This window comes from Nonomuraea thailandensis (assembly GCF_024172165.1).
In the GTDB taxonomy this organism is placed as follows: Bacteria; Actinomycetota; Actinomycetes; order Streptosporangiales; family Streptosporangiaceae; genus Nonomuraea; species Nonomuraea thailandensis.
The window spans coordinates 10805001-10862671 of the sequence record NZ_JAMZEB010000002.1 but is presented as its reverse complement, the minus strand read 5'-3'; the positions used below and the strand labels follow the sequence as shown (position 1 = coordinate 10862671).

General features: G+C 70.1%; 49 protein-coding genes, 2 rRNA genes and 1 riboswitch (2 of these 52 cut by a window edge). Of the genes, 25 read left to right on the top strand and 26 right to left on the bottom strand.

The genetic code is table 11. The features are described from left to right. Positions 1-653, bottom strand: partial view of a sacsin N-terminal ATP-binding-like domain-containing protein gene (locus HD597_RS54460; RefSeq protein ID WP_253755929.1) — the 5' end (the start) only. The gene continues 2383 nt to the left of window position 1, outside the view; the window shows 653 of its 3036 coding nt (coding positions 1-653); its start codon is at positions 651-653; the stop codon falls past the left edge of the window. A 68-nt stretch (positions 654-721) separates the two neighbouring features. Then, the gene (locus HD597_RS54455) at positions 722-1522 is read right to left on the bottom strand and encodes a DUF3027 domain-containing protein (RefSeq protein ID WP_253755927.1); all 801 of its coding nucleotides are present in this window, start codon (positions 1520-1522) and stop codon (positions 722-724) included. Positions 1523-1636: 114 nt separating this feature from the next. On the opposite strand from HD597_RS54455, the gene HD597_RS54450 reads away from it, so the two are divergent. Next, entirely contained in the window at positions 1637-3388 is a 1752-nt protein-coding gene (locus tag HD597_RS54450) for an MFS transporter (RefSeq protein WP_253755925.1), read from the top strand. Between the two features lie 48 nt (positions 3389-3436). Here the strand turns inward: HD597_RS54450 and HD597_RS54445 are convergent, their stop codons facing one another. Both HD597_RS54445 and HD597_RS54440 read right to left on the bottom strand, forming a co-directional pair. Beyond that, positions 3437-3832 carry a cold-shock protein gene (locus tag HD597_RS54445; RefSeq protein WP_101789277.1) on the bottom strand — a complete coding sequence of 132 codons (396 nt, stop codon included), beginning with the start codon at positions 3830-3832 and terminating at the stop codon, positions 3437-3439. A gap of 93 nt (positions 3833-3925) precedes the next feature. Then, complete coding sequence (locus HD597_RS54440; RefSeq protein WP_253759871.1) at positions 3926-4543, bottom strand: HAD family hydrolase; 618 nt, start codon at positions 4541-4543, stop codon at positions 3926-3928. Between the two features lie 104 nt (positions 4544-4647). Between HD597_RS54440 and HD597_RS54435 the strand changes: the two genes are divergently transcribed. Both HD597_RS54435 and HD597_RS54430 read left to right on the top strand, forming a co-directional pair. Next, a complete protein-coding gene (locus HD597_RS54435) occupies positions 4648-5034 on the top strand; it encodes a hypothetical protein (RefSeq protein ID WP_253755923.1) in 387 nt (128 codons plus the stop codon). 85 nt (positions 5035-5119) lie between these two features. Further along, complete coding sequence (locus HD597_RS54430) at positions 5120-5737, top strand: TetR/AcrR family transcriptional regulator (protein WP_253755921.1); 618 nt, start codon at positions 5120-5122, stop codon at positions 5735-5737. Here HD597_RS54430 and HD597_RS54425 read toward each other — a convergent pair. Then, positions 5730-6662 (bottom strand): hypothetical protein, encoded by a 933-nt coding sequence (locus HD597_RS54425; RefSeq protein ID WP_253755919.1) that lies wholly within the window; start codon positions 6660-6662, stop codon positions 5730-5732. The two genes, HD597_RS54430 and HD597_RS54425, sit on opposite strands and share 8 nt — an antisense overlap. Positions 6663-6707: 45 nt before the next feature. Between HD597_RS54425 and HD597_RS54420 the strand changes: the two genes are divergently transcribed. Beyond that, positions 6708-9080: a helicase-associated domain-containing protein gene (locus HD597_RS54420; protein WP_253755917.1), complete on the top strand. Its 2373-nt coding sequence runs from the start codon at positions 6708-6710 to the stop codon at positions 9078-9080. Between the two features lie 93 nt (positions 9081-9173). Here the strand turns inward: HD597_RS54420 and HD597_RS54415 are convergent, their stop codons facing one another. Continuing rightward, positions 9174-10526 (bottom strand): hypothetical protein, encoded by a 1353-nt coding sequence (locus HD597_RS54415; RefSeq protein WP_253755915.1) that lies wholly within the window; start codon positions 10524-10526, stop codon positions 9174-9176. A gap of 305 nt (positions 10527-10831) precedes the next feature. Here HD597_RS54415 and HD597_RS54410 point away from each other — a divergent pair, with 305 nt between their 5' ends. From HD597_RS54410 to HD597_RS54400, 3 genes are all read left to right on the top strand, one after another. Further along, a complete protein-coding gene (locus tag HD597_RS54410; RefSeq protein ID WP_253755913.1) occupies positions 10832-12310 on the top strand; it encodes an AMP-binding protein in 1479 nt (492 codons plus the stop codon). Between the two features lie 86 nt (positions 12311-12396). Further along, positions 12397-12747 carry a hypothetical protein gene (locus tag HD597_RS54405; protein ID WP_253755911.1) on the top strand — a complete coding sequence of 117 codons (351 nt, stop codon included), beginning with the start codon at positions 12397-12399 and terminating at the stop codon, positions 12745-12747. A 125-nt stretch (positions 12748-12872) separates the two neighbouring features. After that, the gene (locus HD597_RS54400; RefSeq protein WP_253755909.1) at positions 12873-14519 is read left to right on the top strand and encodes a DNA repair helicase XPB; all 1647 of its coding nucleotides are present in this window, start codon (positions 12873-12875) and stop codon (positions 14517-14519) included. A 204-nt stretch (positions 14520-14723) separates the two neighbouring features. Here the strand turns inward: HD597_RS54400 and HD597_RS54395 are convergent, their stop codons facing one another. Beyond that, complete coding sequence (locus tag HD597_RS54395; RefSeq protein WP_253755907.1) at positions 14724-15050, bottom strand: hypothetical protein; 327 nt, start codon at positions 15048-15050, stop codon at positions 14724-14726. Between the two features lie 129 nt (positions 15051-15179). On the opposite strand from HD597_RS54395, the gene HD597_RS54390 reads away from it, so the two are divergent. Both HD597_RS54390 and HD597_RS54385 read left to right on the top strand, forming a co-directional pair. Then, on the top strand, positions 15180-17180 hold the full coding sequence (locus HD597_RS54390; protein ID WP_253755905.1) for a HelD family protein: 2001 nt from the start codon (positions 15180-15182) through the stop codon (positions 17178-17180). Between the two features lie 65 nt (positions 17181-17245). Continuing rightward, the gene (locus HD597_RS54385) at positions 17246-17776 is read left to right on the top strand and encodes a YbhB/YbcL family Raf kinase inhibitor-like protein (RefSeq protein ID WP_253755903.1); all 531 of its coding nucleotides are present in this window, start codon (positions 17246-17248) and stop codon (positions 17774-17776) included. Between the two features lie 36 nt (positions 17777-17812). Here HD597_RS54385 and HD597_RS54380 read toward each other — a convergent pair whose 3' ends face one another. The 6 genes from HD597_RS54380 to HD597_RS54355 all read right to left on the bottom strand — a co-directional run bounded on the left by HD597_RS54380 (position 17813) and on the right by HD597_RS54355 (position 23013). Continuing rightward, positions 17813-18094 carry a hypothetical protein gene (locus HD597_RS54380; protein WP_253755902.1) on the bottom strand — a complete coding sequence of 94 codons (282 nt, stop codon included), beginning with the start codon at positions 18092-18094 and terminating at the stop codon, positions 17813-17815. Positions 18095-18287: 193 nt separating this feature from the next. Beyond that, positions 18288-19913 (bottom strand): chaperonin GroEL, encoded by a 1626-nt coding sequence (groL, locus tag HD597_RS54375; RefSeq protein WP_253755900.1) that lies wholly within the window; start codon positions 19911-19913, stop codon positions 18288-18290. A 328-nt stretch (positions 19914-20241) separates the two neighbouring features. After that, a complete protein-coding gene (locus HD597_RS54370; RefSeq protein WP_068927743.1) occupies positions 20242-20442 on the bottom strand; it encodes a cold-shock protein in 201 nt (66 codons plus the stop codon). Between the two features lie 246 nt (positions 20443-20688). Further along, on the bottom strand, positions 20689-20964 hold the full coding sequence (locus tag HD597_RS54365) for a MoaD/ThiS family protein (RefSeq protein ID WP_043633550.1): 276 nt from the start codon (positions 20962-20964) through the stop codon (positions 20689-20691). A 24-nt stretch (positions 20965-20988) separates the two neighbouring features. Next, positions 20989-22224 (bottom strand): threonine synthase, encoded by a 1236-nt coding sequence (gene thrC, locus HD597_RS54360; protein ID WP_253755898.1) that lies wholly within the window; start codon positions 22222-22224, stop codon positions 20989-20991. A 13-nt stretch (positions 22225-22237) separates the two neighbouring features. Next, a riboswitch (SAM riboswitch) is annotated at positions 22238-22379 on the bottom strand. A 79-nt stretch (positions 22380-22458) separates the two neighbouring features. After that, entirely contained in the window at positions 22459-23013 is a 555-nt protein-coding gene (locus tag HD597_RS54355) for an RNA polymerase sigma factor (RefSeq protein ID WP_080044716.1), read from the bottom strand. Positions 23014-23044: 31 nt separating this feature from the next. Between HD597_RS54355 and HD597_RS54350 the strand changes: the two genes are divergently transcribed. Further along, positions 23045-24469, top strand: coding sequence for an alpha,alpha-trehalose-phosphate synthase (UDP-forming) (locus tag HD597_RS54350; RefSeq protein ID WP_253755896.1), 1425 nt, complete (start codon positions 23045-23047; stop codon positions 24467-24469). Positions 24470-24511: 42 nt separating this feature from the next. Beyond that, positions 24512-25771, top strand: coding sequence for an MFS transporter (locus HD597_RS54345; RefSeq protein ID WP_253755894.1), 1260 nt, complete (start codon positions 24512-24514; stop codon positions 25769-25771). Positions 25772-25862: 91 nt separating this feature from the next. On the opposite strand, the gene HD597_RS54340 is transcribed toward HD597_RS54345, so the two are convergent. The 3 genes from HD597_RS54340 to HD597_RS54330 are packed head-to-tail and all read right to left on the bottom strand — an operon-like array spanning position 25863 to position 27612. Then, positions 25863-26444 (bottom strand): hypothetical protein, encoded by a 582-nt coding sequence (locus tag HD597_RS54340; protein ID WP_253755893.1) that lies wholly within the window; start codon positions 26442-26444, stop codon positions 25863-25865. A gap of 58 nt (positions 26445-26502) precedes the next feature. Next, complete coding sequence (otsB, locus tag HD597_RS54335; protein WP_253755891.1) at positions 26503-27273, bottom strand: trehalose-phosphatase; 771 nt, start codon at positions 27271-27273, stop codon at positions 26503-26505. Positions 27274-27312: 39 nt separating this feature from the next. Continuing rightward, positions 27313-27612, bottom strand: coding sequence for a DUF3263 domain-containing protein (locus HD597_RS54330; protein WP_148443447.1), 300 nt, complete (start codon positions 27610-27612; stop codon positions 27313-27315). Positions 27613-27728: 116 nt separating this feature from the next. Here HD597_RS54330 and HD597_RS54325 point away from each other — a divergent pair, with 116 nt between their 5' ends. The 5 genes from HD597_RS54325 to HD597_RS54305 all read left to right on the top strand — a co-directional run bounded on the left by HD597_RS54325 (position 27729) and on the right by HD597_RS54305 (position 32363). Next, positions 27729-28535: an SAM hydrolase/SAM-dependent halogenase family protein gene (locus HD597_RS54325; RefSeq protein ID WP_253755889.1), complete on the top strand. Its 807-nt coding sequence runs from the start codon at positions 27729-27731 to the stop codon at positions 28533-28535. 87 nt (positions 28536-28622) lie between these two features. Then, positions 28623-29228 carry a hypothetical protein gene (locus HD597_RS54320; RefSeq protein WP_253755887.1) on the top strand — a complete coding sequence of 202 codons (606 nt, stop codon included), beginning with the start codon at positions 28623-28625 and terminating at the stop codon, positions 29226-29228. Beyond that, positions 29225-30652, top strand: coding sequence for a S8 family serine peptidase (locus HD597_RS54315; RefSeq protein ID WP_253755885.1), 1428 nt, complete (start codon positions 29225-29227; stop codon positions 30650-30652). Before HD597_RS54320 ends, HD597_RS54315 begins: the two co-directional genes overlap by 4 nt. A 122-nt stretch (positions 30653-30774) precedes the next feature. Continuing rightward, complete coding sequence (locus tag HD597_RS54310) at positions 30775-31182, top strand: Zn-ribbon domain-containing OB-fold protein (RefSeq protein WP_253755883.1); 408 nt, start codon at positions 30775-30777, stop codon at positions 31180-31182. Then, positions 31179-32363, top strand: coding sequence for a lipid-transfer protein (locus tag HD597_RS54305; RefSeq protein WP_253755881.1), 1185 nt, complete (start codon positions 31179-31181; stop codon positions 32361-32363). Before HD597_RS54310 ends, HD597_RS54305 begins: the two co-directional genes overlap by 4 nt. 313 nt (positions 32364-32676) lie before the next feature. Here HD597_RS54305 and HD597_RS54300 read toward each other — a convergent pair whose 3' ends face one another. The 5 genes from HD597_RS54300 to HD597_RS54280 form a co-directional block, all read right to left on the bottom strand. Then, complete coding sequence (locus HD597_RS54300) at positions 32677-33693, bottom strand: ABC transporter ATP-binding protein (protein WP_253755879.1); 1017 nt, start codon at positions 33691-33693, stop codon at positions 32677-32679. Beyond that, entirely contained in the window at positions 33677-34714 is a 1038-nt protein-coding gene (locus tag HD597_RS54295) for an ABC transporter ATP-binding protein (protein ID WP_253755877.1), read from the bottom strand. The genes HD597_RS54300 and HD597_RS54295 overlap by 17 nt, the downstream gene beginning before the upstream one ends. An 11-nt stretch (positions 34715-34725) precedes the next feature. Beyond that, positions 34726-35703: an ABC transporter permease gene (locus tag HD597_RS54290; protein WP_253755875.1), complete on the bottom strand. Its 978-nt coding sequence runs from the start codon at positions 35701-35703 to the stop codon at positions 34726-34728. Then, positions 35696-36640, bottom strand: a complete 945-nt coding sequence (locus tag HD597_RS54285) for an ABC transporter permease (protein ID WP_253755873.1) — start codon at positions 36638-36640, stop codon at positions 35696-35698. The genes HD597_RS54290 and HD597_RS54285 overlap by 8 nt, the downstream gene beginning before the upstream one ends. A gap of 128 nt (positions 36641-36768) precedes the next feature. After that, positions 36769-38277, bottom strand: coding sequence for a peptide ABC transporter substrate-binding protein (locus HD597_RS54280; RefSeq protein WP_253755871.1), 1509 nt, complete (start codon positions 38275-38277; stop codon positions 36769-36771). 612 nt (positions 38278-38889) lie between these two features. On the opposite strand from HD597_RS54280, the gene HD597_RS54275 reads away from it, so the two are divergent. The 3 genes from HD597_RS54275 (at position 38890) to HD597_RS54265 (ending at position 41174) form a co-directional block, all read left to right on the top strand. Further along, complete coding sequence (locus HD597_RS54275; RefSeq protein WP_253755869.1) at positions 38890-39825, top strand: ABC transporter permease; 936 nt, start codon at positions 38890-38892, stop codon at positions 39823-39825. Then, complete coding sequence (locus HD597_RS54270; RefSeq protein WP_253755867.1) at positions 39818-40684, top strand: ABC transporter ATP-binding protein; 867 nt, start codon at positions 39818-39820, stop codon at positions 40682-40684. Before HD597_RS54275 ends, HD597_RS54270 begins: the two co-directional genes overlap by 8 nt. A 316-nt stretch (positions 40685-41000) precedes the next feature. Then, positions 41001-41174: a hypothetical protein gene (locus tag HD597_RS54265; RefSeq protein WP_253755865.1), complete on the top strand. Its 174-nt coding sequence runs from the start codon at positions 41001-41003 to the stop codon at positions 41172-41174. A 1128-nt stretch (positions 41175-42302) separates the two neighbouring features. Here HD597_RS54265 and HD597_RS54260 read toward each other — a convergent pair. Together HD597_RS54260 and HD597_RS54255 are read right to left on the bottom strand one after the other, a co-directional pair. After that, complete coding sequence (locus HD597_RS54260) at positions 42303-43280, bottom strand: hypothetical protein (protein ID WP_253755863.1); 978 nt, start codon at positions 43278-43280, stop codon at positions 42303-42305. Between the two features lie 392 nt (positions 43281-43672). Next, positions 43673-44989, bottom strand: coding sequence for a KamA family radical SAM protein (locus HD597_RS54255; RefSeq protein WP_253755861.1), 1317 nt, complete (start codon positions 44987-44989; stop codon positions 43673-43675). 178 nt (positions 44990-45167) lie between these two features. Here HD597_RS54255 and HD597_RS54250 point away from each other — a divergent pair, with 178 nt between their 5' ends. The 5 genes from HD597_RS54250 to HD597_RS54230 all read left to right on the top strand — a co-directional run bounded on the left by HD597_RS54250 (position 45168) and on the right by HD597_RS54230 (position 52624). Beyond that, the gene (locus tag HD597_RS54250) at positions 45168-45725 is read left to right on the top strand and encodes a DUF1707 SHOCT-like domain-containing protein (RefSeq protein ID WP_253755859.1); all 558 of its coding nucleotides are present in this window, start codon (positions 45168-45170) and stop codon (positions 45723-45725) included. Positions 45726-45883: 158 nt separating this feature from the next. Beyond that, on the top strand, positions 45884-46933 hold the full coding sequence (gene plsX, locus HD597_RS54245) for a phosphate acyltransferase PlsX (RefSeq protein WP_253755857.1): 1050 nt from the start codon (positions 45884-45886) through the stop codon (positions 46931-46933). 73 nt (positions 46934-47006) lie between these two features. Continuing rightward, positions 47007-49421 carry an HAD-IC family P-type ATPase gene (locus tag HD597_RS54240; protein WP_253755855.1) on the top strand — a complete coding sequence of 805 codons (2415 nt, stop codon included), beginning with the start codon at positions 47007-47009 and terminating at the stop codon, positions 49419-49421. Beyond that, entirely contained in the window at positions 49418-51169 is a 1752-nt protein-coding gene (gene argS / locus HD597_RS54235; RefSeq protein WP_253755853.1) for an arginine--tRNA ligase, read from the top strand. Before HD597_RS54240 ends, argS begins: the two co-directional genes overlap by 4 nt. Positions 51170-51331: 162 nt before the next feature. After that, on the top strand, positions 51332-52624 hold the full coding sequence (locus HD597_RS54230; RefSeq protein ID WP_253755851.1) for a hypothetical protein: 1293 nt from the start codon (positions 51332-51334) through the stop codon (positions 52622-52624). 616 nt (positions 52625-53240) lie between these two features. Here HD597_RS54230 and HD597_RS54225 read toward each other — a convergent pair. Beyond that, entirely contained in the window at positions 53241-53624 is a 384-nt protein-coding gene (locus HD597_RS54225) for a cell division protein SepF (RefSeq protein ID WP_080044678.1), read from the bottom strand. A 168-nt stretch (positions 53625-53792) separates the two neighbouring features. Between HD597_RS54225 and HD597_RS54220 the strand changes: the two genes are divergently transcribed. Then, positions 53793-54557 carry a PhzF family phenazine biosynthesis protein gene (locus HD597_RS54220; protein ID WP_253755849.1) on the top strand — a complete coding sequence of 255 codons (765 nt, stop codon included), beginning with the start codon at positions 53793-53795 and terminating at the stop codon, positions 54555-54557. 805 nt (positions 54558-55362) lie between these two features. Here HD597_RS54220 and rrf read toward each other — a convergent pair. Both rrf and HD597_RS54210 read right to left on the bottom strand, forming a co-directional pair. Beyond that, positions 55363-55479, bottom strand: a 5S ribosomal RNA gene (rrf, locus tag HD597_RS54215). A 130-nt stretch (positions 55480-55609) separates the two neighbouring features. Then, positions 55610-57671 (bottom strand): 23S ribosomal RNA (locus HD597_RS54210); it runs 1044 nt beyond the window's last position.

Here is a 57671-nt window from a genome sequence, read left to right as displayed (position 1 = left end):
ATGCTCTCCAGCGCGGGCATGCCGAGCAGCAGCGCCGGGCTCGTCTCGGCCAGCATCCGCCGCACGGCCTCGACGCCGGCCTGGTCGCGCAGCGGCAGCCGGACGACCGTGTCGAAGCCGTCGGGGATGTCGATCATCGGCGGCTCGTCGAAGGGCAGCCGCAGCAGCGGCACATGCCCGCCGCGCTCGGCCAGCTCGCCCGCGAGCGCGGGGGTCTCGGCGACGAGGGCCGCGGTCTCCGTACGGGACCAGCGCACCGCGGGCGCGCCGCGCGAGCCGATGGAGGGCGCGTCGCAGACGGACACCACCGCCGCGAACCCGACCCCGAACCGGCCCGCCGCGCCCGCCTCGGCACGCTTGCCCGAGGCGCGCAGCGTGGACAGGCTCTCCACACCGGTGGCGTCGAGCGCGGCGCCCGTGTTGGCGGCCGTCAGCACCTCGCCGCGCAGCGTCAGCCGCAGCACCCCTGGCACGCCCGCCCGCAGCGCCGCGTCGGCGGCGTTCTGCGCCAGCTCGACGATCAGCCGATCGCGGTAGCCGCCGAGCGCGAAGTCCTCCTCCGCGTTGGCGTCTTCGCGGAACCGGGCGGGCGAGGCCGTCCACGCCGAGAGGACGGCGGCTCGCATCCGGTCAGTGCCGTAGGTGTCGCTCATCGATCACGATCCTGATTGGAGAGGGTAGGGGGCCACCGTAGGTTAGCGGCCTTCACCGACACTCTCGGTCAGGAATGGCCGAGCTCCTCGGAAGCCGACTCGTCCACCGAACCTGCTTCCTCCTCCATGAGGTCGTAACCCAGATCGTCGAGAATCGGGATGGCCTGCTCCACGGGCGGCGGCAGCACCGCGGCCTCCGAGTGGGCACCGCAGCCGTGGTCGGCGGCCACGACCTTGCCGTCGTCAGGGGCGTACTCGTTGGTGCAGACTCCGAACATCTGCCGCAAGCCACCCGCCAGCAGCCAGTAAAAGCCGCAGGTGGAGCATTGCGCGGGAGCGGCGTGTGCGATCGGTGTGTGCGGCCCGTGCTCGCCCGAGTGCCAGCGTCTGGCCGCCCGGTCCTTGCCGATGGCCGAGAGCACACGGGCCCGGCCCAGGCCGTACTCGAAAACCGCCTGATGGTCGGCGTCGTCGTCGGTCTCGGTGAAACCCGGCGCGAGCCTGTCGTCATCGTCCGCGGTCGGCAGCAGGTCGCCCACGCCCAGGTCGCCGGGGCGAAGGCGCTCGCTCCACGGCAGCCACTCCGGCGCCAGCAGCGCTCCGGAGCCGGGCAGCAGCACGGCCTCGCTGACCGTGACCTTCTTCGCGCGCGAGGCACGCGTCACGGTGACGGCCCAGCGCCAGCCGCGATAGGCCCGATCGAGGCAGGCGAAGTAGTGGGTGACGATCCGGTCGCCTTCGCTCTCGTAACCGAGGTGCTCGCCAGGCGCGCCCGGCCGCGCGAGCTCCTCGGCCGCGGCGCGCGCCAGATCGACCGCGGCGACACAGGCCTGGTCGGGAGCGGAGACGCGGGCCCTGGTGCGGCTCATCGGGCCGCCTCCGCCGAAAGGTGCTGTTCGCTCACACTTCATTCTCACCCATCACGGGACCTGCGGGGGCCCACACGGCTGAGATCGGGCCAGGATCGGGTAAGACTGGTAGTCGTGGAGGGAGGCTGGGAGCGGGCACGCCACATCTCCCGGCGCGTGGCGCGCGGCGCCGCTGACGCCGGTCGTGCCACCGTGCGCGCCACCAAGGCCACCGCGAGCGGCACCGTACGCGCGACCAGGGCCACGGCCAGCGGCACCGCGCGGGCGAGCAAGGCCACCGCCAGGGGCGCGCGGAGCGTCGGCAAGGCCACGCGCAGGCTCACGTACGCGGGCGGCGCGGGCCGCACCGGGCTCGGCCGCCTGATCGAGCTGTCGGCCGGCAACAGCGCCTGCGACGCCTTCGTCACGGTGGCGCTGGCCAGCACCGTGTTCTTCGGCGTGCCGGTGGGCGAGGCGCGCGGCTCCGTCGCCCTCTACCTCGTCATCACGATGTTGCCGTTCGCGCTGCTGGCGCCGTTCGTGGGGCCGATACTCGACCGGTTCAGGTCGGGCCGGCGCTACGTGATGGCGGGCACGCTGTTCGGGCGCGGCCTGCTGTGCTTCGCCATGGCGGCGGCCGTGGGCCCCGGCGACCTGCCGACGCTGTTCATCGGGGCGCTGGGCGTGCTGGTGCTGTCGAAGGCGTACAACGTGTCGCGGGCGGCGATCATGCCGAGCGTGCTGCCCGCCGACATCACCCTGGTCTCGGCGAACGCGCGGGTGGCGCTGTTCACGCTGGTCTCGGCCGGGGTGGCGGTGCCGGTCGGCGCGGGCCTGACCGCGTGGCTGGGCAGCGCGATGATGCTGCGCGTCGCCATGGTGGGCTTCCTGCTGCTCGGCGTCGTCGCCGTACGCCTGCCGCGGCACGTCGACTCCCCCGACATGGAGGAGGAGGGCGCGCCCCCGCGCGGGCGCACCCTGCTGAAGGTGGGGCCCGCGGTGGCCGAGGCGGTCTGGGCGAACGTGGCCATCCGCGTCTTCTCCGGGTTCCTGCTGTTCTTCCTGCTGTTCCTGGTGCAGGACGAGGCGGTGCCGTGGCTGGCGGCGGCGGAGCCGTGGGCGCGCGACCCGTTCTTCGACATCCCCAAGACGATCGCGCTGCTCGCGGGCGCGGCCGGGCTGGGCGGCCTGGCGGGCGCCGTGGTGGCGAACTGGACGCGCAACCACGCGCCGCAGCTCATCGTGCTCGCCACGCTGGCCATGACCGTGGTGACCGCCATCGTCACCGCCGTCTTCTTCGGGCTGTGGGCCGCGCTGGCGATCTCGCTGGTCGCGGCCTTCGCTCAGGAGCTGGGCAAGCTGGCGCTCGACGCGATCGTGCAGCGGGAGATCGGCGAGGAGGTGCGCTCGTCCACCTTCGGCGTGGTGGAGGCCGTGTTGCAGCTCGCCTGGGTGTTCGGCGGGCTGGTGGGGCTGGTGCTCTCGCTCACCGAGAGCAGCCTGGCGGGGCTGGTGACGCTGTCGGTCGCGCTGACCGCGGCGCTGGGGTGGCTGCTGGTCTCCCGGCGCAAGCGGGTCCGCGCCACCAAGGCCGACCTGCGCCGCCGGCGCGCCGAGGCCGCCGATCCGGCCGGGACGGCCGCCGCCCACGCCGAGCCCGGCGCCCGCGGCGGCGCCGCCACGAACGGCTCGGCCGCCACGAACGGCTCGGCCGCCACGAACGGTTCGACCGCTGGCTCGGCCCCCGCACACGAAGCGACCTCCGCCTACGACGAGCCCGCCCCGTACGACGAGACCGCCCCGTACGACGAGCCGCGGGGCGGCGAGGAGCCGGCGCGGAAGGAGAAGATCGACCCCACCAAGCCCCTCACGAACCCGAACGGCTGACCCGCCCGGGGACGGGGCGGGCCGGGGCGCGGGGAGACGGGGAAGAGGTCAGGCGTCGAGGTCGTCGGCGACCGCCCGGAGCACCTGGGCGATCTTCTTGGCGTGCGCCGCGTCGGGGTGCTTGCCCCGCTGGTACGAGGTCGAGACCCCGTCGAGCAGCTTGATCAGGTCCTCGACGATGACCACCATCTCGTCCGGCTTCTTCCGCTTGCCCTTGGGCTTGGTCTTGGCCAGCGTCGGCGGCTGCTCCAGGATCCTCACGGAGAGCGCCTGCTGGCCCCTGCGGCCCTCGGCCACGCCGAACTCGACCTTCTGGCCGGGCTTGAGCGGGCCTGCGCCTGCGGGCAGCGCGGATGAATGCACGAAGACCTCACCGCCGTCGTCGCGGGTGAGGAAGCCGAATCCCTTGTCGGCGTCGTACCACTTGACCTTGCCACTCGGCACAGGAGGACCTCGTTCAAACAGTCGAAAAGCAGGATGGATGGATGTAGGTTATGCCCCGCGAAGCGCCGGGGCGACCGGGTAAATGCGGGACAATTAGCGAAGCGCGTCATGCTCGCGCCAACCGGCGAACCAGGCGGCGAATTCGGTCAGGTCGCCCAGTGCCACATCTGCTCCGTGATCACGCAGCTCTCCCACCGTGTAAGGGCCGGTCGCGACTGTCACGCTCACGGCGCCGCCCGCGCGTGCCGCCTTGATGTCCGCGACATGGTCACCAACATAAGCCGCCGCGCCGAAGCGCGCGAGTGCCGATCCCTTGTCCGCACCGAAAACCGAGCCGACCACTTCGTCCACGTCGAGCCCGAGAACCTTGACCGTGCCGCGGGCGTCGCGGACGTTCTTGCCGGTCACCACGATGACCCCGCCACCGGCCCCGCGCACGGCCTCGATGGCCTCGTGCGCGCCGGCCATGGCCGTGTGCACCGGAACCCCCATTTCCGGATATATCTCTCGATAGAGGTCGGCGGCGGCCGGCACCTCCGCCGAGGGCAGCCAGTTGGCCAGCTCCACCTCCAGCGGCGGCCCCAACCGGCTCACGATCGCCGCACTGTCAAATGGCACGCCCAATCGCACGGCCAGCTCGTCGTAAACGGCCGCGATGCCCGCCCGCGTGTCGGCCAATGTCATGTCAAGGTCGAATCCCACCGAAGTCATCACACGTTGCAGGATGCCAAAGGACTCCCTACCCCGCGTAACTGCCCTTGTTCCGCGGCGAGAGAAATGGGAAGAAAGGAGTTACTTATCGGAGAGGAGCGGCCGTGACCGACCCCCCTGAGCCCGGCGACCGGCTCGTCGCCTCCTCCGCTCCGCCCCGCCCCCACCGCCCGGCCCGCCCCGGCGGGCGCCCCGTGACGGTCAGGCAGCGCGCCGCCTCGACGCTGGCCGGTCTGGTCCGGCTGGCCTCCCGGGTGGCCGCCCTGGCCCTGCTGCTCCACGCCCTCTTCACCGTCTTCCGGGCCAATCCGGGCAACGTCTGGTACCAGTTCGTCGAGCTGCTGGCGACGTGGCTGTCACTGGGCCTGGCCAACCTCTTCCAGCTCGCCGACCCGCGCTGGACGGCGCTGGTCAACCACGGGCTCGCCGCGATCGTCTGGCTGGTCGCGGGCTCCGCGCTGGCGGGCCTGATCCGGCGTGCGGGCTCCTGAGTGCAAAGTCCGATCTTCGCAGCGTGCCGCCTGAACCGCGGCCCGCGGAAGCGATTACTCTCCTTACGGAGGTATCAGCGTAGATATGAGCAGATCGACCCGTGAGCGGATCATCGATGAGTCCCTGCGGCTGTTCGCCGAGCGGGGTTACTCCGCCACTTCCGTGGCCGAGATCGAGGCCGCCTCAGGGCTGTCTCCCGGTGCCGGCGGGCTCTACCGGCACTTCAAGTCCAAGTACGAGGTGCTGGCCGCCGCCATCAACGAGCACGCCAGCCGTACGCGGTTCCAGGTGGCCGGCAGCCTGGCCGAGCTGAGCAGCATGGAAGCCTCGGTGGACCTGGAGGAGCGGCTGGCCCACGTGTGCCGCGCCGGCCTGGCCAAGGTGCGCGAGGAGTCGGAGCTGACCCGGGTCTTCTTCCGCGACCTCAGCCAGTTCCCCGAGCTGGTCGCGGTGGTGCGCGAAGGGCTGATGCAGCCCATGTTCGACGCCATCGTGACCTGGTTCCAGGCGCAGCCCGAGTACCGCGACGTCAAGCTCGACTGGCCGGGCATCGCGACCGTGCTCGGCGGCTCCGTGGTGCACTACCGGCTGTTCCAGGAGACCGTGGGCGAGCTGCCGGGGCACGCGGAGAAGGACCAGTTCGTGGCCGCCTGGGTACGCCTGGCGGTCGGCCTGCTGCCCAGCCCGGCGCCGGTCAGTTGACGTCGAGCAGCCGGTAGGCCAGCCAGAGCACGCCCGCCCCCGTACCGATCATGAACATCGTGCCGCTGACGTCGAAGAACTGCTGGACGAACGCCTGCATCCCGGCCTCGATGCCCACCCGCAGGCCGCCGATGAGCACCCCGCCCACCGAGTAACCGAGCAGCGGCGCGCCGACCCCGACGAACTTGTCGCGCACGTTCCAGCTGTCGCTGAGCAGCACCATCGCCGCGCCCACCGCCCACACCACCAGGGGCACCTCGAAGATCGCCAGCGGCGGCAGGTCGATCGGCACCAGCAGCGCCGCCACCACCAGGATCACGACGGCCGACACGTCGCGGGGGTGCTCCTTGACGATGGTCCTGGCGTCCCTGCCGCCGGTGGCCATCGGGTTGGCGCTGGACATCGCCGCCCTGCGCAGCCCCGCGAACGGCATCCCGAGGCCCTGCCGCTGCCGGTCGAGGCGCTCCTGCGCGAGCCTCCGGTAGGCGCGGACGCCGGGCGGCTGCGCGGCACGGTCGTCCACGATGGCGGGGAACTCCCGCGTACCCGCCGGGCCCTGCCCCTCCACAGCACTCGCGCGGGAAACGGCCGGCGCGCCCGGACCGGCCGGCGCGCCCGGACCGGCCGGCGCGCCCGGGGTGGCCGCCGCGCCCGGCGCGCCCGTGGGGGCCAGGTCGCGCTTGGTGGGGACGCCCTGCTCGGCCAGCCTCCTGGCCTCGCGCTCGACCAGGGCGGCCGGATCACCGAACCGCGCGAGCACCTTCGCCACCTCGCGCGCGCTCTGACTGCCGCGCCGCTCGGCCTCGATCCTGGCCCGCAGCCGCTTGGCGAAGTCGAGCCGCTGGTCGGCCCTGAGCACGCCGTGGGCGGCGTCGGCCGCCTTCGAGACGTAGTTCAGCACCAGCTGGTCCGCGCGCTCTATCACGACTAGCAATGCTGCCCCAATCAGGGGGGACATACCATGGCAACGATGGAGTTCACGGAGTGGATCAGGGGGCGCACCGACGAACAGCTACGGGCGCTCGTCTCCGCGCGTCCCGAGCTGATCACTCCGGTGCCCGCGCATCTGGAGGGTCTCGCCTCGCGGGCCGCCAGTCCTTCGGCGATCGGCAGGGTGCTGGACCGGCTCGACCGGTTCACGCTGGCCGTCGTGGAGACGCTGGCGGTGCGCGACGAGCCGATCGCGAAGGACGCGCTGCACGACCTCATGGGCAGGGCGCTGGGGTCCGGCGACCCCACGCACCCGCGGGCGGCCGAGGGCGGCGAGCCGGCCGATCCGGAGCCCGCGCTGTCCACGGCGCTCGACAGGCTGCGCGACCTCGCGCTGGTCTACGGGCCCGACGACGCGCTGGAGCTGGGCCCCGGCGTACGCAAGGTGCTCGACGACCCGGCCGGCCTCGGCCCGAGGGCGGCCGACGCGTTCCGGCACCACGCGCCGGAGCAGCTCGACGAGATGGCCGACGACGTCGCCCCCGGCACGGCGGGCTCCGGCAAGGAGCGCCTGGCGGCGGCGCTGACCGAGCCGGCCGCGCTCGTCGCGTCCGTCTCGCCCGAGGCGAGGGGCGCGCTCGACCAGCTCGTCTGGGGCCCGCCGACCGGCCGCGTGCCCAACGCCAGGCGTGAGGTGCGGATCGGGTCGGCCCGCTCCCCCATCGAGGAACTGCTCGCCCGCGGCCTGCTGGCCGCCACGGGCGAGGAGAGCGTGACACTGCCCCGCGAGGTCGGGCTGTTCCTGCGCGGCGGCCGGGTGCACCGCGACCTGCTGGCCGTGCCGCCGGCGCTGCACGGCGCCACGCGCGACCCGTCCCTGGCCGACCGTACGGCGGCGGGGCAGGCGTTCTCGTTCGTCAGGGCCGTCGAGGAGCTGTGCGAGCGGTGGAGCGTCGAGCCGCCGGGCGTGCTGCGCACCGGCGGGCTCGGCGTGCGCGACCTGAAGCGCGCGGCGGGCGAGCTGGACCTGCCGGAGTGGGTGACGGCGCTGGTGGTCGAGGTGGCGCACGCGGCCGGGCTGATCGCGGCAGGCGGCGGCGTGGACGGCGAGTGGCTGCCGACCTCCGGCTACGACCTGTGGCGGGTCAGGTCCACCGCCGACCGGTGGGCCGCGCTGGCGGCCACATGGCTGCACATGGACCGGGTGCCCGGCCTGGCCGGCGAGCGCGACGACCGCGACAGGCCGCTCAACGCCCTGCACACCGACCTGCGCCGCTCCTCCGCGCCGGGCGTCAGGGCGGCCACGCTGGGCGTGCTCGCCTCGGCGCCGGGCCTGGCGCCCGACCGCGACTCCGTGCTGGAACGGCTGGCGTGGGAGCAGCCCCGCCGCCGCGGCCCGCTGCGCGAGCAGCTCGTCGACTTCACGCTGCGGGAGGCCGAGCAGGTCGGCGTGACCGGGCTGGGCGCGCTGTCCGGGCACGGGCGCGCGCTGGTCGAGGGCGGCGACGCGGCCGGGCTGCTGGCGCCGCTGCTGCCCGACCCCGTCGATCACGTGCTGCTGCAGGCCGACCTCACCGCCGTCGCGCCCGGGCCGCTCACGAGCGAGCTCAACCGCTGGATGACGCTCACCGCCGACGTCGAGTCGAAGGGCGGGGCCACGGTCTACCGGTTCAGCGAGAGCTCGATCAGGCGGGCGCTCGACGCGGGCCACGGCGGCGAGGAGCTGGTGGCGATGCTGGCCCGGCACTCGGCCACGCCGGTGCCGCAGGCGCTGTCGTACCTGGTGACCGACGTGGCCAGGCGGCACGGGCGGATCCGGGTGGGCACCGCGAGCGCCTACATCCGCTGCGACGACCCCGCGCTGCTCGACCAGATCACCGCCGACCGCCGCTCGGCGGCGCTGCGGCTGCGCCGGCTCGCGCCGACCGTCATCGCCTCCCGCTCGTCCAGGGCGGCGCTGGTCGACTCGTTGCGGGCCATGGGGTACGCGCCGGTCGCGGAGTCGCTCGACGGCGATGTGATCATCTCGCAGCTCGAGAGCCGGCGTACCGAGGGGGTCGCCCTCGCCCGCGCCGTGACCTCGCCCAACGGCCTCGACCCCGAGGTCGCGGCGGCGGCCGTCCGCGCGCTGCGGGCCGGCGACGCGGCTCACCTGGCCAGGCGGGAGCCGGTGGACGCCCCGGGTGGCCAGGTGCCGCGCGGCCCCGCCACGGCCACCATCTCGGCGTTGCAGGAGGCGATCAAGCAGGGCGTGCGGGTGTGGATCGGCTACCTCGACTCGCAGGGCAACGCGACCTCGCGCATCCTGGAGCCGGCGCGGATGGAGGGCGGCTACCTGACCGCCTACGACGAGACGCGGGCGGCGGTGCACCGCTTCGCCCTGCACCGCATCACCGGCGTCGCAGGCCTCTGAGAAGCGGCCGGACCACCCGCGTCACGGGCGTCGCAGCGCCTTGAGCGCCGGCCCACGTCACCGGCGTCGCAGCGCTCTGGGCGCCGGTCCGTGTCACCGGCGTGGCAGGGACTTGAGTGACTGGGCCGCCACCGTCGCCGCGGGGCCGTCCAGCGACTCCAGGTGGCGCAGCAGCCGGGCGCAGTCGCCGGGGTAACGCACGGACAGCCCGGCGCCCAGCGCCACGGCCGCCGCCGTCGCCCTGACGTCCTGCGGGTCGGCGGCCCAGCCCAGCGCGATCCCGAGCGCCTCGGGGGCGAGAGTGTCGTCGGCGCACATGTACGACAGCACGTTGGCCGCCGCCACCCGCTCGGCCGCGCTTCCCCGGGCCCAGACCTCCAGGAACTCCTGCCGGACCTCCTTCATCGAGTGCCGGGCCAGCAGCGCCACGCCTTCCGCCGCCCGTACCTGGACGGCCGGCCCCTGCCCCGGCAGCGACCTGACCCACTCGCGCAGCGGCTGCCACAGCGAGAACCCGTACCGGCCGGCCAGCTCACCCAGCACCCGCGCCCGCTGGTGCGGCGCCAGGAAGGCGACGAGCCCGTCCTCGACGCCGATCAGCGGGCCGGTGAGCGGGCGGCGGCCGATCTCGTGGCAGAGCCGTTCGAGCCGGGAGAGCTGCTCGTCGAAGTCGGGCTCGGCCAGCCGGTGCGTGAACGCCAGCGCCGCCGCGGCCAGCACCTCGCGCATGGGCGGCTTGGTGTCGAGCCAGGCCGCGACGTCCGCGCCGGCAGGCTCGCCGCCGGGCGCCAGGCGCGCGGCGAGGCGGACGACCTCGGCGGGCGTCGGCAGCGTCAGCGCCGCCTCCCTGGCCCGGGTCAGCTTCTCGGGGGACAGCCCGGCACGCAGGTCGTACGTGCTCAGGCACAGGTCGAACAGCTCGCCGGGCTCGGGCGCGGCCCACGCGTGCTCCACCTCGACCGCCTGCGACGGCGCCCCGCTGCGGGTGATCACCAGGTACGAGCCCAGCTCCGCCAGCTTGCGCGCCAGGTTGACCAGCTCGGTCCGGTCGGTGCTGGCAACGATCCAGTCGTGCAGCAGGTACGCCCGGCCCGGCTCGTACTCGGTGCCGGTCAGCAGGTCGTGCGCGCCGGCGGCCGGAGACAGCACGGTGATCGTGCTCTCGGCCAGCGACATGCGCGACAGCAGCGCGAGCGCCCCCAGCCGCCGCCCCGTCTCGTGCTCGCCGACGAGGACCAGCAGGTGGCGGCTCGCCAGGCGGCGCACCGCCTCGGGGAAGGAGCCCGGCTCCAGGTACGAGCGCAGCAGCGCGTCGGCCTCCCGTCTGGTCAGGTCTCTGGTGGCCGGACCGGCCACGGCGCGGAGGTGCTCGGTGACGGCCATGAGGCTCCCTGCGAGCGTCATGTTGTCGAGGTCGATCTCGCCTGGTTCAGGCGTTTCGGTCACGAAGCCACCTCGGTAGCTAACTGGAAACTTTTCTACAGGAATTATGGCGAGACAACGAGTTTCTTCGTTTATCCATGAGCGTTACCGACTGTCACCACCCGGCTCCTGAACTGCGGAGACAGGTGGCCAGGGCCGCCCTGCGACCCTCGGCACCCCACCTTTACACGATCTAGAGCAACATGAAAACACGAATGGTGATAGAGGGAAATTTATACCTATTTACGGGCTACAAGAACACCGTCCACAAGGACTAGTCAAGAGGCGGAGGCTTGACTGGGCCTGCTCACAAGCATCAGGTTGTGCATGTGACCGAGCAAACGCTGGGCAGGCTGGCGGAGGAGTCGTGGAGCCGCTTCGACGACCACGACTCGGTGTACTACGAAGGCGTCTGGCACCGCAGTCACGCGCTCGCCGAGCGGGCGCGCCGGATGTGCGGCGGCTTCGCCGAGGCGGGCATCCGGCCGGGCGACCGGGTGGCCGTCATGATGGCCAACTCCCCCGAGGTGCCGATCGTCTACCAGGCCCTGTGGGCGGCGGGCGCGGTGGTGACGCCGGTGGTGTTCCTGGTGGGGCCGGAGGAGCTGCGCCACCTCCTGCTCGACAGCGGCGCGAGCGCGATCGTCACCTCGCCCGAGCTGGCGGAGAACGTGCGCGCCGCCGACGTCGGCATCCCCGTCCATGTGGACACGGCGGAGCTGGAGCGGGCGGCCGAACGCGGCCCCGTCTCCCGTGACCCCGACGACCTGGCCGCGCTCCTCTACACCGGCGGCACGACCGGCAGGGCCAAGGGTGTCATGCTCAGCCACCACGGCCTGTGGCACGTGGCCAAGGACGCCTTCGAGCTGTCGCACCAGAAGGGCAAGAACCGCGCGCTGGTGCCCGTGCCGCTTTCGCACGCGTACGGGCTGATCATCACGATCGCCTCGCTGCACGCCACCGAGCCGCAGCAGGCGGTGCTGATGCGCTGGTTCGAGCCGCGGGCTTTCCTGGAGCTGGCCGCCGGGCAGCACGTGCACTACGCCACCGTGGTCCCCTCCATGATCCACCTCCTGCTCGCCGAGCCGCTGGAGCAGCATCCGCTGCCCGACCTGGCCTACCTCACCTGCGGCGCGGCGCCGCTCGGCAGGCACACGCTGGAGGAGTTCGAGCGCAGGGTGCCGGGCGTGCAGGTCCTGGAGGGCTACGGCCTGACCGAGACCAGCGCGGTCACCACGTTCAACCCGCCGGGCAGGCGGCGGGCCGGCAGCGTCGGTCTCCCGCTGGCCGGCTACACCATCACCATCCGCGACGGCGACGGCGAGGCGATGGAGACCGGGGACGTCGGCGAGATCTGCGTCTCCGGCGACTCGCTGATGCTCGGCTACTGGGGCGAGCACGAGCCCGACCCCGAGGGCACCGCGCTGGTCGGCAAGGAGCTGCGTACCGGCGACATCGGGTGCGTGGACGACGACGGCTACGTGTACATCGTGGACAGGAAGAAGGATCTGATCATCCGCGGCGGCTTCAACGTGTTCCCCCGCGACGTCGAGGACGCGCTCGATCGGCACCCCGACGTCGTGGCGTCGGGCGTCGTGGGCCGGCCCGACCCCCGGCTCGGTGAGGAGGTCGTCGCGTTCGTGCAGCTCGGGCCGGATGCTACGGTGACGGCCGAGGAGCTCATCGAGTGGGCCCGCGAGCGGGTGGGGCGGGTGAAGTACCCGCGCGAGGTGCGGTTCGTCGAGTCCGTGCCGCTGACGAGCGTGCTCAAGCTCGACCGCAAGGCCCTGCGGAGCCTCCTCGGCTGAGCCTGCCGCGGAGGCGGGGCGATCTCGTGCTCCCGGTCAGACGCGTGTCAATTCCGTGATAAGTGTTGACCTGTCTGGAGGTGAACATGAGTCAGGGTGACCCGTCGGGATATCCGTACCAGCCATATGGCGCGCCCTACGGCGAGCAGCCGCCCCCGCCGTACGGCTACGGCTATCCGCCTCCCCCGCGCAGCAGCGGGCCGAGCGCCAACGCGATCGTCTCCCTCGTGCTCAACCTCTTCGCGCTGGTCTCCTGCTGCAACATCCTGGGCATCCCCGGCGCGATCCTGGCCGGCCTGGCCATCAGCAGGTCCGCCACGGAGCCGGAGTCGGCGCGCACCATGGTCATCTGGAGCTGGGTCCTGTTCGGGCTGGGCTTCGTGCTCACCATCGGCACGTTCATCGCCCTCGGGGTCAGCGGCGCCTTCGACGAGTGACCAGGCGATCCTGAGGACTAATCCTGGCCCTGCCGTTGTTGGAGACTCGGAGCGGGGGAGCCGGGATCAGGAGACGATGGTCCTGTTGCGCCAGGCCCCCGTCCGAAACCCCACGGAGATAGCCAGTGAGCGATGGACCGCTGATCGTCCAGTCGGACAAGACGCTGCTGCTCGAGGTCGACCACGAGCGGGCCGACGCCTGTCGTAAGGCGATCGCGCCGTTCGCCGAGCTCGAGCGCGCTCCAGAACACGTGCACACCTACCGCGTCACCCCGCTGGCGCTGTGGAACGCGCGCGCCGCCGGCCACGACGCCGAGCAGGTCATCGACGCGCTCATCAGCTACAGCCGCTATCCGGTGCCGCACGCCCTGCTGGTGGACGTCGCCGAGACGATGGCCCGCTACGGGCGGCTGCGGCTGGAGAAGGACCCGGTCCACGGCCTGATCCTGACCTCCACCGACCGGGCCGTGCTCGAAGAGGTGCTGCGCTCGAAGAAGATCCAGCCGATGCTGGGCGAGCGGGTCGGCGAGGACACCGTCGTCGTGCACCCCAGCGACCGGGGCAACGTCAAGCAGGCCCTGCTCAAGCTGGGCTGGCCGGCCGAGGACCTCGCCGGGTACGTCGACGGCGAGGCCCACCCGATCACGCTGCGCGAGGACGGCTGGGCGCTGCGGACGTACCAGCGGGAGGCCGCCGAGGCGTTCTGGAACGGCGGCTCCGGCGTGGTCGTGCTGCCCTGCGGCGCCGGCAAGACCATCGTCGGCGCGGCCGCCATGGCCCAGGCCCAGGCCACCACGCTCATCCTGGTCACGAACACGGTCTCGGCCCACCAGTGGAAGACCGAGCTGCTCAAGCGCACCTCGCTGACCGAGGACGAGATCGGCGAGTACTCCGGCAACAAGAAGGAGATCCGCCCGGTCACCATCGCCACCTACCAGGTGATGACGACCCGGCGCAAAGGCGTCTACAGCCATCTGGAGCTCTTCGACGCCCGCGACTGGGGGCTGATCGTCTACGACGAGGTGCACCTGCTGCCCGCGCCGATCTTCCGGATGACCGCCGACCTGCAGGCCCGCAGGCGCGTGGGGCTGACCGCGACGCTGGTGCGCGAGGACGGGCGCGAGGGCGACGTGTTCTCGCTGATCGGTCCCAAGCGGTACGACGCGCCCTGGAAGGAGATGGAGAACCAGGGCTGGATCGCGCCCGCCGACTGCGTCGAGGTCCGCGTGACGCTGACCGACGAGGAGCGGCTGGCGTACGCGATGGCCGAGTCCGAGGAGCGCTACCGCTTCTGCGCCACCACGCCGTCCAAGACGCACGTGACCGAGGCTTTGGTCCGCCGCCACCTGGGCGAGCAGGTGCTGGTCATCGGCCAGTACATCGACCAGCTCGACGAGCTCGGCGAGCACCTGAACGCCCCGGTCATCAAGGGCGAGACCAGGGTGAAGGAGCGCGAGCGGCTCTACCAGGCCTTCCGCGACAAGGAGATCCAGGTCCTGGTGGTGTCGAAGGTGGCCAACTTCTCCATCGACCTGCCGGAGGCGACGGTCGCGATCCAGGTGTCGGGCACGTTCGGCTCGCGCCAGGAGGAGGCTCAGCGGCTGGGGCGGGTGCTGCGGCCCAAGTCCGACGGCGGGGGCGCGCGGTTCTACACGGTGGTCAGCCGCGACACGGTGGACCAGGAGTTCGCGGCGCACCGGCAGCGGTTCCTGGCCGAGCAGGGGTACGCGTACCAGATCATCGACGCCGACGACGTGCTGGGCGGGGTGTGACGGTGGTGATGCCCGGCCGCTCGTCCTGAGCGGCCAGGCATTCAGCGTGGCGTCACGTCCACGAGACTCCGCGGGCCGACATTCGAACCACCCCCCTCACCTGCGTACTATCACGCCGCCTGCGACATACCCTCATGATCCGGCAAACCCACCTGATATGCCCGAATTTTTCGGTATTCCCAGGTTCGTTACAGCTTGTGCGGGTCAGCGCACCAGCAGGCCCCCCAGAAAGAGCACGCCCTCCGCCGCGATCCAGGCCAGCACCCCGGCGCCCATCAGGCGCGCGAACGCTCGCGGGTCCTGCCTCGACCACGGGAGCAGCCAGGCGGCCAGCGTGCAGCAGGCGGCCAGCACGGCGAACAACGCCGACACGGTGGAGACCGTGCCGAGCCGCTGCGAGCACGCCCCGGCGGCCTCGCCACCCTCGCAGAACGCCTTGAGCCCCCACCCCGCGAACACCGACAGCCCCCACAACGCCGCGAGCAGGAAGCTCGCGATCGTGGGGATGATCGGCGAGAAACGAAGCTGCACCCGCGCCACCTCCTATGCCTACCCCGCCCCTTGCCGGTAAATGCTTTGGAAGCAAGCGGAAGTCGCCACTAGACTGGCCGATTCGCTGCCTTTGACCACCTCCGTATTGAACCAGGGAGGCGCTTTCGCATGCCCACACACAAGCTGGCCCCGGACATACCCACCGACGTGCTGGCCGCCGAGCAGGCACACCTCGCCGAGTCCAGAGCCGCGCTCAAGGCCATGCGCGCCCACGCGCAGTCGCTGTCCGCCGACGCGGCGGGCGACTGGGTGTCGCAGCAGATCCTCCAGTCGCTGCTCGACCAGCGCGTCGCCGCACTGGCCGACCACCCCGACACCCCGCTGTTCTTCGGCCGGCTCGACCGCGCCGCCGGCGACGACCTGCCCGGCACGATCTACGTGGGCCGCCGCCACGTGCACGACGGCGGCAGCAAGCCGCTGGTCATCGACTGGCGGGCGCCGGTCTCCCGCGCGTTCTACCAGGCCAGCCCCACCGACCCGATGGGCATCGTACGGCGGCGCCGCTTCGGCTACCACGGCGGCGAGCTCACCGCGTTCGAGGACGAGCCGCTCGGCGACGGCGGCGAGATCGGCCCCTCGAAGATCCTCACCGAGGAGATCGAGCGCCCGCGCACCGGCCCCATGCGCGACATCGTGGCCACCATCCAGCCCGACCAGGACGAGATCGTCCGCTCCACCCTGGCCCAGACCGTGTGCGTCCAGGGCGCGCCGGGCACCGGGAAGACCGCCGTCGGCCTGCACCGGGCCGCCTACCTGCTGTTCACCCATCGCGAGCGGCTGGCCAGGTCCGGCGTCATGATCGTCGGCCCCAACCGGGCCTTCCTGTCCTACATCTCCTCCGTGCTCCCCGCCCTCGGCGAGGTCAAGGTCGACCAGACCACGGTGGCGGGCCTGCTCGGCGAGCACGCGACGCCCGAGGACCCGCTCGTGGCGGCCGTGAAGGGCGACGCCAGGATGGCGGCGGTGCTCGAACGCGCCCTGTGGATGCACATCGTGAAACCGTCGGAAGGCGTGGTGTTCACGAAGGGCGCCTACCGCCACCGGGTGGCCGACTACGAGGTCCGCGAGATCGTGGCCTCCCTGCGCGGCACCACCCGCTACAACCCCGGCCGGGCCGCGCTGGCGCAGCGCCTGGCCCACATGGTGCTGGTCAGGATGGAGCAGCGCGGCGAGTCGCCCGACGACCGGGTGCAGGACGCGGTGGCCAGGTCGAAGCCGGTCAAGCAGCTCGTGGACGCGGTGTGGCCCAAGCTGACGCCCGAGCAGGTGCTGTACCGGCTGCTGTCCGACCCCGAGTTCCTCGCCAGGGCCGCCAAGGGCGACCTGTCGGCCGAGGAGCAGGAGACGCTGATCTGGCGCAAGCCGTACAGAAGCTGGAAGTCCGCGAAGTGGACGGCGGCGGACGCCGCGCTCCTGGACGAGCTGCGCGACCTCATGGAGCGCACGCCCTCGCTCGGCCACCTCGTCGTCGACGAGGCCCAGGACCTGTCCGAGATGCAGCTCAGGGCGCTGGGGCGGCGCTGCCGCAACGGCTCGGCCACCGTGCTCGGCGACCTCGCCCAGGGCACCACGCCGTGGTCGACCAGCTCGTGGGAGTCGGTGCTGGAGCACCTCGGGCAGCGCGAGGGCGAGGTGACGGAGCTGACGCTCGGCTTCCGCGTGCCCCGCGAGGTCCTCGACTTCGCCGCCCGGCTGCTGCCCTCGATCGCCCCCGACCTGGCCGCCCCGCGCTCGCTGCGCCCCGGCGCGGGCTCGCTCACCGTCCGGCAGGGCCTGGCGGTGGCGCAGGCCGCCGAGGAGGCGCTCGCCAAGGAGGGCTCCATCGGCGTCATCGTGCCCGACGCGCTGATCGGGGAGGTCTCCGCGGCGCTGGGCGGCCTGCCGCACGCGGTGCTCGACCCGGACTCCGCCGAGGAGCACCGCCTCCTGATCGTCCCGGCCACGCTGGCCAAGGGTCTGGAGTACGACCACGTCATCGTCGTCGAGCCGGCGGACATCGTCTCGGCCGAGCCGCGCGGGCTGGCCCGGCTGTACGTCGTGCTGACCCGGGCCGTCACCTCCCTGACGGTCCTGCACGACAAGGCGCTCCCGGCGCAACTCGTGGCATGACGGGCCGCGGGCACGGCCGCTTCTAGGATGGCTGAGCAAGCAGCCACTCACCCTAGGAGGATGCCGTGCCCGCACCCCTTCCCCACGAGTTCCTGCCGCCGGTGCCCGCGCTCGCGGTCGAGAGCGACGACATCCAGGACGGCCAGACGCTCGCCGATCTCCACGTGTTCAACGACTGGGGCATGAGCGGCCAGAACCAGTCGCCCCACCTGCGCTGGTCCGGCGCCCCCGAGGGCACCCGCGGTTACGCCGTCACCTGCTACGACCCCGACGCGCCCACCGGCAGCGGCTTCTGGCACTGGGTCCTGTTCGACCTCCCGGCCTCGGTGAGCGAGCTTCCCTCCGGCGCCGGCACGGCCCCTGACTTCAAGGGCCTGCCCGGCGGCGCGGTCCACGCCCGCAACGACTACGGCACCAAGGCCTACGGCGGCGCGGCCCCGCCCCCCGGCGACCCGCACCGCTACGTGTTCACGGTGCACGCGCTGGGCGTGGAGAAGCTCGGGGTGGACAGCGACGCCAGCCCGGCCGTGGTGGGCTTCAACATCACCGCCAACACCTTGGCCCGGGGCCACGTCACCGCCCTCTACGGCGTCTGAGCCGCTCGTCCGCGGGGTGGCTGCCCGGCCCGGCCGTCAGCCGCCCGCTGCGGGCGCCGGGCAGCCCATGAGCCGTGGCAGCACCTCGCTGATGAGCGGGATGCGGAGATCGGGCTCGGGCGAGCAGAGGGGGAACCACAGCTCGCGCGGGAGCACGACGTCGCGCATCGGCTCGCCGATGAGGTGCACCTGCGGCCCGTCGTCATCGGCGAACACGTGCAGCCAAGCCTTCGTGTCGGTCTCGACCTCCCCTCCCGCCATGATGCCCGCGTCGTCTCCGGCGTACGCGGGAGCGGCCACGAGGGTTGCGGCGGCCAAGGTCAGGGCCGTGATACCGAGAATTCGCCTGCTGTGGAAATGCACTGTTGGCTCCTTCGGTCAAGATGTGAGCGCCACCACCTTCCCTCACTCCAGGTAACTGATCAATTGTGAAACGTAATAGCAGATAAAACAAAACAAGAGCGACCCGGGAAAACCCGGGCCGCTCTTCGTCCGTGCAGCGAGAAAAGACCTAGAAGTCCATGTCGCCGCCGCCCGGCATGGCCGGGGCAGCAGGGGTCTTCTCGGGCTTCTCGGCGATGACGGCCTCGGTCGTGAGGAACAGCGCCGCGATGGAGGCGGCGTTCTGCAGCGCCGAGCGCGTCACCTTGGCCGGGTCGATGATGCCCGACTCGAACATGTTGACGTACTCGCCGGAGGCCGCGTTCAGGCCCTCACCCGGGGTGAGGTTGCGCACGCGCTCGACCACGACGCCGCCCTCGAGACCGGCGTTGACCGCGATCTGCTTGAGCGGCTCCTCCAGCGCCTTCTTGACGATGGCGGCACCGGTGGCCTCGTCGCCGGCCAGCTCCAGCTTGTCGAACGCCTTCGCGCCGGCCTGCAGCAGCGCCACGCCACCGCCGGGCACGATGCCCTCCTCGACGGCCGCCTTGGCGTTGCGCACGGCGTCCTCGATGCGGTGCTTGCGCTCCTTCAGCTCGACCTCGGTCGCCGCACCGGCCTTGATCACGGCCACGCCGCCGGCCAGCTTGGCCAGCCGCTCCTGCAGCTTCTCACGGTCGTAGTCGGAGTCGGTGCGCTCGATCTCGGCGCGGATCTCGTTGACCCGGCCGGAGATCTGCTCGGCGTCACCGGCGCCGTCGACGATCGTGGTCTCGTCCTTGGTCACGACCACCTTGCGGGCGCGGCCCAGCAGGTCGAGGGTGGCGGTCTCGAGCTTGAGGCCGACCTCCTCGGCGATGACCTGGCCACCGGTCAGGATCGCGATGTCGTTCAGCATCGCCTTGCGGCGGTCGCCGAAGCCCGGCGCCTTGACGGCGACGGAGCGGAACAGGCCGCGGATCTTGTTGACCACCAGGGTCGCCAGGGCCTCGCCCTCGACGTCCTCGGCGATGATCAGGAGCGGCTTGCCCGACTGCACGACCTTGTCGAGCAGCGGCAGCAGGTCCTTGTTGGCCGAGACCTTGTTGTTGACGATGAGGATGTACGGGTCCTCGAGCACGGCCTCCATGCGGTCCGAGTCGGTGACGAAGTACATCGACGTCATGCCCTTGTCGAAGCGCATGCCCTCGGTGAGCTCGAGCTCGAGGCCGAAGGTGTTGCTCTCCTCGACGGTGATGACACCTTCCTTGCCGACCTTGTCCATCGCCTCGGCGATGAGCGAGCCGATCTCGGCGTCAGCGGCGGAGATGGAGGCGGTGGAGGCGATCTGCTCCTTGGTCTCCACGTCCTTGGCCAGCTTGGAGAGCTCCTCGCTGACCCGCTCGACGGCGGCCTCGATGCCCTTCTTCAGGGCCATCGGGTTGGCGCCGGCGGCGACGTTGCGCAGGCCCTCACGCACCAGCGCCTGGGCGAGCACGGTGGCGGTCGTGGTGCCGTCGCCCGCGACGTCGTCCGTCTTCTTGGCGACTTCCTTGACCAGCTCGGCGCCGATCTTCTCCCAAGGGTCCTCGAGCTCGATCTCCTTGGCGATCGACACACCGTCGTTGGTGATCGTGGGAGCGCCCCACTTCTTCTCCAGCACGACGTTGCGGCCCTTGGGGCCGAGGGTCACCTTGACGGCGTCGGCGAGCTGGTTCATACCGCGCTCGAGACCGCGCCGGGCGTCCTCGTCAAACGCGATCATCTTGGCTGCCATAAGGCTAGACCTCCCAGATGCAGGGTGGCTTGTAGTGGACCGAGCCGACGCCCGCGACGGCATGGGTCAGCATCTCCGTTCGGCAGACCCCATCGTCTCGATCCGGTGTTGGCACTCTGCTGCACAGAGTGCCAACGAACTGTTTAGCACTCTACCCTGCCGAGTGCAAGCGAACGCCACCCCGCCCGGCATTCCCGCCCAGGTCAGTCAGTCGGTACGGCGAGCCGCGCGGAACGGCCCGCCGCACACGAGTCGGCGAAAGAGAGGTGACGGCTCGCGCGGACTGCGTTGCCGCGCGATCCCGCCCGGTGCACACCAGCTTGGACGTTCAGACCGCGCGGACGGACTCCGCCTGCGGCCCCTTCTGGCCCTGCGTGATCTCGAACTCGACACGCTGCCCCTGTTCGAGAGAGCGGTACCCGTCCATCATGATCGCTGAGTAATGGACGAATACATCCTTACCACCGTCTACCGCGATGAAGCCGTAGCCCTTGTCCGCGTTGAACCACTTGACGGTGCCCTGCGCCACTTCCGACTCCTCTTACTGGTCTCCCAGATCTCGCCCATTCCTCCGCGGGACCTGTAATCGTATGACTTAACGGAAAAGCAGCCAGACGATCGCCCTCGACCATACCTGTGGCACGGGGTTTGGCAACAGAGTCAATCCGCAAACTACCTATTTCTTCGCAGTGCGGGTCGTTCAACGTTGAATTGGCTGGGAAAAGGAGAAGGCGCCCACTAGGGGCGCCTTCAAGAGGGTGGTCTCCGGGACGGCTCAGCCGCCGGCGACCGCCGGGATGATGGAGATCTGAGTGCCCTCAGGGGCTGGAGTGTCGAGCCCCTCGGCGAAACGGACGTCCTCTTCCCCAACGTAAACGTTGACGAAACGACGAATCTTGCCCGATTCATCCAGAATTCTCGCGCCGATCCCCGGGTAGTCGGAGTCGAGCTTGGCGAGCACGTCACGAAGAGTCGCGCCTTCGCCACTGACCTCCGCGTTCCCCCCGGTGTACGTGCGCAGAATGGTGGGAATCCGCACAGAAACGCTCATGGTTCTAATCGCCTTTCCTGGTTGTCAGACAGTCGCGCGGAACGCGTCGAGAGAGGGCTTGATCACGGCGGTGGGCTCGACGGACTCACCGGTGAGCACGTCGAGCGTCTTGAGCCCGTCGCCGGTGTTGAGCACCACGGTCTCGGCCTCAGGGTCGAGCACCCCGTTCTCGGTGAGCTTCTTCAGCACGCCGACGGTGACCCCGCCGGCGGTCTCGGCGAAGATGCCCTCGGTCGAGGCCAGGAGCTTCATCGCGGCCACGATCTCGGCGTCCGTGACGTCCTCGACGGCACCTCCGGTGCGCCGGGCGATGTCCAGCACGTACGGCCCGTCGGCGGGGTTGCCGATGGCCAGCGACTTGGCGATGGTGTCGGGCTTGACCGGCTGCACGACCTCGTGCCCGGCCTTGTAGGCCGTCGACACCGGCGAGCACCCGAGGGCCTGGGCCCCGAACACCTTGTACGGGGTGTCCTCCACCAGGCCCAGCTTCACCAGCTCCTTGAAGCCCTTGTCGATCTTCGTGAGCTGGGAGCCGGAGGCGATGGGGATGATGATCTGCTCCGGCAGCCGCCAGCCGAGCTGCTCGGCGATCTCGTACGCGAGCGTCTTGGAGCCCTCGGCGTAGTAGGGCCGCAGGTTCACGTTGACGAAGCCCCACTTGTCGCCCATGGGGTCGCCGATGAGCTCCGAGCAGAACCGGTTGACCTCGTCGTAGGTGCCGTCGATGCCGATCAGCCGCCCGCCGAACACCCGGGCCATGGCGATCTTGGCCTTCTCGAGGTTGGCCGGGATGAACACGCACGCGTCGAGCCCGGCGCGCGCGGCGGCGGCGGTGACGGCGCCGGCGAGGTTGCCCGTGGAGGAGCAGGAAAGCGTGTGGAAGCCGAAGTTGCGGGCCGCCTCGACGGCCATGGCCACGACCCGGTCCTTGAAGGAGTGGGTGGGGTTGCCCGAGTCGTCCTTCACGTAAAGGGACTTGATGCCGAGGGCGCGACCCAGGTTTCCGGCCTTGACCAATTTGGTCCAACCGGGGTTCATATTGGGCTTACTGGCCACGTCCGCGGGAACGGGCAGCAGCGAGCGGTAACGCCAGATGTTCGCGGGACCCGATTCGATCTCCGCGCGGGTCACGTCACCGAAGTCGTAGGCCGCCTCCAGCGGCCCGAAACACTCCTGGCAGGCGAAGCTCGGGCCCAGCGGGTAGCGGGCACCGCACTCGCGGCAGGACAGAGCGACGGCAGGACCAAAGTCGAGCGACATGAAGCGAGGCCTTCCCTCATCTTCGCCCACGGCCACCTTGACCGCGAACCGGAATTGGCACCTTGTCCCGGTCGGCCTCGCCAGGTCGCGAGTCGAAAGCCGGGAGGGTTGCCGGGGCTTCGCAGGGCCGGTCCCTCCACCCCTCTGGATGAGCAATATGAAGTTGTTGAAATGGACTCTACCCGCTTAAGTGCCCGAAATTCCCACCCGTCTCAACATGCGAGACAAGCAGTCTCAGCGATAGTCCTCGCCCAGCACACCCTGCACGTATTTGCGGGCCTGATGGATCCGCGATTTCGCCGTGCCCAGCGGGATGTTGAGCTGCTCGGCCACCTCGTTGTAGTCGAGCTGGACGATGTCACGCAGCACCAGCGCCTGCGCCAGATCCGGCTTGTCGGCCTCCAGCGCCTCCATCGCGTCGAGCAGATCGAGCCGCGACCCCGCGATCACACTGACCCGCCGCACGTCGGGCTTCTGCATGGGCAACTCGTCGGAGGTCTGCTCGGCCGCCCTGCGCTTCAGCGACCGGTACGTGGTGCGCGCGCAGTTGGCCGTCACGATGTGCAGCCACGTGCTGAACCTGGCGCGACCCTCGAACCGCCCGATGTTGCGCGCCACCGCCAGCAACGTATCTTGCGAGGCCTCCTCCGCGTCCTGGTGATAGGGGAGGATCCGGGCGCAGTGCCGCATCACATCCGGCTCAATCCGCGCGAGGAGCTCGCCAAGTGCGCGATGATCTCCCGCAGCAGCGGAGCGGGCGAGTTCCTCGGTTAGCTCATCAAGCGCCATAGCTGGGATCCTATGATCGAAGGGAGCCGAGATGAACAGCGTCCTGCTGGCCTCCAACAGAGGGCCTGTGTCCTTCACCGTCTCCGACGACGGCGAGCTGACGATGAGACGCGGCGGCGGCGGCCTCGTCTCGGGGTTGTCGGGCGTGGCCAAGGACGACGGCGTGCTGTGGGTCTGCGCCGCGCTGTCCGACGGCGACCGCATCGCCGTCCGGCTGGCCACCGGCGGCCGCATCGACCACGCGGGCTACGACACCGGCCCGCTGCGGATGCTGGACATCCCGCCCGCCACCTTCCACCGCGCCTACAACGCCGTGGCCAACTCCACCCTGTGGTTCGTCAACCACCTGCTCTACGACATCCCGAACTCGCCCAACTTCGGCACCAGGTTCGAGCGCGAGTGGGAGTCGTACCGCGACTACAACGGCGCGTTCGCGCTGGCGCTGGCCGAGGAGGCCGGGCACGGCGCCCGCGTGATGGTGCAGGACTACCATCTGACACTGACCCCGGCCATGCTCCGCGCCGAGCGGCCCGACCTGCGCATCGCGCACTTCAGCCACACCCCGTGGGCGCCGCCGGAGTACTTCTCGCTGCTGCCCGACGACGTGGCCGGGGAGGTCCTGGAGGGCATCCTGGGGGCCGATCACGCCGGGTTCCTCACCGACAGGTGGGCGCAGGCGTTCATGGACTGCTGCGAGCGGCTCCTGGGCGCGGAGGCCGACCGGGTGGGGCGCAGCGTCACGTACGAGGGCAGGACGACCCGCATCGGCGTGCACAGCCTGGGCGTCGACGGCGACGCCCTGTGGCAGCGGGCCTGCGAGCCGGACGTCGAGTCGCACATGACCGCGCTGCGGGAGCAGGTCGGCGACCGCAAGCTGATCGTGCGCATCGACCGCACCGAGCTGTCGAAGAACATCGTGCGCGGCCTGATCGCCTACCGCGAGTTCCTCGCCGCGCACCCCGAGTGGCACGGCCGGGTCGTGCACCTGGCCTTCGCCTACCCCAGCCGCCACGACCTGCCCGAATACCGCGAGTACACCGCGTCGGTGCAGCGCTGCGCCCGGCAGATCGAGGACGAGTACGCCACCGAGGACTGGGACCCGCTGATCCTCAACGTCAACGACGACTACCCGCGTTCGCTGGCCGCGTACCGGATGGCCGACGTGCTGCTGGTCAACCCCATCCGCGACGGCATGAACCTGGTCGCCAAGGAGGGCCCGGTCCTGTCGCCGCGGTGCGCGCTGGTGCTCTCGCGCGAGGCGGGCGCGGCCGCCGAGCTCGGCGCGCACGCGCTCGTGGTCAACCCCTACGACATCAGCGGCACCGCCGCCGCGCTGCACGACGCGCTGGTCATGCCGGAGGACGAGCGCCGCACGCGCCGCGACAAGCTGCACGCCGCCGCCACCGCGCTGCCGCCGCAGAAGTGGCTCGCGACCCAGCTCGAGGCGCTCACCTAACATGGGAGGGCAAGGTCAGTCCGAGCCGCGGGAGGCTGGCGGGTGAGCACGGCCTTATCGCCCGTCCGTCTGATCAGAGACCGCCCGACCTGGCTCATCTACCTCCTGCTCAGCGTCTTCGCCACCTTCGTGTACGGCCTCAGCGCCGCCCTGCCGCTGCTGCGTGCCGACCAGGGCATCTCGGCCACCGTGGCGGGCCTGCACGGCACCTCCATGGCCGCGGGCACGATCGCCGCCGGGCTCCTGCTCCCCCTGCTCACCCGCACCTTCGGGCGGCGCGTGACGAGCTGGATCGGGGTGGCGGGGCTGAACGCGGGCATGCTCACGATCTTCGCCGCCGACGCCCTGCCGCTGACCCTGCTGGGGTACGGCGTGGCCGGTGGCTTCGGCTCGGTCATGCTCTACTCCGCCATGGCGGCGCTCAGCGACCACCAAGGGGCCGCCGGGGCCGCGGCGCTGAGCGAGGCGAACGCGGTCGCCGTGGTGGCGGGCATGGCGATGACGTTCGGGCTGAGCGTGGTGGGGCAGAGCTCGCTGGGGTGGCGCGCGGCGTTGCTGGCCACGCCGGTCATGAGCGTGCTGCTGGCGCTGGCCATGGGACGGGTGTGGCCCGGCCACCGGACCCCCGGCCGCGCCACCGCCGATCCCGCCATCGCTGACCCCGCCATCGCTGACCCCGCCATCGCTGATCCCGCCATCGCTGATCCCGCCATCGCTGATCCCGCCGCCCACGCTCCCGCCTCCGCCGGGGCCCGGGTGGGCTGGCGGTTCCATCTGGCGGGGCTGGTGCTGTTCTGCTGCGTGGCGCTGGAGTTCACGTTCAACCTGTGGGCGGCGGAGCTGCTCGCCGTCGGCACCGGGCTGTCCACTGCCGCTGCGGCCACCGGGCTGACGGCGTTCGTGGCGGGCATGGCGGCGGGCAGGTTCGCCGGGGCTCAGCTCGCGCTGCGGCTGGCGCGGGCGCCGCTGTTCGCGGGGGCGCTGGGGTTGACGCTGGCGGGCTGGCTGGTGTTCTGGACGAGCGGCCAGCCGGTGTTGTCGTACGCGGGGCTGGTGATCTGCGGGCTCGGGGCCGCGCTGCACTTCCCGCTCGCGCTGTCCGCGCTGATCGCCGGCTCCGGCGGCCGGGCCGACCTGGCGGCGGCGGCCTCACCCGTCTGGGCGGGCGCCGCCATGGCGATCGGGCCGCTGGTGCTCGGCGCGCTGGCCGACGGCTTCGGCACCCGGAACGCGTTCCTGATGGTGCCGGTGCTCATCGGCCTCGCGGTCGCCGGGGTGCTCGTACCGGGCCGGCGCGCCTGAGGAGCCGGCGCGCCGGCCGGCCCACGCGAGCCAGGTGCCGGCATCCGGTCAGCGCACGCGAGCCGGGCTGTTCAGGATCGGGCGCGGGGGGCTACGTCCAGTCGGCGTGCTTGAGCGTGTCGGACAGGCCCGGCGTGTTCCACTGGTCCACGACGAGGATCTTCGACTTCGGCAGGTACCACTCGCGCTGCGTGAACCGCTTGTGCACCTTGGTGCTGGAGTAGGAGACGCACGTGGCCTGCCACGCGTTGTAGGCCGCCTTGTGCCCCGGCCCGACCTGGCGCAGCCCCCGGCTGACCTTGGGCCCGATGATCTCGCCGTACTTGTCGTTGAACGGGCAGGGCTGCACGTCGCTGGCCGTGTAGAACGGCCGCTTGCCGGTGTAGGGACCCCAGCCCTCCGCGCCGATCTTGATGTACTTCGGCCCGAGGAGGTAGAACGAGTCGCACTCCGGCGTGCTCCACCCCTGGGCCTTGCCGCACTTCCCGGTGACCACCTGGACGGCGTCGGCGCCGAACCGGTGGACCACCCACTTGATCGGGACGTAGAGCGTCATGCCCCTGAACGTGAGCTGCTGGGCGGGAGCAGCGGCGGCGGCAGGCAGCGAGGAGGAGAGGAGGGTGGCCGCGGCCACCCCGGTGGCGGCCACGACGGCGAGGTAACGCTTGTGCATGCCGCCGACCCTAGGGACCGCGACTTGCAGATCAGTCACCAACGACTGAAAACGGCTCTCACGAACGGGTGAAGGCCGAGGACAGCTCGGCGAGCAGCGCCACCACTCCCTCGGGCCCGTCCACCACGATGTCGGCCCGCTCGGCCAGCGCGGTCACCTCGGTGGACCCGCTGCACACGGTCACGCCCGGCAGCCCGGAGGCGCGTACCGCATCGAAGGCGGCCAGATCGCCCAGGTCATCGCCCACGAACATGACGGACCTCGCCGCCCGCTCCGCCAGGAACAGGCTCAGCGCGTGCCCCTTGTCCATGCCGGGCGGCCGCAGCTCCAGCACCATGCGCCCCGGCTCGATCACCAGGCCGTGCTTGTCGGCCAGCTTGGCCAGCGGCTCGCGCAGCCGGGCCAGCGCGCCCTCGGGGTCGGGGCTGCGCCTGGTGTGCACGGCCACGGCCCGGCCCTTGTCCTCGACGGCCACGTCGCTGAGGCCGAGCGAGTCGAGCAGCAGCGGCAGCTCGGCCTCGGCCCTGGGCACTCCCGGCGGAGGCGGAGGGGCGGAGATCTGCCCGTCCTCCCAGCGTTCGAAGCCGTAGTGGCCGAGCACGACCAGCCCCGGCACGTCCGCCAGGCCAGGTCCGAGCTCCAGAGCGGTGGCCGCGGGACGCCCGGTCACGATGGCCACCGCGAGGACGTGCGCACCCAGGTCGGCGAGTACCTCGGGCGCCTTCGGGTGGATCACGGCCTTGGCGGGGTCGGGCACGATCGGCGACAGGGTGCCGTCGAAGTCGAGCCCGATCACGGCGCCGGCCGGATCGCTCAGGATCGCTTCCATTCCAGGGATGTTCTTCACGCGCCTGCCGTACCCAGCACGTCAGGGACGCATGCCGAGCCTTCTGGCCGCGCGGTCGCGCTGTCGCGTGGACCGTAACCTGCGCAGCCTCTTGACCAGCATGGGGTCGTGCTCGAGTGCCTCCGGCCGGTCGATCAGCACGCCGAGCAACTGGTAGTAGCGGGTGGCGGAGATCCCGAAGGTCTCCTTGATGGCATGCTCCTTCGCGCCCGCGTAGCGCCACCATTGGCGCTCGAAGGCGAGGAGCTCGAGTTCGCGGTCCGAGAGTGGCTGGCGGGACGGTTCCTGGGCAGCATTGTCACCGCTGAGCGGTGCTCCCATGGTGTCCTCCTCGAAAGGGGCGGGGACGATCACGTCGCCCGCACGCGGCCCGTGGCCATCGTAATGTGCGGAGTGCGGCTGTTCACGGCGGATTGAGAGACGTACAGTCACGAAATGTGACCCCAGTCATCACGCTCCTCACCGACTATGGGCTCGAGGATGGTTATGTGGCGGCCTGTCATGGAGTGATCGCCGGGATCGCCCCCGAGGCGCGGGTGATCGACGTGTGCCACCTGATTCCCTCCGGCGACGTACGGCGCGGCGCGGCGGTTCTCGCCCAGACCATCCCCTACCTCCCCCAAGGCATCCACATCGGCGCGGTCGATCCGAGCGCGGGCGGCGCCAGGCGCGCGGTGGCCGTCGAGGCGGGCGGCCGGGTGTTCATCGGCCCCGACAACGGGCTGCTGTCATGGGCGGTGCACGCCAGCGGCGGCGCGCGGGCGGCGTACGAGATCAGCAACGCCGATCACTTCCTGCACCCTGTCTCTCCGACCTTCCACGGACGCGACGTGTTCTCGCCGGTCGCGGGGCGGCTGTGCGGGGGGCTGACGCCGGCCGACCTGGGGCCCGAGGTGCCGCTGGCCAGGCTGGTCTCGCTGCCCGAGCCTACCTCGCTGCTGCGGGAGGGCTCGGTGGAGGGCGAGGTGGTCTCGGTGGACCGCTACGGCAACACGCAGCTCTCGATCGCGGCCGGCGACCTCCAGGCGCTGGGCGTGCGGGTGGGTGACACGCTGGGGGTGTGGCTGGGGCGGCGGCAGCTCGCGCTGCCGTACCGGGAGACGTACGCGGCGGTGCCGCCCGGGGAGCTGGTGGCGTTCGCGGACTCGGCCGGGCTGGTCGCGATCGCGGTCAACTCGGGTGACGCGGCACAGCGGCTGGGGCTCCCGCCCGGGGCGCATGTACGACTTTCACCCACTCCGTAGGCGGAAAGCCGCAGATCCGTAACTACTCCGCGTATCGGTCTGTTTACCGAAGCGTCGGATTGCGCGCGCACTCGCATGTCAGAATGCATGGGCAGATCGGAGGTCCCTCCCCTTCCGTTCGAGGTCGCCGTGTACCACCTGTCCGTTGTGCTGCTCTCCCTCGTCTCCACGATCTGGCCCGCCCCGGCGCCGCCCGTCTCCGAGCGCTGGCACGCCTGGCCGGTCGTCCGGGTGTTCCCCGCCGCGGTGCCCGGTCACAGCCCCTCGGGGGCCAGGGTCACGTACGTGCTGACCGGGGTCGCCCCCGAGGCGCCCTGCCGGGTCGCCTTCCAGCCCGCCGCGGTGCGCCCCGGCTGCCGCACGGCCTTACGCGCCACGTACGCCGACAGCACGCAGACCTTCGTCGTCACCGTGGGCATCGCCGTGCTCGACACGCCCGGGCCCGGCCGCAACGGCTCGGGGCGGCCCGCCACCGTCCGCCCGGCGGCCTTCCCCGGCGGGCCGGCCGAGCGGTTCGGCGACCGGCAGTACTTCACCGGGGTGGTCGTCGGGTCCGGGGAGCGGTACATGGTGGCGACGGCCGCGGGGTACGCGGACGGGCGGGCGTACCAGCCGGGCGACCGCGTCACGCCGCGGTTGCGCGACGCGGCCCGGCGGCTCGCCACGGCGCTGCATGAGGCACTGGTCCGATGAACACCCCCGACGGCGCCGCACGGGCCACCAGACCCACGACGAATCCCGGAGGCGACGAGCGGGCCGCCGGACGGGGGGCCGGCTGGAGGAGAGGGCGCGCTCTGCGTGTCCTCCTGCTGGCCGGGCTGGTGACCTGCGCGGCCTGTCCCGTCTCGTGGGCGGACGACGGGGACGAGGGCGCGCAGGCGGACGACGTGGCCGAGGCGGCACGGGCGGGGCAGTGGCAGCTCGGCGCGTTGCGACTGCCGGAGGCGTGGCGGTCGAGCAGGGGTGAGGGCGTGGTGGTGGCCGTGCTCGACACCGGCGTGAACGCCCGCCACCCCGACCTGCAGGGCGCCGTCATCCCGGGCCCGGACCTGACCGGCGCCACCACCGGCACAGAGCGGCCGGATGCGGACGCGACCGGCGGCACAGAGCGGCCGGATGCGGACGCGACCGGCGGCACAGAGCGGCCGGATGCGGACGCGACCGGCGGCACCGCCCCCGGCGCCGGCACCGCGCGCACAGCCTCGGGCGCCGGCGAGGACGGTGCCCGTCAGGGCGTGTGGGGGCCGCACGGGACCGCCATGGCCAGTCTGATCGCGGGACACGGGCACGGCGACGGCCGCAAGGGCGGTGTCCTGGGGGTGGCGCCCGCCGCCAGGGTGCTGTCGGTCAGGGTGACGCTGGAGAACGGCGACCCCAGGCGCGAGAAGCAGCGCTCGGGCGCGGGCTGGCGGGACGCGCTGGCCTCGGGCATCAGGTACGCGGCCGACCACGGCGCCGACGTGATCAGCATGTCGCTCGGCGGCGGCAGCGGCGCGTGGGAGGGGTCGGCGGAGGAGGAGGAAGCCGTCCAGTACGCGATCGGCAGGGGCGCCGTGCTGGTGGCCTCGTCGGGCAACGACGGCGACGCCGGCAACAGGAAGAACTTCCCCGCCGCCTACCCGGGGGTGATCGCGGTGGGCGCGGTGGACCGGCGGCTGAGGGTGGCCGCCTTCTCCAACCGGCAGGACTACGTGTCGGTGGTCGCCCCCGGCACGGAGATCGTCACCGCCGACGGCAGCGACTCGTACGTGGTCGGCGACGGCACCAGCTCGGCCGCCGCCATGGTCGCCGGCATCGCGGCCCTGATCAGGTCGGCGCATCCCGGCCTGTCGCCGTACCACGTGCGGATGGCCATCGAGCTGGGCACCAGGCGGCGGCCGAGCGACGGCTACAGCCCCGCGTACGGGCACGGCGTGGCCAACGCGCTGCTCGCCCTGCGCGAGGCCGCCAGGCTCGACGTGCCGGCGGCCGGCCCGCCGGGGCCGGGCCCGTACTTCGGCGCCGGCCCCGCGCCCGGCTCCAGGATGCCGGTGGTGACGGGCATGGTGCTGCTGGTGGCGGCGATGTCGGCCCGGGTGGTGCTGCGGCACGGCGGTCGCCGGCGGGACCCGCGCTGAACGACACGGCGGTCGCCCGGCCGGGAACTCCACGAAGCGGCACGGCGGTCGCCCGGCCGGGAACCGCGCCGAACGGCGCACGAGGGATTCAACCTAGCAAGCGCTTGTGTGATACTCCGGCTATGACGTACGCCATCGACGGCTGGTTCGCCCTCTCCCCCGAGGACGGCGTCCACCTCCTCGGCACCAGATGCGCCGCCTGCGGCACGGTCTGCTTCCCGCCCCGGCGCGGATCCTGCCCCAACCCGCGCTGCGCGGCCACCGACATGCAGGTGCTGCCGCTGCCCAGGCGCGGCCGCGTCTGGTCGTACACCAACGCCTGCTACCCGCCACCTCCCCCGTTCGTGGCGGCCGAGCCGTACGTGCCGGTCACGCTGGCGGCGGTCGAGCTCGACGAGGTCGGCATCGTGGTGCTCGGCCAGGTCAAGGGCCTGACGGTGAACGAGCTGCAGGTGGGCATGGAGCTGGAGCTGACCTCGGGACCGCTGGCCGACGGGCCGCTGGTGTGGATGTGGGAGCGGGCCTCATGAGCGCGGTGGCGGTGCTGGGAACGGGCATGCACCCGTGGGGCAAGTGGGGCCGCCCCTTCCTGGAGTACGGCGTCGCGGCCGCCCGCGAGGCCTTGCGGGACGCCGGTCTGGAGTGGACCGACGTGCAGTACGTGGTCGGCGCCGACACGATCAGGAACGGCTACCCGGGCTTCGTCTCCGGCGCCTCCTACGCCAGGGAGCTGGGCTGGTCGGGCGCCAGGGTCGCCTCCTGCTACGCGGCGTGCGCGTCGGGCGCGCAGGCGCTGGACATCGCCCGGGCCCGGATCCTCGCCGGGCTGTGCGACGTCGCGCTCGTGATCGGCGCCGACGCCACCCCCAAGGGCTTCTTCAAACCGGTGGGCGGCGACCGCCCCGACGACCCCGACTGGCTGCGCTTCCGCCTCCTCGGCGCCACGAACCCCGCCTACTTCGCCCTGTACGCCCGCCGCCGCATGGCCCTGCACGGCTCGACGCCGGCCGACTTCGCCGCCGTCAAGGTGAAGAACGCGCTGGCCGGCTCGCTCAACCCGATGGCCCGCTACCGCAAGCAGGTCACGGCCGAGGAGGTGCTGGCCTCGCCCATGGTGGCCGACCCGCTGCGCCTCATGGACATCTGCGCCACCTCGGACGGGGGCGCCGCGGTGGTGCTCGCCTCGCAGGAGTACGCCCGCCGCCGCGGCACGGGCTTCGTCCGCCTGGCCGCCGTCTCCACGGTGACGCCCGTCTTCCCGAACACGGTGCTGGAGCTGCCGGACTTCGCCACGGACTCCTGCGCGGCCGTGCCCGCCCCTGAGAGGCCCTTCAGAGCCGCGATCACGCACGCGGCGTACGAGGAGGCCGGGCTGGGCCCGGAAGACCTCTCCTTGGCGGAGGTGTACGACCTGTCCACGGCACTGGAGCTGGACTGGATGGAGGACATCGGCCTCTGCCCGCCCGGGGAGGCGGAGAAGCTGCTCAGGGACGGCCGGACGTCCCTGAACGGCAGCGTCCCGGTGAACCCGTCGGGCGGCCTGGCGTCGTTCGGCGAGGCCATCCCGGCCCAGGCCATCGCCCAGCTCTGCGAGCTGGCGACCCAGCTGAGAGGCCGCGCGGGCGCCCGCCAGACGGCCAACGCCCGCGTCGGCCTGGCCGCCAACCAGGGCCTGTTCGGCCACGGTTCGGCGATCATCGCCACGGTCTAGGAGGCACCACAGAGACGGCCCGCCATGCGTCGTGACGGCGGCCCGCCACTGACGGGTTCAGCCCGCGTCTCCCTGGAGGGCCCCCAGGCACATGCGGCGTGTGGGGTGCCCGCGGCACTGCCGTGACGAAAAAGAGCGGCCCCCGAGGGGGCCGCCCGAAAACGTCAGCTCAACGTGCGCCGGGATCGCCCGGGACGTGCCTCAAACCAGAGCACCCCCCGGACGTGCCTCAAACCAGAGCACCCCCGGGACGTGCCCTCAAACCGGAGCACCCCCCGGGACGCGCCTTAAGCAGAGCGCCCCGGGACGCGCCTCAGCTCACGTGCACCACGTCGTGCGTCTCGGCGAAGTGGCAGGCGCTCTCGTGACCCGTGCCGGGACGGATCTGGAGAAGCGGCTCCTCCTCGGCGCAGATCTCCTGCGCCTTCCAGCACCGCGTACGGAACCGGCACCCGCTCGGCGGGTTCGCCGGCGACGGCGGGTCGCCCTGGAGGATGATCCGCTCCCGCTGCTCCCGCCCGTCCGGGTCGGGCACCGGCACCGCCGACAGCAGCGCCTGCGTGTACGGGTGCGCGGGACGGTCGTAGATCTCCGTGTCCTTGCCCAGCTCCACGAACTTGCCGAGGTACATCACGCCGACCCGGTCGGAGATGTGGCGCACCACCGACAGGTCGTGGGCGATGAAGATGTAGGCCAGGTTGAACTCGTTCTGCAGCCGCTCCAGCAGGTTGATCACCTGGGCCTGGATCGACACGTCGAGCGCGGAGACCGGCTCGTCGCAGACGATGATCTCCGGCTGCAGCGCCAGCCCCCGGGCGATGCCGATGCGCTGCCGCTGGCCGCCGGAGAACTGGTGCGGGTAGCGGTTGATGTGGTCGGGGTTGAGCCCGACCACCTCCAGCAGCTCCTGCACCCGCTTGCGCCGGTCGCCCTTGGGTGCGACCTCCGTGTGGATCTCGTACGGCTCGCCGATGATGTCGCCGACGGTCATCCGGGGGTTCAGCGAGGTGTACGGGTCCTGCATCACCATCTGGATGTTGCGGCGCATGCGCTTGAGCTCGCCGCCCCTGGCCTTGGCGATGTCGCGGCCGTTGACCACCACCGAGCCGGAGGTGGGCCGTTCGAGCGCCATCAGCACCTTGGCCAGCGTGGACTTGCCGCAGCCGGACTCGCCCACGATGCCCAGCGTCTCGCCCTTGTTCAGGTCGAACGAGACGCCGTCGACGGCCTTGATGGCGCCGATCTGCTTCTTGAAGAGGATGCCCTGGGTCAGCGGGAAGTGCTTGACCAGGTCACGCACTTCCAGGATGCGCTCACTGCTGTTCGCCATCGAGGACCTCCCTCCAGTAGTGGCAGGCGCTGCCGCGCGTGCCGCTGATCTCGTAGAGCGGGGGGACGTCGGTCACGCAGTTGTCCTGCCGGTACGGGCACCGGGGATGGAACGAGCACCCCGTCGGCAGGTCCAGCAGGTTCGGCGGCAGACCCTTGATCGCGTACAGGTCCTGGCCCTTCTGGTCGACCCTGGGGATCGAGTCCAGCAGGCCCTTCGTGTACGGGTGCGCGGGCGCCCGGTAGATGTCGTGCACGGGGGCTCTCTCGACGATGCGCCCCGCGTACATGACCGCGATCTTGTCGGCCACGTCGGCCACGACCCCGAGGTCGTGGGTGATGAGGATCAGGCCCATCTGGCTCTCGCGCTGCAGCTCGGCCAGCAGTTCCATGATCTGCGCCTGGACGGTGACGTCCAGCGCCGTGGTCGGCTCGTCCGCGATCAGCACCTCGGGGTCCAGCGCGATCGACATGGCGATCATGATGCGCTGGCGCATGCCACCGGAGAACTGGTGCGGGTAGTCGTGCACGCGCTGCTTGGCCGCCGGGATGCGGACCCGGTCCATCAGCTCAACGGCCTTCTTCATGGCGTCGGACTTCGACATGCCCCGGTGGACCCGGAACATCTCGCTGATCTGCCAGCCCACGGTGAAGACCGGGTTGAGCGCGGACAGCGCGTCCTGGAAGATCATCGCGATCCGCTGGCCGCGCACCTGCGTGCGGGCCTCCTCCGAGAGCTTGAGCAGGTCGGTGCCCCTGAAGCGGATCTCCCCCTTGGGGATCATCGCGGGAGGCATGTCCAGGATGCCCATGATGGCCTGCGCCGTCACGGACTTGCCCGACCCCGACTCGCCCAGCACCGCCAGCGTCTCGCCGGGCCTGACCGTGTAGCTCACGCCGTTGACGGCGCGGACGATCCCCGCTCGCGTGCGGAACTCCACGTGCAGGTCGTCGACCGCGAGCAGCGGCTCGTCGCCCAGCCCTCCCTCGGCGGGCAACAGGTTTGCAGAGGTTTTCTTCACTGGGTCCCCTTCTACCTGAGCTTCGGGTCGAGCGCGTCGCGCACGGCGTCGCCCATCATGATGAACGCGAGCACGGTGACGCTCAGGAACACCGCGGGGAACACCAGGGGCAGCGGGGCCTCTAGGAACCTGTTGCGCGCGTCGGCGATCATCAGGCCCCATGAGATGTCCGGCGACTGCACGCCGACGCCCAGGAACGACAGCGCGGCCTCGGCCGCGATGAAGGTGCCCAGGTTGATGGTGGCGACGACGATGACCGGGGCGAGCGAGTTCGGCAGCAGGTGGCGGAACATGATCCGGCCCGCTCCCGCACCCAGCGCCCTGGCCGCGACCACGAAGTCCTGGCTCTTCGCCGTGATCACGGCGGCCCGCATGATGCGGAACACCATCGGCCAGCCCAGCACCGTCAGAGCCACGATGACCAGCAGGATGCTGTTGGCCCTGCCGCGGAACGTGGCCGCGATCAGCAGCGCGCCGAGGATCGAGGGGATGGCGAAGAAGATCTCCGTGACCCGCGAGGCGAGCGTGTCGACCACGCCGCCGCGGAAACCGGCGATGATGCCGAGCAGACCGCCGATGATCGTGGTCATGAGCGTGGTGAAGACGCCGATCACGATGGAGTTGCGGGCTCCGTAGATCGTCCTGGCGAAGACGTCACAGCCCAGGTTGTCGCGCCCGAACAGGTGGCCGGGGCTCGGCCCCTGCCGCGCCGTGGACAGGTCGCAGGTCCTGGCGTTGTACGGGTCGATCGCGCTGAACAGCGACGGCCAGAGTGACATCACCAGCAGGATCAGGATGATGACCATCGAGATGATGAACATCGGCCGGCGCCTGAGGTCGTACCAGGCGTCGGTCCACAGGCTGGCGGGCTTGCCGCCCTTGGGCTTCTTGCCCTCACGCTCGGGCGCCGGGGCGGGCACCGTGTCGGGGACCAGCATCTGCGTCTCCGGGAGTCCCGGCCCCCCGACCGGCGGGGTTGGGTTACTCATAGCGGATCCTCGGGTCGAGCACGGCGTACAACAGGTCGACGACCAGGTTGGCCAGGATGTAGATCAGCACCAGCACCGTGATGGTGCCCACCACCACCGGTTGTTCTCGCAAGTAGACCGAGGTGAAGAGCTGATTGCCGATTCCCGGGAGATTGAAGATCGTCTCCGTGATCACCGCGCCGCCCATCAGGTTACCGAGGTCGGCGCCCAGATAGGTGATCAGCGGGATCAGCGCGTTGCGCAGGCCGTGCCTGCCGATGACGCGCCGTCTGGACAACCCCTTGGCCGTGGCCGTGCGGATGTAGTCGGCCCTGAGGGTCTCCACCAGGCTGGTCCTGGTGAGCCTGGTCAGGTACGCGACCGACACGCCGGCCAGCACGAAGCCCGGCAGCAGGTAGCTGCGCAGGCCGGCGAAGACGCCCGCGACGGGGAATATGTCCAGCCCGGTCCACTGCTTGAGCTTCACGCCCAGGACCAGCTGCAGCACGAAGCCCGTCACCAGCGTGGGGATCGAGATCAGCAGCAGCGTCGAGGCCAGGATCATGGTGTCGGTGGCCTTGCCGCGGCGCAGCGCCGCCCACAGGCCGAGGCCGACGCCGAGGATGGCCTCCATGATCAGGGCGGTCAGCGCGAGGTTCAGCGTGACCTGGAATTTGCCCGCCAGGATCTCGGACACCGGCACCTGGGCGAAGTTCACGCCGAAGTCGCCGCGGAAGAGCACGCCGCTGATGTAGTACCAGTACTGCAGCAGCAGCGGATCGTTGAGGTGATACTGCTCGCGCAGGACCTCGGCCACGGCCGGATCCGGGCGCTTGTCTCCGAACAGTGCCGCGACGGGATCCCCGGGCAGAGCGAAGACGATGCAGAAGATGAGTAGCGTGGCGCCGATCAGGACGGGTATCGCCTGGATCAGTCGCCTGATTACATATCGGCCCATTTCAAGCCCTCCGGTACACACTTGGAGGCAGTCACTCGGAATCCGTGATTTACCCGGTCCGAATGACTGCCTCCAAGCTCAGTCCTCCGACGGGCGGACGGCAAGTACCGTCCGCCAGACGAATGACGTCAGGCCTTCTCGACGTCCGCCCAGTTGATCTGGTTGAGCAGGTTGAGCTTGACGTTCTTGACCTTGGTGGAGTGCCCGAAGTTGCTGCGGTAGAAGTACACCGGGATGTACGGCAACTCCTTGATCAGGATGTCGCTGGCCTGCTGGTAGAACTTCAGGCCCTCAGCGGCGTCGGTGGCCTGGTCGCCCTTGGCCACCAGGTCGTCGAACTCCTTGTTGGAGTAGCCGCCGTAGTTGGAGCCGGTGCCGATGGCGCCCGTGCCGAAGATCGGCGTCAGGTAGTTCTCGGCCGCCGGGTAGTCGATGGACCAGCCCATGCGGAACAGGCCCTTGTACTCCTTGGCGTCCAGGGCGTCCAGGATGCCCTGGAACTTCTCGAACGGCTTCGGCGTGACCTCGATGCCGAGGTTGGCACGGAGGTTGTTGGCGACGGCCTCGATCCACTCCTTGTGACCACCGTCGGCGTTGTAGCCGAGCTCCATGGTCTTGGGGCCGTTGGCGCTCTCGTACAGCTTCTTGGCCTCGGCCGGGTTGTACGTGCACGCCGCGCAGGCGCCCTGGCGGTAGCCGGGGATGGCCGGGTTGATGAAGTCGTCGGCCGGGGAGCGGGTGCCCGAGAAGACCGTGTCGGCGATGGTCTTCCGGTCGATGGCCATCGAGATGGCCTTGCGGACGTCGACGTTCTCGAATTCCTTGTTGTACTTCAGCGGGACGCCGATGTAGCCGATGGAGGCGTCGGGCTCGTCGAAGTACCGGTCACCCAGCACCTGCTTGGCCGTGGAGATGGCCGTGGCGGGCAGCGAGTCGTGGATGTCGAGGTTCTCGGCCTGGAGGTCGTTCCACGCGGTCTCGGAGCTCGTGTAGATCTTGAACTGGAGCTTCGTCCAGCCCGCCGGCTTCTTGCCGGTGAACTTGTCGTACACCGACAGCTCGATGGTCTGGTCGGTGCCCTTCTTGTAGGGCTTGTCGACCTTGAACAGACCCTGCCCGATCGGCTTCTCACCGTAGGCCGGGCTGAGCTTGCCGTCCGCGCCGATCGCCGAGGCGGGCAGCGGGTAGAACGCGGTGTAGCCCAGCATGGTCTTGAACTGCGAGAACGGCGCGGTGAGCGTGACCTCGAGCGTCGTGTCGTCCACGACCTTGAGGCCCTTCATCTCCTTGGCCGTCGGAGTCTTGCCCTCACCCGGGTGCACGTCGGCGTAGCCGTCGACGCGCCCGAAGAAGTAGGACGAGCTCATGGCGTTGTCCTGGAGGGCGGCGAAGTTCCACGCGCGGGCGTAGTCCTCGGCCTTCACCGGGGCGCCGTCGTGCCACGTGTAGTTCGACTTCAGCTTGATCGTCCAGACCTTGCTGTCCGTCGTGGTGATGGACTCGGCGGCCTCCTCAACGGGCTGCTTGTTCTCGTCGTAACGCACGAGCGGCGAGAACACCGCAGCGAGCACCTCGGCACCTTCGGTCTCCGTGGTGTCCTGCGGGTACAGCATCTTCTGGGGCTCACCGACCTCCATACGGACCGGCGTTTCACCGCCCGCGGCAGTGCCACCGTTGTCCGAGGCACCGCCGCCACACGCGGCAACCGCGAGGGCGAGCAGCGCGGTACCGGCGACGATCCGTGCGCCCTTAGTAACACGCATGGTGAAAGAAATCCTCCCTCTACAGGTGGGCGCCTAGCGCTGAGCTGCTGTGATCAAGAGCAGCCTGACGGGGAGTTCCTGGTATCCCCCCGGATTTGGCTGACATGGTCAAACCAGCCGACGCCCTGCCAGTCGATCGCGACTATCCCTCACTACTTGCCACCAGCGAGTCTCTGGCGCGTTGCAGTTCGGTCACACGTGTGCCAATCCAGCGTCACAGACATTTGACCCCATGGGGAGCAATCAGTACAAATCAGCCCCAACAGGCAGGGCCTGGACGTGAACAGTCGATGAAAAATACCCCCTACACGACACTGCTCACGCCTCTGCCACCACGCCCCGGCTCGCTGGGCTACGGTTGAGCAGGTCTTGACGACGTCTTGGAACCCAGGCGTCAGGAGACTCCGTCCAACAGTCTGTCCAACTGTCTGCCGTCAACCCGTACGACAGGCACCCCACCGACCGGGATCCAATAGAGTCCTTGCCATGAGCCAGCCGGAATCCGCTGTCGCGGACGCCCAGGCGGGCGGCCGGAGCGGGCAGGAGCCGCTGGCCAAGCTCGCCAAAAGATACGGGCTTCGCCGTGCCATCGCGCGGCCGAGGTTCCCTGTCTACCTGCGTATGCTGTGGCAGCGCCGACACTTCATCCTGACGTACGCGACCTCGCGCAACGTCACGAAATACTCCAGCTCCGCGCTCGGCCAGCTGTGGCAGGTGCTCACGCCCCTGCTCAACGCCGCCATCTACTTCGTGATGTTCGGCGTCATCCTGGGCGGCGGCAAGGATGTGGAGAACTACCCGGCGTTCCTGCTGACCGGGATGTTCATCTTCACCTTCACGCAGCGCACGGTCACCGCGGGCGCGAAGTCGATCTCCGGCAACCTGTCGATGATCAGGGCCCTGCACTTCCCCAGGGCCTCCCTCCCGCTGGCGTACACGATCCAGGAGCTCCAGCAACTCGCCATCTCCATGGGCGTGCTGCTGGTCCTCGTGGTGGCCACGAACGAGTGGCCCACCTGGGCCTGGCTCATGATCCCGGTGGTGCTGCTGCTCCAGACGCTGTTCAACATCGGGGCCGGCCTGGTGATGGCCAGGCTGGGCGCACAGATGCGCGACCTCAACCAGTTGCTGCCGTTCATCACCCGCACCTGGCTCTACGCCTCCGGTGTCTTCTTCGTGATCCAGGCCAAGGTCGTGGGGTCCGCGGGGCTGCCCCAGTGGGTGGCCGACCTGATGTACCTCAACCCGGCGGCCTCGTACATCGAGTGGATGCGCGAGATTCTCATCCCGAGCTACAACACCTCCTACGGGCACCACCCCCCGACGATGGTCTTGGTGTCTTGCGTATTCTGGGCGGTGTTCGCACTCGGCTTCGGCTTCTGGTACTTCTGGCGGTCCGAGGAGAGGTACGGGCGTGGCTGAACTGACCAAGGAGCTGTCACAGGTGAAGGGCGACAAGCCCGCCGACCCCGGCAAGGATGTGAGAGTGCATCCCAACCCGGAGCCCCCGGGCAAGCGGCCCCTCGATGCCCCCACAGGCACTCCCACCGTCATCGTCGACGATCTGCACATCGTCTACCGCGTCTACGGGGCGGCCTCCGACAGCGAGAAGGGCAACGCGGTCAACGCCCTCACGCGCATCCTGAAGCGCCAGGGCCGGCCGCAGATGAAGGAGGTCCACGCCGTCAAGGGCGTGACCTTCGTGGCCTACCACGGCGACGCCATCGGCATCGTGGGGCGCAACGGCTCCGGCAAGTCCACGCTGCTGCGCGCCATCGCGGGCCTGCTGCCCCCGCACCAGGGCGCCGTCTACACCGACGGCCAGCCCTCGCTGCTGGGCGTCAACGCGGCCCTCATGCGCGAGCTGACCGGCGAGCGCAACATCGTCCTCGGCTGCTACGCCATGGGCATGACGCCCGCCGAGGTCAAGGAGAAGTACCAGGAGATCGTCGACTTCTCCGGCATCGACGAGTTCGTGCAGCTGCCGATGTCCACCTACTCCTCCGGCATGGGCGCCCGCCTGCGCTTCGCCATCTCCTCCGCCAAGACCCACGACGTCCTGCTCATCGACGAGGCGCTGGCGACGGGTGACCGGGAGTTCCGCAAGAAGAGCGAGGAGCGCATCCGGCAGATCCGCGAGTCGGCGGGCACGGTGTTCCTCGTCGCCCATGACCTGCGGGTGATCGAGCAGACCTGCAACCGGGTGATCTGGCTCCACAAGGGCAAGATCAAGATGGACGGCGATCCGAAGGAAGTCATCGCCGCCTACAACAAGGGCTGATTCTCCTCCCGGTCCTCCGTGCTCGGCCCGGCCGCCCTGAGGCCGGGCCGTCTGACGTTCTCACCCACCTTCCTCTACGCGCTGCCGTGGCCTGCCACCCGCCGCACTCCGGCTGACGGCCCTCCGGGGAAACGGCCTCTGGCCCTCCAGTGCCGACCCGCCGTCACGAGCCCAGGCCGCCGTCCGCGCGGTCCCTCCCGACCGGGGCGGTATTCGATCTTGCGTGCGAAACGGCGGCGACTGGAGGGGCGAATGACTGACACCGTGCCCCCCGTTCCGATAGGATTCGAACGTCAATTCGATCCGAGGAACGGTGATGGAGTGGGGGCGCGCGATGGGAGAGCTTGCGACCGCGATTGACCACCTGGCCACCGAGGACGTGTCCGAGATTCCGCGGGTGCAGCTCGCCGAGCAGCTTCTCGAGTTGCACTGGCAGATGGCAAGGCTGCAGGCCCAGATAGCGCGCCGCACAGGCGTCCGGCTCCCCTGAGAACGGCCCACAGCGACCGAGGGGGCTGCCGGGGCGCCGGGGGGCGCCTGCGACGATCTACGGCCTCTACGGCCTTCCACAGGCCCGGAGGCAGCCGCCATGGGCTTCGGTGACATGCAGGGGCGGCACGTCCGGCCTTCGACGGTCAAGTGCGTGCGTGACGGCGGCCGGCCGCGTCCGGGCCGGAGGGCGTATTCCTGGAGGCCATCGGGCACGTGCGGGGAGTGGCGGTGGCGTCGGCCGTGCCGTAACGGAGGGATGGACGGAAGAGTCGTCACCGGCCCCTGGGGGCCGGTGACGACGCGGGGCGCGGGCGCCGCCGCCCTGCAGTGGCAGCGCCTTGGGTGCCCCGGGGCAAGGGCGCGTCCACCCAGGCCCGACGTGAGCCCGCCCTGTACGGGGTAACGGGCTCGCAACCTACGCGCGTCAGTGCCACGGGCGCCCGGCACCTGAGGGCGTCTCGCGGCCTGCCGCGTCAGTGCGACGGCGTCCCGATCGAAGGGACCGGCCCAGCACTCCGGCCAAGGGGCCGATCACCGGTGTCCGGACCTCCGGTCGAGGGCCGTGAACCAAGAAGACCCGGCCTTTCCGCGGCCCGGGAGCACGCGGCCCCGGGCCTCCAGCGGCAGGGCCTGGGGGCAAGCGAAACCCCACACCTTGACACAGGAGGGCCCAGGGGCGGGCGAGCCCCGGACCTCCGACGGAAGTGACCAGGTCAAGCGATTCCCGGACCTCTCAACAACGCGGCCCGGATCAGCGATCCCACAGATCAGGGGATCCCGGAGCGGCCCCCGTCGAGGGAGCCTGCCGTCAGGGGACTGCTGGGGGCGAGCGAGCCGGCCGCCAGGCCACCGCCAGGGCCGGTGCCCGGGTGTCGGCACCTGTGACACCCGCGAACCGTCCTGCCGGTTCCTGGCCGGCCACGCTCGTCAACGCCTCCATCGCGGCCCTGTCGCGTACCTGGGGGTCGCGCCTAGGAGCCGCGCCCGGCCACGGGCCCGGATGTCGCGGCCGAGGTCACCCGCCCGGAGTCGCGCCTAGCCACGAATCGGGAAGTGCCTGGCCACGGACCCAGGAGTGTCCAGCCGCGCCTCTAGGAGTGCCTAGTCGCGAGCCCAGGGAAGGCGACTAGTCGCGGGCCGCGGTGCCCCGCACCGAGCTCGTCAGCGCGTCGGTGGTCCAGCCGAGGGCGGTGATCAGGTCGCTGTAGGCGCCGGCGGCCTGCATGCCGCGGCCCTCGACGAGGGCCGAGGTGTCCTGGACGAGCGGGGTGAGCTCGTCCATGGCGGCGGCCTGGGAGGTGGCGGGCAGCGCCTCGACGACCGGGGCCATCTCGGCGGGCGTCACCTGCCCGAGCGCCGGGGACAGCTGGCGGCCCGCGCCGTGCGGCAGGGCGAGCCAGGTGGCCTTGGTGACGCCGCCCAGCAGGGCGTCGGCGGAGACGGCGCCGAGGCCCTGGGAGCTGCTCGCCATGGTCTTGGCCGTGGCGGCGCTGCCCGAGCCCGGCAGCAGGCTCACTCCGCTCAGCGTGCCGACCGTGCGCTCGACGGACGAGCTGACCGTGCCGGTCACCCCTCCGGTCACGCCGCCGCCGCGGGTGGCGGGCGCGTTCTGGTCCTGCTTGCCGGCCTTGACGGAGGGCTGGGCCATGCGCGCCGAGCCCAGCAGGGGCAGGGACTCGGTCAGGCCACCCCCGCCGAGCGGGATGTTGCCGACGTTGCTGAGGATGGGCATCAGCTCGGGCACCGGGCCGCCGGCGGCGGTGACGTCCTCGGCCGCGTTGCCCGTGGTGCCGGCCGCCGCCCGGTTCTCGGCGGCGATGTCGCGCTCGACCTCGGACATCTGGCCGCTCTGCTGGGCGCCGGACTGGGCACCGGACTTGGCGCTGCCGCTGAGTGCGCCGAGCAGGCCACCACTGCTGCCGATGAGGCCGCTCAGCAGCCCCCCGAGCGGGTCGGCGCCGGCGATGGTGCCTCCGCCCAGTCCGTCGACAGGTGCGTGCTTGGCGGCGTTGTATTGAACTTCCGCTTGCGCGGGCACGGCCATCGCCGCCGCCGCCAAGCCGAATGCTGTGACGGCCAGCGCCGTCTTGACTACTCGATTCATGATTGCCTTCCCGGCTCGTGATCGATCGCTCTCGAATGCGGTGGAAATGCGAATCGATAACCCCCGTATGCCGTTGCGGACGCGCTATGGGCACCACACGAAGCGTGTCGCTACGGCTGAGCTACGCAAGCAGTTCTATCACTCGGCTTGATCCACCGCAGGCGCATGAATGCCCATGTAGCAGGGGTTTGCAGCCCGGTTACCGAGTAAAGGGGGAGTGTTGAGCGGAGCGACAAAACGGAAATAGGCGGGTCTTGTTTCCAATATTGCGCGCGTCTCGCGCGGGAACACAAGAGGGCCCCGACGGCCCGTGAACAAAGGGTCGCGAAAACAAATGTTCACAGGCCGCCGGGGCCACTTTTTCCGGTCGCGGTGGACGCGCGCGGCCGGGATCAGACGGTCAGCAGGGCATCGGCCGGCTCGAACGGAAAACGTTCGGCGAAGGCCGGGCGCAGGTCCGTCAGCCACACGGCGGACGGGTCGTAGCGCGCGAAGAACGGCCGCCCCACCAGCGATGGGTCGCGGGCCTGGATGAAGTGGAGCACGAACACCTGCTCCCCGGCGATCTCCATGACGCCGTCCACGCACACCTTGCCCGGCGTGGCCGACATGGAGGGCCCGCGCACCGTACGGCAGAGCCCGGAGACGCTCGCGTAGGCGTCCCTGAAGATCTCGTACGCCCGCGCCAGCGGGACCGCGAAGTAGTCCTGCGGCCCGGTGTCGCGCTCCACGAACATGTAGTAGGGAATCAGCCCCATCCTGAGCTGGCGCCGCCACATGGCCGACCACACGGCCGGGTCGTCGTTGATGGACCTGATCAGCGGCGCCTGGGTCCTGATCGTGGCCCCGCTGCCGAGAATGCGCTTGACGGCCGACTCGACCAGCGGCGACTCCAGCTCGCGCGGGTGCGAGAAGTGCGCCATGAACGCGAGGTTCTTGCCCGACTCGACCACCCGCTCGAACAGGCGGAGCGTGTCGTCGGCGTCGGGGTCGGTGGTGAAACGCTGCGGCCAGTAGGCCAGCGCCTTGGTGCCGATCCTGATGGACTCGAGCTGTTCGAGCTCCAGCAGCGGCTCGATATATCGCCTGATCACCGGCTCACCCATGATCATGGCGTCGCCGCCGGTGATCAGCACGCTGGTGACCTCGGGATGCCGGCGGATGTAACCGACCATCTGGTCGATGTCGTCGGAGGCGAACTTCAGGTCGGCGTCGCCGACGAACTGTGCCCACCGGAAGCAGTAGGTGCAGTAGGCGTGACAGGTCTGCCCCTGTTTAGGGAAGATCAGCACAGTTTCCGAGTATTTGTGCTGCATACCGGGGACGGGCTCCTCGCCGATCCTCGGGACGTTCAGGTCCATCTGCCCGGCGGGATGCGGGTTGAGCTGTGCGCGTACGCGGTTCGCCTCGGCCTGGACCTCGGCGTTCGGCGCCTCCGCCTTCAGCAGGTCGGCCAGCCTGGCCACGTCCGCCGCGGGCAGCATGTCCTCCTGCGGGAAGACGAGCCGGTAGATGGGGTCGTCGGGCGCGGCCGACCAATCTATGAGTTCATCGACGACGTAGGCGTTCGTCCGGAAGGGCAGCACCGTGGCGACGGCGCGCACCTTGAGGCGCTCGTCGTCCCCCAGCCCCGCACGCTGCAGGAGCTGGTCGAGGTGCTTGGACGTGTACGCCCGGAAGCGCCGCGTGCCTGCTTGGTTCAAGATCACTAGGCCGTTCCCATCTTTTTTGTTCGATCGGGTGTAAACCTCACGACCCTGTCGCGCGTCTACGGTTCTTAATACCCGGACGCGGTGACCTGCGTTCGCGGTTCCGCTGGGCTCCAAGTTTTCCTTGAGGTTTGTGGACACTCGCGACATATCGCGTATGCGCGTAAACTGACATATCGTGACTGACGATCCGGACCTGCGCGCCTCAGACGCCGACCGCGACCGCGTGGCCGCCGTGCTGTCCGAGGCGCTCGCCACGGGAAGACTCACCACCATCGAGCACGCCGACCGCCTCGACGTCGCCTACGCGGCCAGGACGATGGGCGAGCTCGTCTCCGTCACCCGGGACCTGCCCGAGGTGACCGCCTCCGGAAGACCGGCCGCGATCGAGCGGCAGATCATCCGGTCCAGGTTCAGCAAGGTCGTGCGCAAGGGGCGCTGGGTCGCCTCCCGGACCACCGCCCTGTCGGCCTGGTTCGGCGCGCTCATCATCGACCTGTCGGACGCCGTCCTGCCGGGGCGCGAGATCACGATCCACGCCGACGCCGCGTTCAGCAAGGTCATCGTGCGGGTGCCGGAGAACGCGCAGGTGGTCGACGAGGGCAGCACCCTGTTCGGCAAGCGGCACGTGACAGCCGGATCCTCGGGAGACGGGCCCTTGATCCGGGTCGTGGGGGCGTCGAGGTTCTCCAAGGTGATCGTCACCCGGGGCAAGGACGACTGGAACCTGCGATAGAGGCAGGTGAGCGGCCAGGACTGGAACGGCCGTGGCAGGGAACCAAGAGGTCCTACCCGCCGGTTAACCTGACACCTGCCTTGCCTGCGATGCGGACATACCGAGCCCGCGTACCGGCCAAGCCGTGGCGGCGGGCTCGATGCCGTACGAGGTGAGCATTGTCCGAGAGCAGGCCAGTCGCGCTCGACGCCATGGGCGGCGACCACGCGCCGCACGAGATCGTGGCGGGGGCGGTGCACGCGGTGCGGGAGCGCGGCCTGCCCGTCGTGCTCGTCGGCTCCCCGCGCGTGCTCTACGAGGCGCTGGCCGACCACGACGCCACCAAGGAGGTCCCGATCGTCCGGGCCGAGGAGGCGCTGGAGATGGACGAGGGCGCGCTGGCCAGCCTGCGCCGGCCCCGCTCCAGCATCGCGATCGCCTGCCACCTCGTACGCCGCGGCGACGCCTGCGCGGTGGTGTCCGCGGGCTCGACGGCCGGCATCGTGACCACCGGCAGGCTGCGGCTCAAGGGCCAGCAGGGCGTGCTCCGACCGGCCATCGCCGTCGACCTCCCCACGCTGCCCGCCCCCGCCGTGCTCCTCGACGCCGGCGCGAACGCCGAGGTCAAGCCGGAGATGCTGGTGCAGTTCGCGCACCTGGGAGCCATCTACGCCGAGCTCGCCCACGGCATCGAGAGCCCCAAGGTCGGCCTGCTGACGATCGGCAGCGAGGCCGAGAAGGGCGACAAGCTGGTCAGGCGCGCGCACGAGCTGCTGCAGGCCTCCCCCGGCATCACCTTCGCCGGCAACGTCGAAGGACACGACCTGCTGACCGGCAAGGTGGACGTCATCACCACCGACGGCTTCACCGGCAACGTGGCGCTGAAGACCCTGGAAGGCGCGGTCCGCTACGCCTTCGCCGAGCTCAGGCAGGCCATCAGCGAGAGCAGGCTGGCCCGGCTGGGCGCCGCCATGCAGCGCTCGCGCCTGCGCGAGCTGCACCGCCGCCTCGACTCCGAGGCCCACGGCGGCGCCGTGCTGCTCGGCCTGAACGGCACGGTCGTCATCGCCCACGGCGCCTCCCGGGCCCAGGGCATCAGCGCGGCCTGCCGGCTCGCCGCGGACCTGTCGGCCGCCGGCGTGGTGAGCGCGATCGGCGAGCGGATGGCCGCCAACAGCCGCTCCCACCGGCTGTGGTGGTCGAGCCACGGTGGAGATCGGGTGGAGTGAGGGCCCAAGTCACTCCCCCGGAGCCAGGCGAACCCTTAGGGTGTGAGACCGATCCACAGAAACGGGGGCTTATGTGGACGGGCTCATCTCGGTGGCACATGGGCTCACCTCTGAGCAGGTGGCGAGCGCGAAGGCGAACCACATCCCGCGCCGGTCCAGCCGCTCCCTGAGCGCGATCCTCAGGGCGAACGTGTTCACCCTGTTCAACCTGGTCATCGGCGTGCTCTGGGCGCTGATCCTGATCTTCGGCGAGTGGCAGGACAGCCTGTTCGGGCTGGTCATCGTGGCCAACGCGCTGATCGGCATCATCCAGGAGCTGCGGGCCAAGCGCACGCTCGACCGGCTGGCGGTGATCAACGAGGCTCCCGTACGCGTGCGCCGCGACGGCGCGGAACGCGAGATCCACCCCCGTGACGTGGTCCTCGGCGACCTGATCCTGCTCGGCCCCGGCGACCGCCTCCTCGTGGACGGCGAGGTCGTGCGCTCCGACGGCCTGGAGATCGACGAGTCGCTGCTCACCGGCGAGGCCGACGCCGTGCACAAGCAGCCCGGCGACCAGGTGCTGTCGGGCAGCTTCGCGGTGGCCGGCTCCGGCGCGTTCGTCTCCACGCGGGTCGGCACCGACGCGTACGCGGCGAAGCTGGCCGAGGAGGCCAGCAAGTTCCACCTGGCCCACTCCGAGCTGCGCGCGGGCGTGGCGAACTTCATCAAGTACATCACCTGGCTGGTCATCCCGATCGGCGCCCTGCTCATCTACAGCCAGCTGCACAACTCCGCCGACCTGCGCACCGCCGTCACCGGCGCCGTCGCGGGCATCGTCACCATGATCCCCGAGGGCCTGGTGCTGATGACCTCCATCGCGTTCGCCGTCGGCGTCGTCCGCCTGGGCCGGCGCCAGTGCCTGGTCCAGGAGCTGCCCGCGATCGAGGGCCTGGCCAGGGTGGACGTGCTCTGCCTGGACAAGACGGGCACGCTCACCGCGGGCGGGATGGACCTCGGCGAGGTGCTGCCCGTCGGCGACGGCACGGCCCGGACGACGCAGGCACAGCCGGGCGACCGCGCGGCCCACACAGAGCCGGGCGACCACACGGCCCACGCGGCCCGAGCAGTGCCGGTCGACCGCCGGCCGGCCGACGAGGCCCTGGCCGCGCTCGCCAACCTCGACGAGCACCCGAACGCCACCGCCGAGGCCATCAGGGCCCGCTACCCCGCCGCCCCCCGCGGGTGGACCGCCCGCTCGACCGTGCCGTTCTCCTCGGCGCGCAAGTGGAGCGGGGCCGACTTCGGCGAGCACGGCGCCTGGGTGCTGGGCGCGCCGGACGTGCTGCTGCGCGGCGGCGCCTGCCTCGACAGGGCCACCGAGCTGGCCGCCACCGGCACGCGCGTGCTGGCACTGTGCCGTACCGCGTCGCTGGCCGGCACCGAGCGCGGCGAGGCGGCGGTGGAGCCCGTCGCGCTCATCACGCTCGAACAGCGCATCAGGCCCGACGCCCGCGAGACCCTCGGGTACTTCGCCGAGCAGGGCGTCACCCTGAAGATCATCTCCGGCGACAACCCGCTGGCCGTCTCCGCCATCGCGACCGGCCTCGGCATCCCCGGCGGCGAGCGGTCGATCGACGCGCGCACCCTCCCGCACGACGACCCGGCCAAGCTCGGCGAGCTGCTGGACACCCACACCGTCTTCGGCCGCGTCAGCCCGCAGCAGAAGCGCGAGTTCGTGGCCGCCCTGAAGGCCCGCGGCCACACCGTGGCCATGACCGGCGACGGCGTCAACGACGTGCTCGCACTCAAGGACGCCGACCTGGGCATCGCGATGGGAGCGGGCAGCCCCGCCACCAAGGCCGTCGCCCAGGTGGTGCTGCTCGACGACAGATTCGCCACGCTGCCGCACGTCGTGGGCGAGGGCCGGCGGGTGCTGGCCAACATCGAACGGGTCTCCAACCTGTTCCTCACCAAGACGTTCTACGCGATCGTGCTCTCGCTGACGGTCGGGCTGGCGGGGATGGAGTTCCCGTTCGCGCCGCGCCACTCGACGCTGACCAACGCGCTGGTCATCGGCATCCCGGCGTTCTTCCTGGCGCTGGCGCCCACGCTGGAGCGCTCCGAGCCCGGCTTCGTGCCGCGGGTGCTGCGCTTCGCCGTACCGGCGGGGGTGTTGTGCGCGGTGGCGGTGCTGGTGTCGTTCTGGGCCGCGCACAGCGGCACCTCCACCCTCCTGGAGGACCAGACGGCCGCCGTGATCACGCTCTTCCTCACCACCTGGTGGGTGCTCGTGCTCATCGCCAGGCCGCTCAACTGGTGGCGGGTGGTGCTGGTCGGGGCCATGGCGGTGCTGTTCGCGGCCGGTCTGGCGCTGCCGTTCGTCAGGGAGTTCTTCGCGCTCGAACCCGGCGACCTCGGCAACGACCTGACCGCCGTCGGCGTCTCGCTCGTGGCGGCCCTGATGACAAGCGTGGCGGTCAAGCTCGCCGGTACCCTTAGACCATGACCGACCCGCAGATTGTGCTCACCGAGCGCGTCCAGCAGGCGCTGGCTCGCGCGTTCGGTCCGGAGCACGCCGACGCAGATCCGCTGATCCGGCCCTCCCAGTTCGCCGACTTCCAGGCGAACGTCGCGATGAGCCTGGCCAAGCGCCTGCGACGGTCCCCGCGGGAGGTCGCCGACGCGATCGCTGCGGAGTTGTCCGACTTCCCCGGCACGATCGAGGTCAGCGGCCCGGGCTTCCTCAACATCACGCTCGGCGACGCGTGGATCGAGTCCGAGGCCCGGCAGATGCTGGCCGACCCGCGCCTCGGCGTCGGCACGATCACGCCGTCGCAGACCGTCGTGATCGACTACTCCGCGCCCAACGCGGCCAAGGAGATGCACGTCGGCCACCTGCGCACCACGATCGTGGGTGACTCGCTGGCCCGGCTGCACGAGCACCTCGGCAACAAGGTCATCAGGCAGAACCACCTGGGCGACTGGGGCACCCCGTTCGGCATGCTCATCGAGCACCTGCTCGACATCGGCGAGCAGGCCGCGGTCGAGCAGCTCAAAGCCGGCCAGGGCACCGAGTTCTACCAGGCGGCGCGGGCCAAGTTCGACGCCGACGAGGCGTTCAAGACGCGCGCGCGGGCGCGGGTCAGCACCCTGCAGTCGGGCGACCCCGACACGCTGCGGCTCTGGCACGTCTTCATGGACGCCACCGTGCGCTTCTTCAACAAGGTCTACGACCTGCTCGGCGTCACGCTCACCGACGCCGACATCGCCGGCGAGAGCATGTACAACCCCATGCTCCAGAAGACCTGCGACGACCTGGAGGCCGCGGGCACGGCCGTGATCAGCGAGGGCGCGCTGTGCGTGTTCCCGCCCGGCTTCACCGGCTCCGACGACAAGCCGCTGCCGCTCATCATCAGGAAGAGCGACGGCGGTTACGGCTACGCCACCACCGACCTGGCGGCCATCCGCTACCGCGTCCACGACCTCAAGGCCGACCGCATGCTCTACGTGGTGGGCAACGAGCAGGCGCTGCACTTCCAGATGGTGTTCGCCGCGGCGCGGCAGGCGGGCTGGCTGCCCGAGAGCGCCTCGGCCGAGCACGTGCGCATCGGCATGATGCTGGGCAAGGACGGCCGCCGCTTCAAGACCCGCTCCGGCGAGTCCGTCAAGCTGATGGACCTGCTGCAGTCGGCCATCGATCGGGCCGCCGCGCTGATCGCCGAGCGGGAGGCCGCCGCCCCCACCGCCGACAGGGAGTACGGCGACGAGACGCGGGCCGAGATCGCGCACGCCGTCGGCATGGCCGCGGTGAAATATGCGGATCTGTCGGTCAGCCACGAGAGCGAATACGTCTTCGACCTCGACCGCATGGTGGCCTTCACCGGCAACACCGGCCCCTACCTGCAGTACGCCCAGGCCCGCATCCGCTCCATCTTCCGCAGGGGCGGAATCGACCGCGCCACGGCGACCGAGCCCATCGTCATCGGCGCGCCGGCCGAGCGGGCCCTGGCCCTGCAACTGCTCGGCTTCGGCGCCGTGGTGGAGCACGCGACGGCGACGAGCGAGCCGCACCGGCTGTGCGCCTACCTCTACGCCACCGCTTCCGCCTTCACCGACTTCTTCGAGCAGTGCCCGGTGCTCAAGGAGGCCGATCCCGCCATCCGCGCCTCCCGGCTGGCCCTGTGCGCGCTGACGTTGCGGGTGCTGGAGACGGGGCTCGACCTTCTGGGCGTCCCTGTCCCCGAGCGCATGTAACAGGCAGTTGGCTCAAAGTCTCCCGTTCCGTCGTGGGCGCGCCTCCACCGGGTTGGCGCGCCCTAACGGCTAGGCTTTACGCGGTCATGAACTGAGGCCGAAATGGGGGAGTTCTCTGCCTTGAGCACGGACCTGACTGCGAGCCCCCCAGCAGCGACCGAATTGCATCGCTACGCCGAGGCGCTGCTGGCGCACCTCGCCGCCAAGGGCACCGCGCCTCCGGCCGCACCGAGCTTTCGCGACGTACCGGGCTACTGGTTGCCCCCGGCCCTCGAAGCGCTGGTCGCCATCCTGGCGGGCGACGACCCGCTGGAGCCGCTGAGCCGGGCCGCCGGCCGCGACCAGCAACAGACCGCGCTCTTCCTCTGCCTGGCGCTGGCGGTGTCCGGGCAGGGCAGCCGCATCCATGCGTCCTGGCTGGGCACCGCGTTCGGCGAGCTGTCGCTCGACCGCCCCGTCTCCCACGGCCAGCGCTCGCTGTGGCTGGCCGCCGCCAGGGGCGCGTACGGGCCCGCCGGCAAGATCTTCGTGCTGCGCAAGCTCGACGCGCTGGCCGTCCAGGAGCACGCCGACCCGCAGCAGTGGGTGCAGGCACTCGTGCCCGGCGAGCCCTCCGTCGTCGTGCCGCCGTCGCTGGCCGACTTCCCGGAGATGGCCGAGATCCCCGAGCTGGCCCGGCCCGCCGTGGCCGCCGCCCGGCTGGCCCGGCTGCGCGGGCGGTGCGCGGAGATCACCTCGGCACGGCAGTCCGAGCACGACTCCGCCGCCCCGCTCGACAACAGCCCCGCCGCCCCGGCCGCGACCTGGGCCGAGGACGAGCCGCTCGCCGTCCTGCGCACCCTGATCGGCCAGGGCGGCCCCGCCGGGCCGATGGCCTCGCTCAGCACGTACCTGCTGGACGACCTGCGCCCCGGCGCCGACCCGCACCTGGCGGCCATCGCCCTGCACGTGGCCGCGCCCATCCTGCGCGGCGTGGCCGAGGAGCTCGAGGCCGACAGCCGCCTCGAACCCCCCGCCACGCTCACGGTCCCGCTGCTCGGCCACCGCATCCACCTGCGCCCCGAGGGCCCCGACCAGGCCTCGCTCGCCGCCGCCGAGGAGTCGATCCTCGCGGAGGGCATGGTCCCGCGCGGCCGGCCCTGGGCCGCCCTGGTGCTGATCGTCGCGGGCGTCGCCTGCCTCGTCGGCGCCGCACTCGGCCCCCATCTGCTCGCCGCGGCCGCGGTCGCCATGATCGGCCTCGCCGGCTGGCAGCTCTGGCAGCGCCGCAAGCTCGTCGAGGCCGACGCCCGGTACGTCGCGGGCCAGGTGAACGAGCTGAAGGAGCTGGCGGAGGGGGCGGTCTGGGCGCTGCACGCGTACGCCCACGAGGCGGACGCCCGGGCGATCCAGGCCACGGAGGACGCGGCCGAACTGACCCGCCTCATCCGCCGCGGCCCCCGCGCCGCCCACTGACCCCACCCACTCCGCTCGACACCTCCGCTGCTCGACACCTCCGCTGCTCGGCTGCCGCGCTGCTGGGCTGCTGGGCTGCTCGGCTGCTCGGCCAAGCGCCGCACCCGCACGTGACGGGCCCGCACGGTCTACGCGTCACGGGCACGCGCCACGGGCCCCGCGCCACGGTCGCCGCCCACCATCAGGACGCGCCCCCAGGCAGACGTGCGGGGCCGGGGCGGCAGGCTGGCTTGCCACATCGCTGCGCAGCGTGCAGCATCGGTGCGCAGCGTGCAGCATCGATGCCCGGCGTCGTCCGCATCGGACGGCCCCAACGCCCGCTCCGGGGCTGCCCGCTCCGAGGGAAGCCGCCCAGCTCCACCACCTCGCGAGTCCCTGACCGAAGCGCCATCGCGCAGGCCGGTCCTGAGCAGACCGCCACCTCGCAAGCCCGCCCTACGGACCGTCACCCTCACAGACGCACCCTGAGCAGGCCGCCGCCTGACAAGCCAACCTGATCGGATCGCCGCTACCTCGCGGCCCCGCCCCTTGAGACAAGGGGCACAAGGGGCACAAACGCGATGAGGAACCCGCCCGGGTCGGGGCAGGTTCCTCATGGTCAGCTCGTACTATGTGCTCAGGTGGTCTCGATCTCCACGTGAGCCGGGGCGAGGAGAAAGACGCGCTCGGCGATGCGCTCGATCCGCCCCTCACAGCCGAAGGCCAGCCCGGCGGCGAAGTCCACCATCCGCGTCGCCTCTGGCATCGACATGCCCGTCACGTCCATGATCACCGTCTGACCGTCTCGGAAGTGCTGGCCGATCAACGGTGCGTCGTTGTACTTGAGCGGCTGAACCATAACGATCCGCGACGAGTCCACGTTCGCGCGCCACCGCCGGGCAGCCCGCTCCGTGGCCGGGACGTACTCGTCCTCGTACTGCTCGTCGTCGTCATAGCCCTCGTCGTAGTGATCGACCCCGCTCAGGCCAAGGTAGCTCACCACCTTGCGCACTGCCCCCATCGGCTTGTCCTTTCCTCAGGAACTCACCGTAATCGGCACGTCCCTACACATTGGACGGTAACCGACGATTCCGCATTCGCCACGCGACACGCCCAGCCCTAATTCCATTTTGTACGGCTTGCAGCCTGCTTGCAGCTGGATATCCGACCCCCGTATACCATCTGCCACATGCGCCTCTTCACGGTCGACGCCTTCACCGACTCAGCTTTCCAGGGTAATCCCGCCGCCGTCTGCCTGTTGGACACTCCGGTTACTGAGCGATGGATGCAGAGCGTAGCGACCGAGATGAACCTCTCCGAGACCGCCTTCCTGCTCGGAGATTCCCTCCGCTGGTTCACTCCGGCCGTGGAGGTCACGCTGTGTGGCCATGCCACGCTCGCCACCGCCCACGTCCTCTATTCGACCGGCGCGGCGGACGGGCAGCTCGAATTCAACACCGCGAGCGGGACGCTTACCGTGAATCGTCGCCCCGACGGCATGATCACAATGGATTTCCCGGCCAAGGACGTGACCCCCGCCACCGTTCCCGACGGGCTGGAGAAAGCCCTCGGCGTGACTCCGGTGCGGGTCGGGAAAAGCGAGCTCGACCTGCTGGTCGAGCTGGAGTCAGAGGAGACGGTACGGTCGCTGGCCCCCGACATCGCCGCCCTGGCGGACGTGGACGCCCGAGGCGTCATCGTCACGGCGCCCGGCACCGAAACCGACTTCGTCTCCCGCTTCTTCGCCCCCAGGGTCGGGGTGCCCGAGGACCCGGTGACGGGTTCGGCCCACTGCGCCCTGTCCCCGTACTGGTCGGCCCGCCTCGGCCGGCTCACGCTCGTGGGCGCTCAGCTCTCGCCCCGAGGCGGCCTCGTCCACGTGACCCACGCGGGGGACCGCGTCCACCTGACCGGCCGAGCCGTCACCGTCCTGTCCGGCACACTGCACGTGTAGCCGAACAGAGCCGCCCGGCAAAGTGTGCCGCCTGTCCGGCCTGCCGCGTCCGAGCCGCTGAACGATCGCATCCAGCATCCAGGTGACGACTCAAGCCGCTCACGTCCGGAGGAAGGCCTGAGAGCCTCCAGCTCTCCCCCTCGCTGAAGGCACGGAGCGAGGGAAGCCGTCCTCCCCTCCAAGAGCCTGATACGGCTGTACGACAGCAGCAGGCGGCCGAGAGCAGCGCCCGCACGCGAGAGGCTGGCAGACAAGCTTGGCCGGTGAGGCTGGCGGCCGACTTCCGCTCACCTACGTCAGGGACTGATGGCGCAGGCGTCTACTCGAACCGACGAGAGCATCCTCACCCGCTCTCCCGGGCACCAGGCCCATGGATGAAGCCGAAGCAAGTGGAGATCCGTAAGTTCCTGATCCTCTGTCGGCGATGACCCACAGGCACGCGTGGTCAAACGACAAAGGCCTTGCGCCGCTTCGCTCGCCCGCATGGACACCGAGCCGAGCCGGACAGCTGAAGCCCGGACGACTGAAGCCGGGACAACCGAACCCCGGACAGACCGAACCCGGACAGGCTGGAGGCCGGACAGCTGCAGGACAGCCACAGCAGCATGCTCAGTCGGCAACGTCTCCAGAGCATTCGGCTTTGACCCACAACCGCTCTTCCCAGCACGAGCAAGAAGGAAGACCGTTGCTCCGCCGGCGCCCCGCGAGACTGCCCGACAGTACCGCCCCAGGGAGACCAGTGCAGAGCCCCAGAAACACGAAAGGGCCCCGACCGGTGCTGGTCGGGGCCCTTCCCATAAAGATTGTCCGGCGGTGACCTACTCTCCCACACCCTCCCGAGTGCAGTACCATCGGCGCAGAGAAGCTTAACTTCCGGGTTCGGAATGTAACCGGGTGTTTCCTTCCCGCCATAACCGCCGTAACCCTGCGAAACAGCCTGTTTGCTGTCTCAGAATTGCGTAGTGGACGCGAGCAAGAAGTACCTTGATGCGGCGCAGCTCTGGACCCGGCGAAGAGTAACAGAGCGCAGCACACACCAAGCACAATGCTTTGTGGTCAAGTCCTCGGCCTATTAGTACCGGTCAGCTCCACACGTTACCGTGCTTCCACCTCCGGCCTATCAACCCGGTCGTCTACCGGGAGCCTTACCCACTCTCGTGGTGGGAGACCTCATCTCAAGGCGAGCTTCCCGCTTAGATGCTTTCAGCGGTTATCCCTTCCGAACGTAGCCAACCAGCCGTGCACCTGGCGGTACAACTGGCACACCAGAGGTTCGTCCGTCCCGGTCCTCTCGTACTAGGGACAGCCCCTTTCAAGTCTCCTGCGCGCGCAGCGGATAGGGACCGAACTGTCTCGCGACGTTCTAAACCCAGCTCGCGTACCGCTTTAATGGGCGAACAGCCCAACCCTTGGGACCTACTCCAGCCCCAGGATGCGACGAGCCGACATCGAGGTGCCAAACCATCCCGTCGATATGGACTCTTGGGGAAGATCAGCCTGTTATCCCCGGGGTACCTTTTAGCCGTTGAGCGACACCGCTTCCACACGCCGATGCCGGATCACTAGTCCCAGCTTTCGCTCCTGCTCGACCCGTCAGTCTCACAGTCAAGCTCCCTTGTGCACTTACACTCAACACCTGATTGCCAACCAGGCTGAGGGAACCTTTGGGCGCCTCCGTTACTCTTTGGGAGGCAACCGCCCCAGTTAAACTACCCACCAGACACTGTCCCCGATCCGGATCACGGACCAGAGTTAGACGTTCAAAACGACCAGAGTGGTATTTCACCAATGACTCCACCCGAACTAGCGTCCGAGCTTCCCAGTCTCCCACCTATCCTACACAAGACGCTCCAAACGCCAATGTCAAGCTGTAGTGAAGGTCCCGGGGTCTTTCCGTCCTGCTGCGCGTAACGAGCATCTTTACTCGTAGTGCAATTTCGCCGGGTCTGCGGTTGAGACAGCGGGGAAGTCGTTACGCCATTCGTGCAGGTCGGAACTTACCCGACAAGGAATTTCGCTACCTTAGGATGGTTATAGTTACCACCGCCGTTTACCGGCGCTTAAGTTCTCACCTTCGCCAACCGAAGCTGGCTAAGCGGTCCCCTTAACGTTCCGGCACCGGGCAGGCGTCAGTCCGTATACATCGTCTTACGACTTCGCACGGACCTGTGTTTTTAGTAAACAGTCGCTTCCCCCTGGCCACTGCGACCCCCACCAGCTCCGAGTGCAAGACTCATCACCAGCAGAGGTCCCCCTTCTCCCGAAGTTACGGGGGCAATTTGCCGAGTTCCTTAACCACAGTTCACCCGATCGCCTTAGTATTCTCTACCTGACCACCTGAGTCGGTTTAGGGTACGGGCCGCCACAACACTCACTAGAGGCTTTTCTCGGCAGCATAGGATCATCCACTTCACCACAATCGGCTCGGCATCACATCTCAGGCTGAAGGAACGCGGATTTGCCTACGTTCCGCCCTACATGCTTACCCCAGGACAACCATCGCCTGGGCTGGACTACCTTCCTGCGTCACCCCATCGCTTACCTACTACCCGATCGGACCGAGCGTTCACTCTGACCCCAAGCCCGAAGGCTTTAGGCGAGTTAAGGACTCTTAGCATCACGAGGTTCAGTATGGGCGCATTGAAGCGGGTACGGGAATATCAACCCGTTGTCCATCGACTACGCCTGTCGGCCTCGCCTTAGGTCCCGACTTACCCTGGGCGGATTAGCCTGGCCCAGGAACCCTTGGTCATCCGGCGCGAGGGTTTCTCACCCTCGATTCGCTACTCATGCCTGCATTCTCACTCGCACAGCCTCCACAACTAGATCACTCTGCTGCTTCACCGGCTGCACGACGCTCCCCTACCCATCAACCCCACATGGGGATCAATGCCACGACTTCGGCGGTGTACTTGAGCCCCGCTACATTGTCGGCGCAGAATCACTTGACCAGTGAGCTATTACGCACTCTTTCAAGGGTGGCTGCTTCTAAGCCAACCTCCTGGTTGTCTCTGCGACTCCACATCCTTTCCCACTTAGCACACGCTTAGGGGCCTTAGTCGGTGATCTGGGCTGTTTCCCTCTCGACTACGAACCTTATCGCCCGCAGTCTCA

Coding starts and splice junctions, on each gene's coding strand:
- groL (WP_253755900.1), bottom strand. CDS start 19,913: ATGGCAGCCAAGATGATCGCGTTTGACGAGGACGCCCGGCGCGGTCTC.
- HD597_RS54355 (WP_080044716.1), bottom strand. CDS start 23,013: ATGGCGCTTGATGAGCTAACCGAGGAACTCGCCCGCTCCGCTGCTGCG.
- HD597_RS54225 (WP_080044678.1), bottom strand. CDS start 53,624: ATGGGGGCAGTGCGCAAGGTGGTGAGCTACCTTGGCCTGAGCGGGGTC.
- HD597_RS54430 (WP_253755921.1), top strand. CDS start 5,120: ATGAGCAGATCGACCCGTGAGCGGATCATCGATGAGTCCCTGCGGCTG.
- HD597_RS54420 (WP_253755917.1), top strand. CDS start 6,708: ATGGAGTTCACGGAGTGGATCAGGGGGCGCACCGACGAACAGCTACGG.
- HD597_RS54455 (WP_253755927.1), bottom strand. CDS start 1,522: ATGAGCCGCACCAGGGCCCGCGTCTCCGCTCCCGACCAGGCCTGTGTC.
- otsB (WP_253755891.1), bottom strand. CDS start 27,273: ATGGAAGCGATCCTGAGCGATCCGGCCGGCGCCGTGATCGGGCTCGAC.
- HD597_RS54310 (WP_253755883.1), top strand. CDS start 30,775: ATGACGTACGCCATCGACGGCTGGTTCGCCCTCTCCCCCGAGGACGGC.
- HD597_RS54265 (WP_253755865.1), top strand. CDS start 41,001: ATGGAGTGGGGGCGCGCGATGGGAGAGCTTGCGACCGCGATTGACCAC.
- HD597_RS54330 (WP_148443447.1), bottom strand. CDS start 27,612: ATGGGAGCACCGCTCAGCGGTGACAATGCTGCCCAGGAACCGTCCCGC.
- HD597_RS54390 (WP_253755905.1), top strand. CDS start 15,180: ATGCCCACACACAAGCTGGCCCCGGACATACCCACCGACGTGCTGGCC.
- HD597_RS54285 (WP_253755873.1), bottom strand. CDS start 36,640: ATGGGCCGATATGTAATCAGGCGACTGATCCAGGCGATACCCGTCCTG.
- HD597_RS54405 (WP_253755911.1), top strand. CDS start 12,397: ATGAGTCAGGGTGACCCGTCGGGATATCCGTACCAGCCATATGGCGCG.
- HD597_RS54280 (WP_253755871.1), bottom strand. CDS start 38,277: ATGGAGGTCGGTGAGCCCCAGAAGATGCTGTACCCGCAGGACACCACG.
- argS (WP_253755853.1), top strand. CDS start 49,418: ATGACCGACCCGCAGATTGTGCTCACCGAGCGCGTCCAGCAGGCGCTG.
- HD597_RS54275 (WP_253755869.1), top strand. CDS start 38,890: ATGAGCCAGCCGGAATCCGCTGTCGCGGACGCCCAGGCGGGCGGCCGG.
- HD597_RS54320 (WP_253755887.1), top strand. CDS start 28,623: ATGGGCAGATCGGAGGTCCCTCCCCTTCCGTTCGAGGTCGCCGTGTAC.
- thrC (WP_253755898.1), bottom strand. CDS start 22,224: ATGTCGCTCGACTTTGGTCCTGCCGTCGCTCTGTCCTGCCGCGAGTGC.
- HD597_RS54440 (WP_253759871.1), bottom strand. CDS start 4,543: ATGACTTCGGTGGGATTCGACCTTGACATGACATTGGCCGACACGCGG.
- HD597_RS54220 (WP_253755849.1), top strand. CDS start 53,793: ATGCGCCTCTTCACGGTCGACGCCTTCACCGACTCAGCTTTCCAGGGT.
- HD597_RS54315 (WP_253755885.1), top strand. CDS start 29,225: ATGAACACCCCCGACGGCGCCGCACGGGCCACCAGACCCACGACGAAT.
- HD597_RS54300 (WP_253755879.1), bottom strand. CDS start 33,693: ATGGCGAACAGCAGTGAGCGCATCCTGGAAGTGCGTGACCTGGTCAAG.
- HD597_RS54260 (WP_253755863.1), bottom strand. CDS start 43,280: ATGAATCGAGTAGTCAAGACGGCGCTGGCCGTCACAGCATTCGGCTTG.
- HD597_RS54305 (WP_253755881.1), top strand. CDS start 31,179: ATGAGCGCGGTGGCGGTGCTGGGAACGGGCATGCACCCGTGGGGCAAG.
- HD597_RS54340 (WP_253755893.1), bottom strand. CDS start 26,444: ATGCACAAGCGTTACCTCGCCGTCGTGGCCGCCACCGGGGTGGCCGCG.
- HD597_RS54365 (WP_043633550.1), bottom strand. CDS start 20,964: ATGAGCGTTTCTGTGCGGATTCCCACCATTCTGCGCACGTACACCGGG.
- HD597_RS54290 (WP_253755875.1), bottom strand. CDS start 35,703: ATGAGTAACCCAACCCCGCCGGTCGGGGGGCCGGGACTCCCGGAGACG.
- HD597_RS54350 (WP_253755896.1), top strand. CDS start 23,045: ATGAACAGCGTCCTGCTGGCCTCCAACAGAGGGCCTGTGTCCTTCACC.